General features: G+C 69.1%; 51 protein-coding genes, 2 pseudogenes and 1 riboswitch (1 of these 54 only partly in view). Of the genes and pseudogenes, 16 read left to right on the top strand and 37 right to left on the bottom strand.

Going from position 1 to position 55,028, the window contains the following annotated elements; translation table 11 throughout:
* Window positions 1-793, bottom strand: the 5' portion of a protein-coding gene (locus tag GFK26_RS25675; protein ID WP_228121784.1) for an alpha/beta fold hydrolase. 161 nt of this gene lie to the left of the window's left edge; 793 of the gene's 954 nt are visible here — the first part of the coding sequence; its start codon is at window positions 791-793; its stop codon lies off the left edge, out of view.
* A 68-nt stretch (window positions 794-861) separates the two neighbouring features.
* Here GFK26_RS25675 and GFK26_RS25680 point away from each other — a divergent pair.
* Window positions 862-1,631 (top strand): annotated as a pseudogene (locus GFK26_RS25680) (3-hydroxybutyrate dehydrogenase).
* 62 nt (window positions 1,632-1,693) lie between these two features.
* Here GFK26_RS25680 and GFK26_RS25685 read toward each other — a convergent pair.
* On the bottom strand, window positions 1,694-2,401 hold the full coding sequence (locus GFK26_RS25685; protein WP_101493002.1) for an SIMPL domain-containing protein: 708 nt from the start codon (window positions 2,399-2,401) through the stop codon (window positions 1,694-1,696).
* A gap of 50 nt (window positions 2,402-2,451) precedes the next feature.
* Complete coding sequence (locus GFK26_RS25690; protein WP_153286108.1) at window positions 2,452-2,811, bottom strand: hypothetical protein; 360 nt, start codon at window positions 2,809-2,811, stop codon at window positions 2,452-2,454.
* 173 nt (window positions 2,812-2,984) lie between these two features.
* Here GFK26_RS25690 and ompR point away from each other — a divergent pair, with 173 nt between their 5' ends.
* Together ompR and GFK26_RS25700 are read left to right on the top strand one after the other, a co-directional pair.
* Complete coding sequence (gene ompR / locus GFK26_RS25695) at window positions 2,985-3,716, top strand: two-component system response regulator OmpR (RefSeq protein ID WP_007837017.1); 732 nt, start codon at window positions 2,985-2,987, stop codon at window positions 3,714-3,716.
* A gap of 77 nt (window positions 3,717-3,793) precedes the next feature.
* A complete protein-coding gene (locus tag GFK26_RS25700) occupies window positions 3,794-5,215 on the top strand; it encodes a sensor histidine kinase (RefSeq protein ID WP_153286109.1) in 1,422 nt (473 codons plus the stop codon).
* A 12-nt stretch (window positions 5,216-5,227) separates the two neighbouring features.
* Here GFK26_RS25700 and ispF read toward each other — a convergent pair whose 3' ends face one another.
* Both ispF and ispD read right to left on the bottom strand, forming a co-directional pair.
* Window positions 5,228-5,719: a 2-C-methyl-D-erythritol 2,4-cyclodiphosphate synthase gene (gene ispF, locus GFK26_RS25705; RefSeq protein ID WP_070060518.1), complete on the bottom strand. Its 492-nt coding sequence runs from the start codon at window positions 5,717-5,719 to the stop codon at window positions 5,228-5,230.
* A complete protein-coding gene (gene ispD, locus GFK26_RS25710; RefSeq protein WP_153284452.1) occupies window positions 5,716-6,429 on the bottom strand; it encodes a 2-C-methyl-D-erythritol 4-phosphate cytidylyltransferase in 714 nt (237 codons plus the stop codon). The genes ispF and ispD overlap by 4 nt, the downstream gene beginning before the upstream one ends.
* Before the next feature lie 118 nt (window positions 6,430-6,547).
* Between ispD and mfd the strand changes: the two genes are divergently transcribed.
* From mfd to GFK26_RS25725, 3 genes are read left to right on the top strand one after another with little or no spacing between them, the layout of a single operon-like run.
* Complete coding sequence (gene mfd / locus GFK26_RS25715) at window positions 6,548-10,030, top strand: transcription-repair coupling factor (RefSeq protein WP_153284453.1); 3,483 nt, start codon at window positions 6,548-6,550, stop codon at window positions 10,028-10,030.
* Window positions 10,027-10,737, top strand: a complete 711-nt coding sequence (serB, locus tag GFK26_RS25720) for a phosphoserine phosphatase SerB (protein WP_153284454.1) — start codon at window positions 10,027-10,029, stop codon at window positions 10,735-10,737. Before mfd ends, serB begins: the two co-directional genes overlap by 4 nt.
* Complete coding sequence (locus GFK26_RS25725; RefSeq protein WP_153284455.1) at window positions 10,734-11,810, top strand: Ldh family oxidoreductase; 1,077 nt, start codon at window positions 10,734-10,736, stop codon at window positions 11,808-11,810. Before serB ends, GFK26_RS25725 begins: the two co-directional genes overlap by 4 nt.
* A 13-nt stretch (window positions 11,811-11,823) precedes the next feature.
* Here GFK26_RS25725 and GFK26_RS25730 read toward each other — a convergent pair whose 3' ends face one another.
* The gene (locus GFK26_RS25730; RefSeq protein WP_153284456.1) at window positions 11,824-12,150 is read right to left on the bottom strand and encodes a DUF6172 family protein; all 327 of its coding nucleotides are present in this window, start codon (window positions 12,148-12,150) and stop codon (window positions 11,824-11,826) included.
* 111 nt (window positions 12,151-12,261) lie between these two features.
* Between GFK26_RS25730 and GFK26_RS25735 the strand changes: the two genes are divergently transcribed.
* Window positions 12,262-12,489, top strand: coding sequence for a hypothetical protein (locus GFK26_RS25735; RefSeq protein WP_056581383.1), 228 nt, complete (start codon window positions 12,262-12,264; stop codon window positions 12,487-12,489).
* Window positions 12,490-12,496: 7 nt separating this feature from the next.
* Here GFK26_RS25735 and GFK26_RS25740 read toward each other — a convergent pair whose 3' ends face one another.
* Window positions 12,497-13,684 carry a PLP-dependent aminotransferase family protein gene (locus GFK26_RS25740; protein ID WP_153284457.1) on the bottom strand — a complete coding sequence of 396 codons (1,188 nt, stop codon included), beginning with the start codon at window positions 13,682-13,684 and terminating at the stop codon, window positions 12,497-12,499.
* A 178-nt stretch (window positions 13,685-13,862) separates the two neighbouring features.
* Between GFK26_RS25740 and nth the strand changes: the two genes are divergently transcribed.
* A complete protein-coding gene (nth, locus tag GFK26_RS25745) occupies window positions 13,863-14,510 on the top strand; it encodes an endonuclease III (RefSeq protein WP_153284458.1) in 648 nt (215 codons plus the stop codon).
* A 20-nt stretch (window positions 14,511-14,530) separates the two neighbouring features.
* Complete coding sequence (locus tag GFK26_RS25750) at window positions 14,531-15,388, top strand: Ivy family c-type lysozyme inhibitor (protein ID WP_153284459.1); 858 nt, start codon at window positions 14,531-14,533, stop codon at window positions 15,386-15,388.
* 10 nt (window positions 15,389-15,398) lie between these two features.
* On the opposite strand, the gene GFK26_RS25755 is transcribed toward GFK26_RS25750, so the two are convergent.
* Genes GFK26_RS25755 through GFK26_RS25770 form a run of 4 tightly spaced genes read right to left on the bottom strand, consistent with a single transcriptional unit; the run spans window position 15,399 to window position 19,262 of the window.
* Window positions 15,399-15,968 (bottom strand): histidine phosphatase family protein, encoded by a 570-nt coding sequence (locus GFK26_RS25755; RefSeq protein ID WP_153284460.1) that lies wholly within the window; start codon window positions 15,966-15,968, stop codon window positions 15,399-15,401.
* Complete coding sequence (locus GFK26_RS25760; RefSeq protein ID WP_153284461.1) at window positions 15,965-16,759, bottom strand: adenosylcobinamide-GDP ribazoletransferase; 795 nt, start codon at window positions 16,757-16,759, stop codon at window positions 15,965-15,967. Before GFK26_RS25760 ends, GFK26_RS25755 begins: the two co-directional genes overlap by 4 nt.
* Window positions 16,756-17,799: a nicotinate-nucleotide--dimethylbenzimidazole phosphoribosyltransferase gene (cobT, locus tag GFK26_RS25765; protein WP_153284462.1), complete on the bottom strand. Its 1,044-nt coding sequence runs from the start codon at window positions 17,797-17,799 to the stop codon at window positions 16,756-16,758. Before cobT ends, GFK26_RS25760 begins: the two co-directional genes overlap by 4 nt.
* Window positions 17,796-19,262: a cobyric acid synthase gene (locus GFK26_RS25770; RefSeq protein WP_153284463.1), complete on the bottom strand. Its 1,467-nt coding sequence runs from the start codon at window positions 19,260-19,262 to the stop codon at window positions 17,796-17,798. The genes cobT and GFK26_RS25770 overlap by 4 nt, the downstream gene beginning before the upstream one ends.
* 91 nt (window positions 19,263-19,353) lie before the next feature.
* Here GFK26_RS25770 and GFK26_RS25775 point away from each other — a divergent pair, with 91 nt between their 5' ends.
* Complete coding sequence (locus tag GFK26_RS25775; protein WP_153284464.1) at window positions 19,354-19,593, top strand: hypothetical protein; 240 nt, start codon at window positions 19,354-19,356, stop codon at window positions 19,591-19,593.
* A gap of 19 nt (window positions 19,594-19,612) precedes the next feature.
* Here the strand turns inward: GFK26_RS25775 and GFK26_RS25780 are convergent, their stop codons facing one another.
* The 4 genes and pseudogenes from GFK26_RS25780 to GFK26_RS25795 all read right to left on the bottom strand — a co-directional run bounded on the left by GFK26_RS25780 (window position 19,613) and on the right by GFK26_RS25795 (window position 26,715).
* A complete protein-coding gene (locus GFK26_RS25780; RefSeq protein WP_153284465.1) occupies window positions 19,613-21,088 on the bottom strand; it encodes an efflux transporter outer membrane subunit in 1,476 nt (491 codons plus the stop codon).
* A 25-nt stretch (window positions 21,089-21,113) separates the two neighbouring features.
* Window positions 21,114-24,384 (bottom strand): annotated as a pseudogene (locus GFK26_RS25785) (efflux RND transporter permease subunit).
* A 40-nt stretch (window positions 24,385-24,424) separates the two neighbouring features.
* Window positions 24,425-25,678, bottom strand: coding sequence for an efflux RND transporter periplasmic adaptor subunit (locus GFK26_RS25790; protein WP_153284466.1), 1,254 nt, complete (start codon window positions 25,676-25,678; stop codon window positions 24,425-24,427).
* A 155-nt stretch (window positions 25,679-25,833) separates the two neighbouring features.
* Complete coding sequence (locus tag GFK26_RS25795) at window positions 25,834-26,715, bottom strand: alpha/beta hydrolase fold domain-containing protein (RefSeq protein ID WP_153284467.1); 882 nt, start codon at window positions 26,713-26,715, stop codon at window positions 25,834-25,836.
* A 181-nt stretch (window positions 26,716-26,896) separates the two neighbouring features.
* Here GFK26_RS25795 and GFK26_RS25800 point away from each other — a divergent pair, with 181 nt between their 5' ends.
* A complete protein-coding gene (locus GFK26_RS25800; RefSeq protein WP_153284468.1) occupies window positions 26,897-27,811 on the top strand; it encodes a LysR family transcriptional regulator in 915 nt (304 codons plus the stop codon).
* Between the two features lie 15 nt (window positions 27,812-27,826).
* Here the strand turns inward: GFK26_RS25800 and GFK26_RS25805 are convergent, their stop codons facing one another.
* The 16 genes from GFK26_RS25805 to GFK26_RS25880 all read right to left on the bottom strand — a co-directional run bounded on the left by GFK26_RS25805 (window position 27,827) and on the right by GFK26_RS25880 (window position 44,462).
* Complete coding sequence (locus GFK26_RS25805; protein WP_153284469.1) at window positions 27,827-28,291, bottom strand: OsmC family protein; 465 nt, start codon at window positions 28,289-28,291, stop codon at window positions 27,827-27,829.
* A 43-nt stretch (window positions 28,292-28,334) separates the two neighbouring features.
* On the bottom strand, window positions 28,335-29,063 hold the full coding sequence (locus tag GFK26_RS25810) for an LrgB family protein (RefSeq protein ID WP_099796765.1): 729 nt from the start codon (window positions 29,061-29,063) through the stop codon (window positions 28,335-28,337).
* The gene (locus GFK26_RS25815; RefSeq protein ID WP_153284470.1) at window positions 29,060-29,413 is read right to left on the bottom strand and encodes a CidA/LrgA family protein; all 354 of its coding nucleotides are present in this window, start codon (window positions 29,411-29,413) and stop codon (window positions 29,060-29,062) included. The genes GFK26_RS25810 and GFK26_RS25815 overlap by 4 nt, the downstream gene beginning before the upstream one ends.
* A gap of 53 nt (window positions 29,414-29,466) precedes the next feature.
* A complete protein-coding gene (locus tag GFK26_RS25820) occupies window positions 29,467-30,477 on the bottom strand; it encodes an aminotransferase class I/II-fold pyridoxal phosphate-dependent enzyme (protein WP_153284471.1) in 1,011 nt (336 codons plus the stop codon).
* Complete coding sequence (cbiB, locus tag GFK26_RS25825) at window positions 30,474-31,454, bottom strand: adenosylcobinamide-phosphate synthase CbiB (RefSeq protein WP_153286110.1); 981 nt, start codon at window positions 31,452-31,454, stop codon at window positions 30,474-30,476. The genes GFK26_RS25820 and cbiB overlap by 4 nt, the downstream gene beginning before the upstream one ends.
* 18 nt (window positions 31,455-31,472) lie before the next feature.
* The gene (gene cobN, locus GFK26_RS25830; RefSeq protein ID WP_416222514.1) at window positions 31,473-35,405 is read right to left on the bottom strand and encodes a cobaltochelatase subunit CobN; all 3,933 of its coding nucleotides are present in this window, start codon (window positions 35,403-35,405) and stop codon (window positions 31,473-31,475) included.
* A gap of 53 nt (window positions 35,406-35,458) precedes the next feature.
* The gene (locus GFK26_RS25835) at window positions 35,459-35,812 is read right to left on the bottom strand and encodes a DUF2149 domain-containing protein (protein ID WP_099796761.1); all 354 of its coding nucleotides are present in this window, start codon (window positions 35,810-35,812) and stop codon (window positions 35,459-35,461) included.
* Window positions 35,809-36,282 carry a MotA/TolQ/ExbB proton channel family protein gene (locus tag GFK26_RS25840; RefSeq protein ID WP_056581454.1) on the bottom strand — a complete coding sequence of 158 codons (474 nt, stop codon included), beginning with the start codon at window positions 36,280-36,282 and terminating at the stop codon, window positions 35,809-35,811. The genes GFK26_RS25835 and GFK26_RS25840 overlap by 4 nt, the downstream gene beginning before the upstream one ends.
* Window positions 36,282-36,980, bottom strand: a complete 699-nt coding sequence (bluB, locus tag GFK26_RS25845) for a 5,6-dimethylbenzimidazole synthase (RefSeq protein ID WP_153284473.1) — start codon at window positions 36,978-36,980, stop codon at window positions 36,282-36,284. Before bluB ends, GFK26_RS25840 begins: the two co-directional genes overlap by 1 nt.
* A 5-nt stretch (window positions 36,981-36,985) precedes the next feature.
* Entirely contained in the window at window positions 36,986-37,555 is a 570-nt protein-coding gene (cobO, locus tag GFK26_RS25850) for a cob(I)yrinic acid a,c-diamide adenosyltransferase (RefSeq protein WP_153284474.1), read from the bottom strand.
* A 313-nt stretch (window positions 37,556-37,868) separates the two neighbouring features.
* Window positions 37,869-38,651 (bottom strand): ABC transporter ATP-binding protein, encoded by a 783-nt coding sequence (locus GFK26_RS25855; protein ID WP_228121785.1) that lies wholly within the window; start codon window positions 38,649-38,651, stop codon window positions 37,869-37,871.
* Entirely contained in the window at window positions 38,648-39,658 is a 1,011-nt protein-coding gene (locus tag GFK26_RS25860) for a FecCD family ABC transporter permease (protein WP_153284476.1), read from the bottom strand. The genes GFK26_RS25855 and GFK26_RS25860 overlap by 4 nt, the downstream gene beginning before the upstream one ends.
* 5 nt (window positions 39,659-39,663) lie before the next feature.
* On the bottom strand, window positions 39,664-40,530 hold the full coding sequence (locus tag GFK26_RS25865; protein ID WP_153286111.1) for an ABC transporter substrate-binding protein: 867 nt from the start codon (window positions 40,528-40,530) through the stop codon (window positions 39,664-39,666).
* A gap of 11 nt (window positions 40,531-40,541) precedes the next feature.
* Window positions 40,542-41,132 carry a bifunctional adenosylcobinamide kinase/adenosylcobinamide-phosphate guanylyltransferase gene (locus GFK26_RS25870; RefSeq protein WP_153284477.1) on the bottom strand — a complete coding sequence of 197 codons (591 nt, stop codon included), beginning with the start codon at window positions 41,130-41,132 and terminating at the stop codon, window positions 40,542-40,544.
* Window positions 41,119-42,519, bottom strand: a complete 1,401-nt coding sequence (locus GFK26_RS25875) for a cobyrinate a,c-diamide synthase (RefSeq protein WP_153284478.1) — start codon at window positions 42,517-42,519, stop codon at window positions 41,119-41,121. Before GFK26_RS25875 ends, GFK26_RS25870 begins: the two co-directional genes overlap by 14 nt.
* On the bottom strand, window positions 42,504-44,462 hold the full coding sequence (locus GFK26_RS25880) for a TonB-dependent receptor domain-containing protein (protein WP_153284479.1): 1,959 nt from the start codon (window positions 44,460-44,462) through the stop codon (window positions 42,504-42,506). The genes GFK26_RS25875 and GFK26_RS25880 overlap by 16 nt, the downstream gene beginning before the upstream one ends.
* A 71-nt stretch (window positions 44,463-44,533) precedes the next feature.
* Window positions 44,534-44,775, bottom strand: a riboswitch (cobalamin riboswitch).
* A gap of 131 nt (window positions 44,776-44,906) precedes the next feature.
* On the opposite strand from GFK26_RS25880, the gene GFK26_RS25885 reads away from it, so the two are divergent.
* The 4 genes from GFK26_RS25885 to GFK26_RS25900 all read left to right on the top strand — a co-directional run bounded on the left by GFK26_RS25885 (window position 44,907) and on the right by GFK26_RS25900 (window position 47,085).
* Window positions 44,907-45,134 (top strand): hypothetical protein, encoded by a 228-nt coding sequence (locus GFK26_RS25885; protein ID WP_056581479.1) that lies wholly within the window; start codon window positions 44,907-44,909, stop codon window positions 45,132-45,134.
* A complete protein-coding gene (locus GFK26_RS25890) occupies window positions 45,131-45,466 on the top strand; it encodes a cell division protein ZapA (protein ID WP_153284480.1) in 336 nt (111 codons plus the stop codon). The genes GFK26_RS25885 and GFK26_RS25890 overlap by 4 nt, the downstream gene beginning before the upstream one ends.
* Before the next feature lie 292 nt (window positions 45,467-45,758).
* Window positions 45,759-46,586 (top strand): sulfite exporter TauE/SafE family protein, encoded by an 828-nt coding sequence (locus tag GFK26_RS25895; protein WP_099796752.1) that lies wholly within the window; start codon window positions 45,759-45,761, stop codon window positions 46,584-46,586.
* A 73-nt stretch (window positions 46,587-46,659) separates the two neighbouring features.
* Window positions 46,660-47,085 carry a universal stress protein gene (locus GFK26_RS25900; RefSeq protein WP_153284481.1) on the top strand — a complete coding sequence of 142 codons (426 nt, stop codon included), beginning with the start codon at window positions 46,660-46,662 and terminating at the stop codon, window positions 47,083-47,085.
* Window positions 47,086-47,129: 44 nt separating this feature from the next.
* Here the strand turns inward: GFK26_RS25900 and GFK26_RS25905 are convergent, their stop codons facing one another.
* Window positions 47,130-48,095, bottom strand: a complete 966-nt coding sequence (locus GFK26_RS25905; RefSeq protein WP_153284482.1) for a helix-turn-helix domain-containing protein — start codon at window positions 48,093-48,095, stop codon at window positions 47,130-47,132.
* 179 nt (window positions 48,096-48,274) lie between these two features.
* Between GFK26_RS25905 and GFK26_RS25910 the strand changes: the two genes are divergently transcribed.
* The gene (locus tag GFK26_RS25910) at window positions 48,275-49,291 is read left to right on the top strand and encodes a carbon-nitrogen hydrolase family protein (RefSeq protein WP_153284483.1); all 1,017 of its coding nucleotides are present in this window, start codon (window positions 48,275-48,277) and stop codon (window positions 49,289-49,291) included.
* On the opposite strand, the gene GFK26_RS25915 is transcribed toward GFK26_RS25910, so the two are convergent.
* The 5 genes from GFK26_RS25915 to GFK26_RS25935 all read right to left on the bottom strand — a co-directional run bounded on the left by GFK26_RS25915 (window position 49,288) and on the right by GFK26_RS25935 (window position 54,900).
* On the bottom strand, window positions 49,288-50,832 hold the full coding sequence (locus tag GFK26_RS25915; protein WP_153286112.1) for a malonate--CoA ligase: 1,545 nt from the start codon (window positions 50,830-50,832) through the stop codon (window positions 49,288-49,290). The two genes, GFK26_RS25910 and GFK26_RS25915, sit on opposite strands and share 4 nt — an antisense overlap.
* A gap of 27 nt (window positions 50,833-50,859) precedes the next feature.
* Window positions 50,860-51,645 (bottom strand): enoyl-CoA hydratase/isomerase family protein, encoded by a 786-nt coding sequence (locus GFK26_RS25920; protein ID WP_153284484.1) that lies wholly within the window; start codon window positions 51,643-51,645, stop codon window positions 50,860-50,862.
* Window positions 51,642-52,631, bottom strand: a complete 990-nt coding sequence (locus tag GFK26_RS25925) for a Bug family tripartite tricarboxylate transporter substrate binding protein (RefSeq protein ID WP_153284485.1) — start codon at window positions 52,629-52,631, stop codon at window positions 51,642-51,644. Before GFK26_RS25925 ends, GFK26_RS25920 begins: the two co-directional genes overlap by 4 nt.
* Window positions 52,632-52,724: 93 nt before the next feature.
* Window positions 52,725-54,191: a malonyl-CoA decarboxylase gene (locus GFK26_RS25930; RefSeq protein WP_153284486.1), complete on the bottom strand. Its 1,467-nt coding sequence runs from the start codon at window positions 54,189-54,191 to the stop codon at window positions 52,725-52,727.
* A gap of 40 nt (window positions 54,192-54,231) precedes the next feature.
* The gene (locus GFK26_RS25935; protein ID WP_101492953.1) at window positions 54,232-54,900 is read right to left on the bottom strand and encodes a GntR family transcriptional regulator; all 669 of its coding nucleotides are present in this window, start codon (window positions 54,898-54,900) and stop codon (window positions 54,232-54,234) included.
* Between the last annotated feature and the right edge of the window lie 128 nt (window positions 54,901-55,028).

A 55,028-nucleotide genomic window follows, 5' to 3' on the forward strand; every position in this document is an offset into this window, starting at 1 on the left:
TGAGCAGCGTGCGCGCCTCGATGGCGTCGTACAGGCTCCACATCACCGCCCCGCCCTGCGCCGCGATTTCGGGCGTGATGGCGCGCAGCGGCACGCCGATGGCCGGGTCGTAGTGCAGCACCCAGGCGCCCTCGCCCACCGGGCCGGCACTGGCGGTCTTGGCGGCACCGTCGGCGCTGCGTTCGGACGCAGGCACCACCATGTGCTGCGACAACGCCCGCCACTGCTCGGGCGTGTGCGGCCCGAAAGTGGTCGACAGGGCCCACATCGCGTCGGCCGCGGCCTGCACGCTCGCAAACTGGCCGCTCTTCCCCACATACGCCCCGATGCGCTGGATGGCGGCGGGCTCGACCGTGGGGCCGACATCGTTCGCAACGAAGCGGCGAATGGGCCGTGGCAGCGGCAGCTCCTTGTGGCCGGCCAGCACGAAGCCGATCAGCCCGCCCATGCTGGTGCCGACGTAGTCGAGCGTGTCGATGGGATGTTCGCCGTGCAGCTGCGCGATCAGCGTCACCATGTCGGCCGCGTACACCGGCACTTGATAGAAAGCGGGGTCGCGCAGCCAGTCGCTGCGCCCGCGCCCGACGACGTCTGGGCAGACCACGCGCACATCGCCGCCTGCGCGCGCCACGATGGCTCGCGCCAGCACATCGAAATCACGCCCCTGCCGGGTCAGTCCGTGCACGCAGACCACGACATGCGCGCTGTGCGCGTCGCCCCATTGCCAATAGGCCATGCGATGACCGCCCTGGGGGTCGTTGCAGGCCACGTCGTGAAGGGTCGGTTCTGTCATGGAAACGGAGGGGTTCGGGTGCGGATAATGGTCTCGTTGCATCCTAATTCATCCGGAGATTGATCTTCATGCTCAAAGGCAAAACCGCGCTTGTCACGGGGTCCACCAGTGGCATTGGCTTCGCCATCGCCAAGGCGCTGGCCCAACAGGGCGCACACATCGTGCTCAACGGTTTCGGCGACGCCGAAACCCCCAAGGCCCAGATCGAGGTGCTCGGCGTGCGTGCCGAATACCACGGCGCCGACATGAGCAAGCCCGACCAGATCGAGGACATGATGAAGTTCGCCGCGTCGAAGTTCGGCCGCGTCGACATCCTCGTGAACAACGCTGGCATCCAGCACGTGGCGAAGGTCGAAGACTTCCCGACCGAACGTTGGGACGCGATCATCGCCATCAACCTCACGAGCGCCTTCCACACGACGCGCCTGGCGATTCCCGCGATGCGCGAGGCCAACTGGGGCCGCATCATCAACGTCGCGTCGGCGCACGGGCTCGTGGCCTCAGCGCAGAAGTCGGCCTATGTCGCGGCCAAGCACGGCATCGTGGGGCTGACCAAGTCGGTGGCGCTCGAAACCGCCACCACCGGCGTCACCTGCAATGCGATCTGCCCGGGCTGGGTGCTCACGGCGCTGGTGCAAAAGCAGATCGACGACCGCGCGGCACGCGAAGGCATTTCGGCCCTCCAGGCGCAAAACGAATTGCTGGGGAAAAGCAGCCCTCGCTGCAGTTCACGACGGTCGAGCAACTGGGCGGGCTGGCCGTCTTCCTGAGTTCTCCCGCGGCCGATCAGGTGCGGGGCGTCGCCTGGGCCATGGACGGCGGCTGGACGGCTCAGTAAATAAATAGAGAGATCCGGAAAACGCCGGAGGCATCGGCCCGCCGGCGCCGTGCGCTGCTTGCTTACTTGAGCTGCACCGAGCCGGAGACGTTCACGACCACGCTGGTCTTGCCCGCTTCCACCGGCACGGCCGAATCGGCGGCCGAGAACGACTTGGCCTGCATGGCCATCACGCGCGGGCGGATCGGACCGCTGTCGTTCGCGTTCACCGACACCTCGCGCAGCGTGTAGCCGCCGAAGCCGAAGCCCTTGGCCAGCTCGCCGGCCTTCTGCTTGAAGTTGTCGATGGCAATGTTCTGGGCCTCCGTCTCGGTCTTGGCGCGCTGTTCGCGGCTCAGGCCGAAGCCGACGTTGCCCACGCTGAGCGTGCTGATGCGTCCGGCCGTCTGGGTGATGCGCGCGAAGTCGCGGCCTTCGAGCACGAGTTCGGTCGAACCTTGCCAGCCGTTGATCTTGCCGTCCTTGGTGTAGCGCGGCGACAGGCTGAAGTTGCCGGTGCGCACATCGAGCTGACCCGGCTGCGCATTCTTCTTGGCTTCGGCCAGCGCGGCGTCGAGGGCGGTCTTGAGCTGGGTCTGCACGGTGCCCGCCTCGGCGGCATCGCGCGTGGTGACGAGGGTCATGCTCAGCAGGTCTTGCTGAACTTCGACGGTGCCGGAGGCCGACAGCTGGAGCACGTTTTGTGGAGCAGGCATGACGGCATTCTGGGCCAAGGCGGCCCCGGCAAAGGTCAGCGCGGCGCAGGCCGCGATCAATCGAACAGTCTTCAAGACGGTTTTCTCCCTGGTGGATGCGAGGAAAGCCCTCGCCCGCGCGGTCTTCAGTGGCGCAGGCTGCGCGGCACGGTTTGCGGACGGGCGACGGGCTGCGGTACCGGCACGATGCGCTCGGCAGGCTGTGATTCTGCCGAATTCAGAAGAACGCCCGTTCCTGCGGGCACCCACTGCCCGCGGACCTGCTGTCTCAGCTCGAACAGCTCGCCCGCCGTGAGGCGGCGTCCTGCCAGCGCTTCGCCGCGGCGCTGCTCTTCGCGCTGGGCTGCCCGATGCGCAGCCACGGCGTCACGCACTTCGCTGCGGCGCACTTCACCGACCCGTAAAAACCCTTCGGAAGCGACGGACGTCGCACCACAAGCGCAGGCGAGAAAAAGCAGAGGCAAGGCAGAAAAAGAAGGTCTCATCGAGCAATCGTCATAAGGCAGCACGGACTGTGCCACCGCTGGGCAAAGCCCGGATGACCAGAGCGCGAGCGCCCGCAAGTTGTGTAACTTAGTGTCAACCACTACGGAATTCGGCAGCAATGGGGTGCTAACGCCTTCAGAATCGGCGCTGTTACAAATTCAACGTTGTAGAAATGACTCAAGTTCCCGCTCGCACCGACAAGATCGTGATCGTCGACGACGACGCCCGCATCCGCGACCTCCTGCGCCGCTACCTGACGCAGGAAGGATTCGAAGTGATCGTGGCCGAGGACGGCAAGGCGCTCAACCGCATCCTGTTGCGCGACACGGTCGATTTGATCGTGCTCGACCTGATGATGCCCGGCGAAGACGGTCTCTCGGTGTGCCGCCGCCTGCGTGCCGCCAACGACCGCACGCCGATCATCATGCTCACCGCCAAGGGTGAAGACGTGGACCGCATCGTCGGTCTCGAAGTCGGCGCCGACGACTACCTCGGCAAGCCCTTCAACCCGCGCGAACTGCTGGCCCGCGTGCACGCCGTGCTGCGCCGCCGTCCGCCGCTCGAGGCGCCGGGCGCCCCCTCCACCGAGAACGAGACCGTCACCTTCGGCCCGTTCGCCTTCGACCTCGGCTCGCGCACCCTGAAGAAGGACGGCGAAGAACTCTCGCTGACCACCGGCGAGTTCGCGATGCTCAAGGCGCTGGTGCGCCACCCGCGCCAACCCCTGTCGCGTGAAAAGCTGGCCCAGCTGGCACGTGGCCGCGAGTTCGAACCGTTCGACCGCAGCCTGGACGTGCAGATCTCGCGCCTGCGCAAGCTGGTCGAGTCCGACGCCGCGGCGCCGCGCTACATCCAGACCGTCTGGGGCGTGGGCTACGTGTTCGTGCCGGACGGCACGGCCTGACGCCCCGCTGAGAGGTGGCCATCGGCCTCCATTCCGCCCGACCTGACCCGGCCCAGGAGGACGGTGCGCAGGTCACGATGCCGAGCCCGCTCGAAGCGAGCGCGCAACGTGACCGCCGCCCCGGCCTCAAGCTGGGCTTCAGCCTTTTCTGGCGCACCTTCTTTCTGCTCGCGCTGCTGCTGATCGGCTGCACGGTCGCCTGGCTGCAGACCTTCCGCTCGCTCGAGTACGAGCCACGCGCGATCCAGACCGGGCACCAGATCGCCTCGCTCGTGAACCTCACGCGCGCGGCGCTCGTGTATTCGGACGCGATCACGCGGGTCTCACTCATCAAGACGCTGGCCGACCAGGAAGGCGTGCGCATCCTGCCGCGCGAACCCAACGATCGCTTCCAGCCCTACACCAGCGGCGCGCTCGACGAGCGCGTCACCGAAGAGCTGATCGCGCAACTCGGCGAAGGCACCACCGTGGCCAGCCGCGTGAACGACGAGGCCGGCCTGTGGATCGGCTTCACCATCGAGAGCGACACCTACTGGCTGCTGCTCGATCCCACGCGCTTCAGCCGCGTGGGCGGGCGCACGTGGCTGGTCTGGCTCAGCACGGCGATGGCGCTGTCGCTCGCGGGCGCGGCGCTGATCACGCGGCTCATCAACCTGCCGCTCAAGCAGCTGTCGCGCGCCACCTTGCAGGTGCGCGAGGGCGAGTACGAGGCGCACCGGCTCGACGAGCGCGCCCGCACCAACGAAATCCGCGCGGTGAACATCGGCTTCAACCGCATGGCCGATCAGCTCGCCAAGATCGAGCAGGACCGCGCCATCATGCTGGCCGGCATCTCGCACGACCTGCGCACGCCGCTGGCGCGGCTGCGGCTCGAAACCGAGATGAGCGTGGCCGACGAAGACGCGCGCGACCACATGGCCGCCGACATCGCGCAGCTCGACGCGATCATCGACAAGTTCCTCGACTACGCCCGCCCCGACCACGTCGACCAGCGCCCCGTGCTGCTGCGCGACGTGATCGACGCATGCACCTACGCCGTGCAGGACTACGAAGAGATGAACATCCACGTCGACGTGCCCGCCGACCTGAAGGTGATGGGCGACGAGGTGGAACTCACGCGCGTGATCTCCAACCTGGTCGAGAACGCGCGGCGCTACGGCAAGACGCCGTCGACCGGCGTGGCCGACGTCACGATCCAGGCGCAGGCCAACAACGACGCGGTGCTGATCAAGGTGCGCGACCACGGCGCGGGCGTCGAGCCTGCCCTGCTCGTGCAGCTGACCAAGCCCTTCTTCCGCGGCGACGCGGCACGCACCTCGGCGGCCGGCGCCGGCCTGGGGCTGTCGATCGTGGCGAAGAACATCGAGCGCATGGGCGGCACCTTCGCGCTCACCAGCACGCCGGGCCGGGGCCTCGCGGCCCACATCCGTATGCCGCGCGCGATGCCGGCGAGCACCAGCAAGCCCAGCGACGTGCCGGGCAAGAAGCAGGTCGCCTGAAACGCTGACGCGTCAGCGGTGCAGCAGCACGGCGGCGCGGGCTTCCATCGCCCGCCCCTCGCCCACCGGGCCGAGCTTCTCGGCCGTCTTGGCTTTCACATTGACCTGATCGAGCGCGATGCCCAGCGTGTCGGCGATGCGCTGGCACATGGCCGGAATGTGCGGCGCCAGCTTGGGCGCCTGTGCGATCACGGTGCTGTCGACGTTGCCGATTTCCCAGCCCGCCGCACGCACGCGGCGCGCCGCCTCGGCCAGCAGCACGGCCGAATCGGCGCCACGAAACTGGGCGTCGGTGTCGGGAAAATGCCGGCCGATGTCGCCCAGCCCGGCACCGCCGAGCAGCGCATCGGTGATGGCATGCAGCAGCACGTCGGCGTCCGAATGCCCGAGCAGGCCGGTGGTGTGCGGCACCTCGATGCCGCCGAGGATGAGCTTGCGCCCCGCCACCAGCTGGTGAACGTCCCAGCCTTCGCCGATGCGGATGTTGAACGGGGTCGTTGTCATGCCATGGCCTTCTTGCGGCCGAGCAGCACCGCCTCGGCCAGTGCGAAATCTTCAGGGAACGTGACCTTGAAGTTCTGTGCGCTGCCGGGCACCAGCAGCGGCGCCAGGCCGAGGCTTTCGATGGCGCTGGCCTCGTCGGTCACCACGTCGCCTACGCGCTCCAGCGCGTCGAGCAGCATGCCGATGCGGAACATCTGCGGCGTCTGCGCGAGCCACTTGTCGGCGCGCGGCAGGGTCTGGGTCGCGCGGCTGTCGGTCGACGACACCTTCAGCGTGTCGGCCAGCCGCTGCGCCAGCAGGCCGCCGACGGCGTCGTGCTCGCAGGCGGCAATCAGCGCCTCGATCTGGCTGGACGTGACCAGGCAGCGCGCCGCGTCGTGCACCAGCACCCAGTCGTGCGCGCCCGCGCCCTTCTGGCGCAGCGCCGCCAGGCCGTTGCGCACCGAGGCGGCGCGCGTCAGGCCGCCCACGCGCAGCAGGTGCTCGCCGTTCGAGGGAAAGCGCGGCAGCGCCGTCTGCACCTCGCGGTCGTCGGGCGACACCACCACGGCCACCCCCGCGAAACGCCCGGCCATCGCGCGAAACGCGTCCACCGTGTGGGCCACCATCGACTGGCCCGCAAGGCGCCGGTACTGCTTGGGCTGCGTGCCGCCGGCACGGTGGCCGGAGCCGGCACAGGGGATCAGCACGTAGAAACGGGAAGATGACATGAGGGGTGCGGCACGGGCCAATGGCCGACAAGCGAATAAGGGGCCGCCATTCTAGAATTGACATTCGCACACCCCTCGCCGTCCGGCGCGGGGTGTCGTGCATTTTTCGAGCCGCTCCATGGACCTCCCCCTTCTCCCGGCGGGCAAGCGATTCACGCTGCCGCGCCCCCCGTTGTCCGCCGATGCGCTGATGCTGGCCCAGCTCGGCATGCGCGAGAAGGCCGCGGGCCGCGCCACCGCGATGTTCACCGCCGACGCGAACGACGCCCAGCGGCTCATCGACGAAATCGCCTTCTTCGCCCCCGAACTGCGCTGCGCCCTCTTCCCCGACTGGGAAACGCTGCCCTACGACAGCTTCTCGCCGCACCAGGACCTGATCAGCGAGCGCCTGGCCACGCTGTGGCGCATCAGCCAGAAAGAGGCCGACGTGGTGCTGGTGCCCGCCACCACCGCGCTGTACCGGCTCGCGCCGCCCGCGTTCCTGGCCGGCTACACCTTCCACTTCAAGGCCAAGCAGAAGCTCGAGGAATCGAAGCTCAAGGCCCAACTCACGCTGGCCGGCTACAGCCATGTGACGCAGGTCGTGAGCCCGGGCGAGTACGCGGTGCGCGGCGGCCTGATCGACCTGTTCCCGATGGGCTCGCTGGTGCCGTTCCGCGTCGACCTGTTCGACGACGAGATCGATTCCATCCGCACCTTCGACCCCGACACCCAGCGCAGCCTCTACCCCGTGCCCGAGGTGCGATTGCTGCCGGGCCGCGAGTTCCCGATGGACGACGACGCCCGCGCGCGCTTTCGCAGCCGCTGGCGCGAACTGCTCGAGGGCGACCCGACCAAGAGCCGCATCTACAAGGACATGGGCAACGGCGTGGCCACCGCCGGCATCGAGTACTACCTGCCGCTGTTCTTCGACGAGACGGCCACGGTGTTCGACTACCTCGGCCCCGACGCGACCGTGGTGCTGCACGGCGACCTCGAACCCGCGTTCCAGCATTTCTGGCAGGACACCAACGAGCGCTACCGCCTGGTGCAGGGCGACCCCGAGCGCCCCGCGCTCCCGCCCGAGGCGCTGTTCCTCAACGCCGAGCAGTTCTATCAGCGCGCCAAGCCGCACGCCCAACTGGCCATTCGCGGCGACATCGCTACCGACGCGCCCTACGCCGAGTTCGACAAGCTGCCGCCCTTTGCCGTGGTGCGCGGCGCCGAAGACCCGCTGGTCGGCCTCAAGGCCCACATCGCCGCCACGCCGCACCGCGTGCTGCTGATCGCCGAGAGCGACGGCCGCCGCGAGAGCCTGCTCGACTTCCTGCGCGCCAGCGGCGTGAACCCGCCGGCCTTCGACTCGCTGGCTGAGTTCGAAGCCTCGGGCGACGAGAAGATCGGCATCGCCACCGCCGCGCTGGCCTCCGGCTTCGCGTGGCGCGAACAGGCGATCGACTTCGTCACCGAGACCGAGCTGTTCGCCACCGCGCCCACCACGCGCCGTCGCAACAAGAAGCAGGAACAGGTCAGCGATGTCGAGGCGCTGATCAAGGACCTGTCCGAGCTCAACGTCGGCGATCCGGTGGTGCACTCCGCGCACGGCATCGGCCGCTACCGCGGCCTGATCCACATGGACCTGGGCCAGGGCACCGACGCCGACGGCAAACCGCTGCTGCAGGAAATGCTGCACCTGGAGTACGCCGACAAGGCCACGCTCTACGTGCCCGTGTCGCAGCTGCACCAGATCAGCCGCTACACCGGCGTGAGCGCCGACGAGGCGCCGCTGCACAAGCTGGGCTCCGGCCAGTGGGAAAAGGCCAAGCGCAAGGCCGCCGAACAGGTGCGCGACTCGGCCGCCGAGCTGCTCAACATCTACGCGCGCCGCGCGGCGCGCGAAGGCCATGCCTTCCGCTACTCGCCGGCCGACTACGAGGTGTTCGCCAATGACTTCGGCTTCCAGGAAACCGCCGACCAGAAAGCCGCGATCCACGCCGTGGTGCAGGACATGATCTCGCCCCAGCCGATGGACCGCCTCGTGTGCGGCGACGTGGGCTTCGGCAAGACCGAGGTCGCGCTGCGCGCCGCCTTCATCGCCGTCACCGGCGGCAAGCAGGTGGCGTTCCTCGCGCCGACCACGCTGCTGGCCGAGCAGCACTACCAGACGCTGGTCGACCGTTTTGCCAAGTGGCCGGTGAAGGTGGCGGAGATGAGCCGCTTTCGTTCCGCCAAGGAAATCTCGGCCGCCGCCAAGGGCCTGGCCGAGGGCCAGGTCGACATCGTGGTCGGCACGCACAAGCTGCTGTCGCCATCGATCAAGTTCAAGAACCTGGGCCTGCTCATCATCGACGAGGAGCACCGTTTCGGCGTGCGCCACAAGGAGGCGATGAAGGCGATGCGCGCCGAGGTCGACGTGCTCACGCTCACGGCCACGCCGATTCCGCGCACGCTGGGCATGGCGCTCGAAGGCCTGCGCGACCTGAGCGTGATCGCCACCGCGCCGCAGCGCCGGCTGGCCATCAAGACCTTCGTGCGCAACGAGGGTACGGGCGTGATCCGCGAGGCCGTGTTGCGCGAGCTGAAGCGCGGCGGACAGGTCTACTTTCTGCACAACGAGGTCGAGACCATCCAGAACCGGCGCCAGAAGCTCGAAGAAATCCTGCCCGAGGCCCGCATCGCCGTGGCCCACGGCCAGATGCCCGAGCGCGAGCTGGAGCGCGTGATGCGCGACTTCGTGGCCCAGCGCTACAACATGCTGCTGTGCTCGACCATCATCGAGACCGGCATCGACGTGCCCACCGCCAACACCATCGTGATGAGCCGCGCCGACAAGTTCGGCCTCGCGCAGCTGCACCAACTGCGTGGCCGCGTCGGCCGTTCGCACCACCAGGCCTACGCCTACCTCATGGTGCCGGACACCGAGGGCCTGACCAAGCAGGCCTCGCAGCGGCTCGAAGCGATCCAGCAGATGGAAGAACTGGGCTCGGGCTTCTACCTCGCGATGCACGACCTCGAGATTCGCGGCACAGGCGAAGTGCTCGGCGAGAACCAGAGTGGCAACATGATGGAGATCGGCTTCCAGCTCTACAACGAGATGCTCAGCGAGGCCGTGCGCTCGCTCAAGGCCGGGCAGGAGCCCGACCTGCTGTCGCCGCTGTCGGTGACGACCGAGATCAACCTGCACGCGCCCGCCCTGCTGCCCGACGACTACTGCGGCGACGTGCACCTGCGGCTGTCGTTCTACAAGAAGCTCGCCACCGCGAAGACGCCCGACCAGATCGATACGCTGCTCGAAGAAATCGTCGACCGCTTCGGCAAGCTGCCACCGCAGGCCCAGACGCTGATCGACACGCACCGCCTGCGCGTGCTTGCGCGGCCCTACGGCGTGATCAAGGTCGATGCCGCGCCGGGCATCATCAACATCACCTTCAAGAAGGACGCGCCGGTCGACGGCATGGCCATCATCCAGCTGATCCAGAAGAACAAGCACATCAAGCTCGCCGGCAACGAGAAGCTGCGCATCGAGCGCGAGCTGAAAGAGCCGAAGGACCGCGCGCAGATGGTGCGCGACGTGCTTCGCAGCCTCGGTCAACCCCTCGTCAAGGAAATCGCCCCCGCATGAGCGCTACAGAATTTTCCCCCGGCCTCGTCCTCCAGCGCGTGAAGCCGCCGCTGAAGCTCGCCGACTTCAAGCTGATCGCGTTCGACATGGATTCGACGCTGATCAACATCGAATGCATCGACGAGATCGCCGATGCCGTCGGCAAGAAGGCCGAGGTGGCCGCGATCACCGAAGCCACGATGCGCGGCGAGATCAAGGACTTCAAGGAAAGCCTGCGCCGTCGCGTGGCGCTGCTGCAGGGCGTACCCGTGGCCGCGCTGCAGCAGGTGTACGACGAGCGACTGAAGCTCAACCCGGGCGCCACCGAACTGGTCGCGGCCTGCAAGGCGGCCGGCCTCAAGGTGCTGCTGGTGTCGGGCGGCTTCACCTTCTTCGCGAACCGCGTGAAGGACCGGCTGGGCATCGACTTTGCACGCTCCAACCTGCTCGACGAAGCCGACGGACAGCTCACCGGCCAGGTCGTGACGCAAAGCTGGGGCGACATCTGCGACGGCGCCGAAAAGCGCCGCACGCTGCTCGAAGTGGCGTCGCTCATGGGCATCTCGCCGCAGGAGACCATCGCCGTGGGCGACGGCGCCAACGACCTGCCGATGATGGGCGAGGCCGGGCTGTCGGTGGCCTATCACGCCAAGCCGAAGGTGCGCGAGCAGGCCATGGTGGCGATCAACGAAGGCGGGCTCGACCGCGTGCTGGAGATCCTGAAATGACATCTTCTGCAGCAGCTGCCGCCCCGCTCTACCGCGCCGACGCGCTGCGCGACTACGCCAGCGCCCTGCTGCAGAAAGCGGGCCTTGCGGCCTCGATGGCCGACAGCGTGGCAGGCACGCTGGTCGAAGGCGACCTGCTGGGCCACGACACGCACGGCCTCGCGCTGCTGGCCGGCTACGTGAAAGAAATCGAATCGGGCGGCATGACGCGCGACGGCGCGCCCGAGGTGCTGTCCGACCGCCCCGCCGCCGTGCTGTGGGACGGCAAGCGCCTGCCCGGCCCCTGGCTCATGGACCAGGGCATGGACCTGCTGGTGCCGCGCGCCCGCGAACTGGGTACGGCCTCGCTCGTGATCCGCCGCAGCCACCACATCGCCTGCCTCGCGGTCTACATGCTGCGCGCACTGCAGGAAGACATGCTGATGCTGCTGGCCTGCTCCGACCCCAACACCGCCAGCGTCGCGCCCTACGGCGGCACGCAGGCCGTGTTCACGCCGAATCCACTGGCGATGGGCTTTCCGCTGTCGCAGGGCGGCGTGATGGTCGACATCTCGGCCTCGATCACCACCAACGGCATGAGCAACCGCAAGCGCGCGGCCGGCGAGACCTTCGCCGAAGAGTGGCTCATCGACGCATCAGGCCAGCCGTCGAACAACCCGCAGGTGCTGTTCGACCAGCCGCCCGGCACGCTGCTGCCCGTGGGCGGCCTGAGCCACGGCCACAAGGGCTACGGCATGGCGTTGCTGGTCGAGACGCTCACGGCCGGCCTCGCAGGCCACGGCCGCGCCGACCCGCCCGAAGGCTGGGGCGCGACGGTGCACCTCACGCTGCACGACCTGAACGCCTTCGGTGGCAAGGAAGCCTTCCTGCGCCAGATGGACCACGTGGCGGCGAAGTGCCGCGACAACGCGCCCGTCGACCCGGCCAAGCCTGTGCGGCTGCCGGGTGAAGGCGGGTTGAAGCGTCGGGAAGCGCAATCGGCGAACGGGGTGCGGCTGCACCCGTCGATTGCGCGCTCGCTGCAGGAGGCGGAGCAGCGGCATGGCCTGCGGATGGCGCAGGCGCTGATCTGACATCTGACGGGGTTTATTCCTCGTCGTCGTTCTCGGCGTGCTCGGGCGCGCCCGCAGGCCTCGGCTGGCGCTTGCCTGGCTTGGCCAGGATCTCGACGTAGAACTGCGTGCCGCCCTCTTTCACCACACCGTCGATGAGGCCGGTGATGGCCGTGAGGTGGATGGTTTCGGCGGATTCCTGGGCGGTGCCGAACTTGCAGTCGAAGTCCCAGAAGTCGGCGCCTTCGGGCAGGTCGCGGCGGCGCTCGCGCTTGATGTACTTGCGAATCTCGTGCTTGACGGCTTCGAGGTGACGGTCGGGGTGCTTGCCCTCGACCTGAAGCTGGAAGGTTTTTCTCATGGTCGATGGTAACCCGGCCCCGCCCTGGGGCGGCCCGGCGGCGATGGCAGGCCCTTCACGGGTCCGGCCGCTGTGTACAGTCGGCGCATTCAACGGATTACAGGTGAAAGCATGGCACGCGCAAACGACTGGGCAAGCAAGGTGATGGCATTGGTGAACGGCGGCAACGCCCCGGCGGCGATCGCGCAGATCAAGGTCGCGCCCTCGGTCAAGGACCTGAAGGCGCTGCAGACCATCATGACGCTCTCCAAAATGAAAGGCCGCTATCCGAACGTGGATGCGGCCATTTCAGAGAACCTGGACCTGCTGGCGGCACCCCGCCTGCACCGGTCCCCCTGACGATTTACTACAGGGCCTGGCCGAGGCGCTTCACGCCTTCTTCGATCTTCGCGATGTCGGCCGTCGCAAAGCTCAGGCGCAGCGTCGCCACATCGGGCTTCTCGGCGAAGAACGGCGCGCCGGGCACGAAGGCCACCAGCTTTTCGATCGCACGCTTGGCCAGCTCGTTGGCATCGGCCAGCTTGCCGTTGGCGCCCGTGAGGCGCGCCCAGAAGAACAAACCGCCGTTGGGCTGCGTGAAGCTCACCGCATCGCCCAGCTCGCGCGTCAGCGCCGCGCCCATCGCTTGCGCACGCTGGCCGTAGACCTCGCGCACATGCGCCAGCGTGCCGGGCATGCGGCCGCTCTTGAGGTACTGCGCGGCCGTGGCCTGCGCGAAGGTGCTGGTGTGGGCGTCGCTGAACTGCTTGCACATCGTCGCCTTGGCCAGCAGCTCGGGGGGCGCGATCATCCAGCCGATGCGCAGGCCCGGGCTCAGCACCTTGCTCAGGCTGCCGCAATGCGCCAGCAGCTCGCGGCTGCCGGGCACGTCCTTGCTCAGCGACATGATCGACGGCGGCGGCGCTTCACCGAAGTACAGGTCGCCGTAGGGGTCGTCCTCGACGATCAGCGTCTGGTACTTCACGGCCAGCTCGAGCACCTTCTTGCGACGCTCCAGCGTCAGCATCGCGCCACTGGGGTTGCCGAAGGTGGGGATCAGGTAGACGAACTTGGGCTTGTGCTCGGCGATGAGCTTCTCGAGCTCGTCGGTCTTCACGCCGTTGGCGTCGATGGGCGCGCTGATGAGCTGCGCGCCGTACAGGCGGAAGCACTGGATTGTCGCCAGGAAGGTCGGGCCTTCGACGATCACCTTGTCGCCGGGCGAGATCATGGTCTTGCCCAGCAGGTCGAGCGCCTGCTGGCTGCCGGTGGTGACGATCAGGCCGCTGGGGTCGACGTCGACGCCCTTGGTCTTCATGAAATCGGAGAGCTGGTTGCGCAGCGGCTCGTAGCCTTCGGTGGCACCGTACTGCAGGGCCCCGCCGGCCTCTTCGGTGAGCGCTTTCTGGCTCGCCTCCTTCAGGCCCTCGACGTCGAACATGGCGCTGTCGGGAAAGCCGCCCGCAAAACTGATGATGCCGGGCTTGCCCAGCAGCTTGAAGAGTTCGCGGATGGCAGAGGTTTCGACGTTGTCGAGGCGGGAGGCGAATTGCATGATGGTCGGTCTCACTTTCTGGGCGTCATTGTCGCGAAAGCCCGGGCAGGAAAGCTGCGTAGGGCCATGGCTTTTCGACGATATATTGCATCCATCGCCGCAAACGCCGGTGCTCGCCCTGCCTTCCGCGGCATGCGCCCCGCGAGCCCCTCGCAATGAACAGCGGCCCTCACGATCCATGAAAAAATCCGACATCCCCCTCTTCTTCGCGACCCTGCAGGCCGCCAACCCCGAGCCGCGCACGGAGCTCGAATACACCACGCCCTTCGAGCTGCTGGCCGCGGTGCTGCTGTCGGCGCAGGCCACCGACGTGGGGGTGAACAAGGCGACGCGCCGGCTCTATCCGGTGGCGAACACGCCGCAGGCGATCCTCGACCTGGGCGTGGAAGGGCTGGAGTCGTACATCAAGACGATCGGGCTGTACCGCAGCAAGGCCAGGCACCTGATCGAGGCCTGCCGCATGCTGGTCGAGCTGCATGGCGGCGAGGTGCCGCGCACGCGCGCCGAGCTCGAGGCGCTGCCGGGCGTCGGGCGCAAGACGGCGAACGTGGTGCTCAACGTGGCTTTCGGCGAAGAGACCATCGCGGTCGACACGCACATCTTCCGCATCGGCAACCGCACCGGGCTTGCGCCCGGCAAGACGCCGCTGGACGTGGAACTCAAGCTCGAAAAGCGCATCCCACCCGAGTACCGCCTGCACGCGCACCACTGGCTGATCCTGCACGGGCGCTATGTCTGCGTGGCGCGCAAGCCGCGCTGCTGGGAGTGCGCGGTCGCGACCTTCTGTAGCTTCAAGCCCAAGACGCCGGCCCCCAAGACCGCCTGAGCGGCACACACACATCGCACATGACGACCACAACGATTTTCAAGACGACACCGCCCGCGGCCCTCCTCCTGCTCGCGGCACTGTGTAGCGCGGGCTCCGCCTGGTCGCGCGACGGCGTGCTGCCGCCGGAGACGATGGCGCTCTACGGCGGGCGCTGGTCCGCCAACTGCGCCGACGCAGCGGCGCCGACGCTGCAGGTGCGCGAAGACATGCTGATCGCCGAGCGCGGCAAGCGCCGCGTCGTGGGCCGCGAACCGGACACGGCGCACAGTTTCTTCGGCAACCAGGCGCCGCCGCCGAACTTCGACGTCGCACTGATGAGCCGCGTGGACAAGGGCGATCACGCAATGCTGAATTTCCTGGTCTTTCGCGATGCGCGCGGCCAGTCGATCACGCTGAAGGCCGACAAGCCGGTGATGGGCCAGTTGGGGCCGGAGCTGATGAAGCAGCGGTACTGGCGCTGCGACGGCGCGGCGCGCGCCGCAACGCCGCCCGCCGAACCCGCGACTGCCACCCCCAAGCCGCCGGCACCCGCCACGGGCAGCCCGGCCGCCCTCGCCCGCGGCCCGGCGATGGACAAGGCCTGGCGCGCCGCGCTGGGCACGCGTGAGACCGAACCGTGGCTCGTGCGCCGCGAAGGTCCGGCGCCCGAGCCGCAATGGGTGACGGTGGACGGCACGCGCTATCTGCTGCATGCCTTCTGCAAGCCGCACGATTGCCACGACCACAACGCGATCGCGCTCTACGACCAGGGCTCGGGTCGGCTCTACGGCCTGGTGCAGCGCAACGGGCAGAACCAGCTCGTGGGCGGGCCCTCGCCGCAGTTCGCAGGGCAGCTCGACCGGCTCTGGCGCGAGCAGTGGCGCGCCAAGAACTGACGAGATCCCCTCAGGTCGGTGCGGCGACCACGCGCCAGTCGCCGAAAGCCGCCGCGTCGTTGGGCCATTGATCGGCCCGTTCGGGGCATGACACGCCCTGCGACAGCAACTGCACCGCCCGCAGCACGCCTGCATGCGTGACCCACAGTGCATCGGCGCCGGTCGCCAGCCAGTCGGCATGCGCGGCGGCCACGCGCTGCATGAAGCCGCGCACGCTCTCACCGTCGCCGCCGGCCGGGGCGTCGGCGAAACGGGTCGTCCAGGCCTCGAACTCTTCACGGGCCACGGCCGACCACAGGCGCCCTTCCCAGGCGCCGAAATTCATCTCGGCCAGGCGTACATCGCGTCGCACCGAGAGATCGGGCCGCAGCGCGACGATGGCATCCGCCAGCATGGCGCAACGCCGCAGCGGCGAACTCCACAGCACGATGCCGGCCGGCAGCACCGACGCGATGCGCTCTGCCGCGGCCTGTGTGCCGTCGACGTGCGCGTCAATGTCAGTCGCGCCGTAGCACAGACCCTGCGGCGCGATCACCGGCGCGTGGCGCTGCAGCCAGAGCTGGGCCGTCGCAGTGCTCATGCCTTCCACGCCAACGCGAGGTAGATCGCCAGCTCGCACACCTGCTGCGTGGCGCCGAGCCCATCGCCCGTGAAGCCCTGCAGGCGACGCACGAAGAGCCGCGCCATCCAGCCGGCCGCGAGCGCCAGCGCCACGAGCGCCGCGCCCACGTGCACCGCGTCGTGCGCGCACAGCAGCAACGCCACGACGGGCACGGCCCAGAGCACGGCGACGAGCAGCGCACCGCCGCTGATCGCGTCGGCCAGCGGCTTGGCCTTGCTGCCGCTGCTGTCACCCACATAGGGCAGCCAGCGGATCAGGAACAGCGGCGCCAGCCGCGACAGCACATGCGCGCCAACGATGGACACCGCCACCACGTCCAGCCCGCGTGCGGCCAGCGCGGCCAGCAGGCCGAACTTCAGGCCCAGCGCCAGCACCAGCGCGACCGCGCCGAAGGCGCCGATGCGCGAGTCCTTCATGATCTCCAGCGCCCGCTCGCGGCTGGCCGAACCGCCGAGGCCGTCGGCCACGTCGGCCAGGCCGTCTTCGTGGAAGGCGCCCGTGAGCATCACGGTGGCGACGGTGCTCAGCACGGCCGCCGCAAAAGCCCCGCCGACGCCCGGCAGGCCCGCACCCACCGCCACGAACACCGCTGCGGCCACCCCGCCCGCAATCCAGCCGATGGCCGGCAGGTGCGCCGCGGCGGCGCGCAGCATCTGCGGGCTGAAGCCGACCCAGGCAGCGAGTTGTCCCGTCACCGGCACGCGCGTGAAGAACTGGACGGCCAGCAGGAAATGGCGCACGCCGTTCATTGCTGGCGCGACACGCCCGCCGATTCGAAGCTCGCCATCTCGCGCAGGATGCGGCAGGCCGACTCGAGCAACGGCCACGCCAGCGCGCCGCCCGAGCCTTCGCCCAGGCGCAGGTCGAGGTTCAGCAAGGGCTCGAGCCCGAGCTGCTTCAGCAGCAGCGCATGTCCCGGCTCGGCCGAGCTGTGCGCCGCCACGCAGCGCTGCGTCACCTGCGGCCGGATCGCCTGCGCGACCAGCACGGCGGCGCTGGCGATGAAGCCGTCGACCACGATCACGCGCCGCTCTTGCGCCGCCTGCAGCACCGCGCCGACCAGTGTCGCCACCTCGAAACCGCCGAACGCGGCCAGCGCCTCGAGCGGCGCGGTCGCGCCCGCGTGCAGGGCGAGCACCTCGCGCAGCACCTCGCGCTTGCGTGCGAGGCCATCAGCGTCGAGCCCCGTGCCGGCGCCGGTGCACAGGCCGATCTCCAGCCCGGCCAGGCGCGACAACAGCAGCGCCGCGGACGAGCTGTTGCCGATGCCCATTTCGCCGAGCAGGAGCGCATTGCCCGGCAACGCGCGCACGACCTCGCGGCCGTTGGCGATGGCCTGGGCGCATTGCTCGGGCGCCATGGCGGGGCCGGCCGAGGCGTCGGCCGTGCCGGCGCCGATGCGCCGCGACACCAGGCCGGGGCGCGGCTGGAAGTCGCGCCGCACGCCGCAATCGACCACGGTGAGCGCCAGGCCATGCTGGCGCGCCAGCACGCTCACGGCCGCACCGCCCGCCAGGAAGTTCTCGACCATCTGCCAGGTCACGTCGCTCGGATAGGCCGACACGCCGCGCGCCGCCAGCCCATGGTCGCCGGCGCATACCAGCATCTGCGGCGCGTCGAGCACGGGCTGCTCGGTGCCGAGGATGGTGCCGATGCGCAGCGCCAGCGCTTCGAGGCGGCCGAGCGCGCCGACCGGCTTGGTCTTGTTGTCGAGCGCGGCCTGCAGACGCGCCGCGAGTGCGGCGTCGGCGATGTCTGGAACAGCGGGAATCAAATCGGTGTCGGTCATGCGATCAGGCCGGCGAGCACGCCGGCGTCGAAGTGGGTGTCGATGAAGTCGGCCAGGCCGTCGAAGGTGGCGTCCAGGGTGGGCGCCGTGGTGCCGAACAGCGCCTGCAGCGCGGCCGGGTCTTCAAACAGGCCGTGCAGATAGAGGCCCAGCACGTTGCCGCGCGCGTTCTGCCAGGCCAGGCCCTCGGGCATCACGGCGTGGCCGTCGTGGGCCAGTTGCGGGTGGGCGGCCGTCTGGCCGTGGTGGATTTCGTAGCCGGCGATGCGCACGCCCGACAGCCCGGCCCAGGGGCCTGCGACCAGATTGCCGGCGAAGGCCGCCTCGCGGTGCCGCACGGTCTTCTCGCGCTCGAACACAGTCACGAGCGGCAGCAACCCGAGGCCGGGTGCATTGCCGTCGATGCCATGCGGATCGACCAGCGCTTCGCCCAGCATCTGCAGCCCGCCGCAGACGCCCAGCACCGCACCGCCGCGTCCGGCGTGCTCGGCCACCGCGCGGTCCAGGCCCTGCGCGCGCAGCCAGGCCAGGTCGCCGCTCGTGTGTTTGGAGCCCGGCAGCACGATCCAGTCGGCGCCGGCCACGTCGGCCGGCGTGCGGGCCCAGACCAGGCGCACGCCGGGCACGTTCTTCAGCGCCTGGAACTCGTCGAGGTTGCTCAGGCGCGGGTACGCGACCACCGCCACGGTGCGCGTGACCACGCCGCTGGCGCGGCTGCGGTCGTCGAACACGCCGTCTTCCTCGGGCAGGCCGTGCTGCCACCACATCGGCAGCGTGGCCACGGTGGGCACGCCGGTCAATTCCTGCAGTTGTTGCGGCGCGGGCGCCAGCAGCGAGGCGTCGCCGCGGAACTTGTTGAGCACGAAGCCCTGGATGAGCGCCCGGTCGGCCTCGGGCAACAAAGCCCAGGTGCCGTACAGGTGGGCGAAGGCGCCGCCGCGGTCGATGTCGGTCGCGAGCAGGCAGCGCGCCTGCGCATGGCGGGCGACGCGCATGTTGACGATGTCGCTGGCCATGAGGTTGATCTCGGCCGGCGAACCGGCGCCCTCGATCACGACCACGTCGTTCTCGGCGCGCAATTCGTCGAAGGCCTGCACGATCTGCGGCCAGACGCGTTCGCTGCGCCCGCGCCACGGCAGGGTCGAGAGCGACTCGCTCACCTGCCCCATCAGCACCACCTGGCTGTGGGTGTCGCGCTCGGGCTTGAGCAGCAGCGGGTTCATGCGCACATCGGGCACGGCGTTGGCGGCCAGGGCCTGGAAGTACTGGGCGCTGCCAATCTCGCCGCCCTCGACCACGCGGGCGTTGTTGCTCATGTTCTGCGCCTTGAACGGCGCCACCCGCAGCCCCTGGCGGGCATACCACCGGCACAGCGCGGTGGCCAGCCAGCTCTTGCCGGCGCCGCTCGTGGTGCCCAGGACCATGACGCAGCGCGCCGGTCCGCTTGTTGCTCTGGAACTCATCGGGGGATTGTCGTTGAGCGCCGAACTGAAACCGGAAGGCCGACTCAGACGTAATAAGAGTGAGGCCCCTCAGGGGCGCACCCCAAAAACCATGCCCGCCCTCAACGATCTGGCGCTGACGGTCGAGGAGCGCGAGCCGGGCCGGTTCTACTGGCTCCTGCTCGAAGCCGTCCACGACACCGGCAGCACCGCCGACACGCTCGGCTACCGGCCGTTGCGGGTGGCTGCGCGACCACAGCCCAGCTATTCGAGCGCGCTCGCACTGGGTGCTGCGGCGCTGAATCAGGTGGCCGCCACGGCGACGCATCCGGGCCCCGGCGACAGCGCCTGAGCCCGGACGGCGCCGTTGATCAGCGGGTCGCCACCTTTTCCGCCGCCGGCACTTCCCAGCCGCCGCCGATCGCGCGAATCAGCCCCACCGTCGCCTGGTACTGGGCCGACTTCACCTGCAGCGCCTGGCGCCGGTTGCGCAGCTCGCTGCGGCGCGCGTCGAGCAGGTCGAGCTGGCTCACGTAGCCGTTGCGGTAGCGCGTGTCCGACAGGCTGGTGGCGCGCTGGGCCGAGGTCACGGCCTGCGCCTGCACCACCGACTGCTCCTGCAGGATGCGGATGGCGGCCAGCTGGTCTTCGACCTCCTGGAACGCCACCAGGACCTGCGAGCGGTAGCTGGCCAGCGCACCGTCGAGCTGGGCATTGGCGCCCTGCACGCCGGCTTCGCGGCGACCGCCGTCGAAGATCGGCAGCGACAGCAGCGCGCCCACGCCCCACGAGCGCGCCGACCACTTGAAGAGGTCGCCGATCTCGGGCGAGGCGTAGCCGGCCGCGCCGGTCAGCGAGATGTTCGGGAACCACGCGGTCTGCGCCACGCCCACGCGGGCCTGCGCCGCCATGACAGCGCTCTGCGCGGCCGACACGTCGGGCCGGCGCGTGAGGACCGTGGACGGCACGCCCGGCGGGATCACCGGCAGCGCGGTGCCCCAGTCGTCGGGCCGCATGCCGAAGCTGGAGGCCGAATCGCCCACCAGCACGGCCAGCGCATGTTCCACCTGGGCGCGCTGGCGGTCGAGCGCGAGCGCGTCCGATTCGGTGGACGACACCTCGGTCTGCACGCGCGCCACGTCGAGCTCGGCGATGTCGCCGGCCTGCTGGCGGCGCTGCGTGAGGCGCAGCGTGTCGCGGTAGGCGGCGACCGATTCGCGCACCAGCACGCGCTCGGCGTCGAGCGCGCGCAGCTGCAGGTAGGTCTGCGCCACCTCGGCCTGCACCGCGAGCCGGGTGCTCTGCAGCAGCGCCTCGCGGCCCGCCGCGTCGAGCTTGGCCGCATCGGCCGCGCCCGAGAGGCGGCCGAACAGGTCGACCTCGTACGAGAACGTGGCGCCGATGTTGGTCATGGTGCCGGGCCGGGTGCTGGCCGTGGCCTTGTCCAGGCCCGCACCGCGGTTGGCGCCGGCGCCCAGGCCGATCTGCGGCAGGCGGTCGGCCTGCGCGCTGCGTGCCAGCGCACGGGCCTCGGCCAGCCGCGCGGCGGCGGCCTGGATGTTGGCGTTGTCGACGGCGGCGCGCTCGACCAGCGTGTTGAGCACCGGGTCGTTGAACGCCAGCCACCACTCGCCGCGCGGTTGCGCCTCGGCGGGCGTGGCGCGGGTGAAGCCGGCCGGGGCCGTGGCGCCCGGTTGCTGCTGCGGCTGTTCCTTGAACTGGGCCGCGGTCGGCACCGAGGGCATGCCCGAGGGCACGCTGGCGCAACCGGCCAGCACGAGGGCCGCCACCAGCGGCAGCATGGCGGTGCGCAGCGGGCGCATCAGGGTGGGGATTCCGAATGTCATGGAAAACCTTCTTTCTTCTTGTCGATCAGTCATGCGCGCCGTGCGAGGGGCGCGGCGAGGCCGGTACCGGATGCAGACCGCCACCACCGCCGCCGTGCGAAGGGGTCGCAGGATGGTCGGCCGACACGAAGTCGTCGCCGTGCGGCACTTCGCCGTGCAGCTTGAGCGGCCGGTTGCCCGCCAGGCGGCGCATCAGCACATAGAACACCGGCGTCAGGAACAGGCCGAAGGCCGTCACGCCGATCATTCCGGCGAACACCGCCACGCCCATCGCCTTGCGCATCTCGGAGCCGGCGCCGGTCGAGAGCACCAGGGGCAGCACACCCATCACGAAGGCCAGCGAGGTCATCAGGATGGGGCGCAGGCGCAGGCGGCTCGCTTCGATCGCGGCCTGGATCGGCGTGCGTCCGGCGAACTCCAGCTCCCGTGCGAACTCCACGATCAGGATCGCGTTCTTCGCACTCAGCCCCACCAGCACGATCAACCCGATCTGCGTGAAGACGTTGTTGTCGCCCCGAGATCCACACGCCCGCCATCGCGGCCATGATGCCCATCGGCACGATCAGGATGATCGCGATCGGCAGCGTCAGGCTTTCGTACTGCGCGGCGAGCACCAGGAACACCAGCAGGATCGCCAGCGGGAACACCAGGAAGGCGGAGTTGCCGGCCAGGATTTCCTGGTAGGTCAGCTCGGTCCACTCGAAGCTCACGCCCTTGGGCAGCGTCTCGGCCGCGATCTTGGTGATCACGTCCTGCGCCTGGCCCGACGAATAGCCGGGGGCCGGGCCGCCGTTGATGTCAGCGGCCAGATAGCCGTTGTAGCGCATGGCGCGTTCCGGGCCGAAGGTCGAGTTGACCTTCATCAGCGCGGCCAGCGGCACCATCTCGCCCGAGGTCGAGCGCACCTTCAGCATGCCGACGTCTTCGGCACGGGCGCGGTACGGCGCATCGGCCTGGACGCGCACGGAGTACGTGCGGCCGAACTTGTTGAAGTCGTTGGCGTACAGGCTACCGAGGTAGATCTGCATGGTGTCGAAGATGTCCGTCACCGGCACGCCGAGCTGGCGCGCCTTGGTGCGGTCGATGTCGGCATACAGCTGCGGCACGTTGACCTGCCAGCTCGTGAACATGCCCGTCAGCTCGGGCGCGGCATACGCCTTGGCCATGAAGGCCTTCACCGCAACGTCCATCTGGTCGTAGCCGACCGAGGCGCGGTCTTCGATCTGCAGCTTGAAGCCGCCGGTCGTGCCCAGGCCTGCCACCGGCGGCGGCGGGAACATCACGATGAACGCGTCCTGGATGCTCGAGAACGCACCGTTGAGCTGGCCCGCCACCGCACCGCCGCTCTGGTCGGCGCGCTTGCGCTGGTCGAAGGGCTTGAGCGTGGCGAACACGATGCCCGAGTTCGAGCTGTTGGTGAAGCCGTTGATCGACAGGCCCGGGAAGGCAATGGCGTCTTCCACGTTCGGGTTCTTCTTCATGATCTCGCCCATGCGGGTGATCACCTCTTCCGTGCGGTCGAGCGTGGCGCCGTCGGGCAGCTGGGCAAAACCGATGAGGTACTGCTTGTCCTGCGCGGGCACGAAGCCGCTGGGCACCGCCTTGAAGAGGCCGAAGGTCACGCCGACCAGCGCCAGGTAGATCACCAGCATCAGCGTCTTGCGCGAAATCACGCGCTTGACGCCGCCGCTGTAGGCCTCGGAGCCGCGATGGAAGAACCTGTTGAAGCCGCGGAACAGCCAGCCGAAGGCCTTGTCCATGCCGCGCGTCAGGGCGTCCTTCGGCTGGTCGTGGCCGCGCAGCAGCAAGGCGGCGAGTGCGGGCGACAGCGTCAGCGAGTTGATGGCCGAGATCACCGTCGAGATCGCGATGGTCACCGCGAACTGCTTGTAGAACTGGCCCGTGAGGCCGCTGATGAACGCCAGCGGCACGAACACGGCCACGAGCACCAGCGCGATCGCGATGATGGGGCCCGACACTTCGCGCATGGCGCGGTACGTGGCCTCACGCGGTGTGAGCCCCGCCTCGATGTTGCGCTCGACGTTCTCCACCACCACGATGGCGTCGTCCACCACGATGCCGATCGCCAGCACCAGCCCGAACAGGCTCAGCGCGTTGATCGAGAAACCGAGGAGGTGCAGCACCGCGAAGGTACCGATCACCGACACCGGCACGGCCAGCAGCGGAATGATCGATGCGCGCCACGTCTGCAGGAACAGGATCACGACCAGCACCACCAGCGCGATGGCTTCGAGCAACGTGTGGATCACCGATTCGATCGACGCACGCACGAACTGCGTCGGGTCGTAGGCGATGCGGTATTCCAGGCCTTCCGGCATGTTCTTGTTGAGCTCTTCCATCGTCTTGCGAACGTTGGACGAGATGTCGAGCGCGTTGGAGCCCGGGGCCTGGAACACGCCCATGCCGACGGCCGGGTCGTTGTTCAGCAGCGAACGCAGCGAGTAGTCGGCGGCGCCCATTTCGAGGCGGCCGATGTCGCGAAGGCGCGTGACGGCGCCGTCGGTGCCGCTCTTGACGATGATGTCGCCGAACTCTTCTTCGCTCTGCAGGCGCCCTTGCGCATTGATCGACAGCTGCATGTCCACGCCCGACAGGCCCGGCGATGCGCCGACCACGCCGGCCGCGGCCTGCACGTTCTGGCCACGGATGGCAGCCACCACGTCGGAAGCCGAGAGACCACGCTGCGCGACCTTCTGCGGATCGAGCCAGACGCGCATGGAGTAGTCGCCGCCGCCGAAGATCTGCACCTGGCCCACGCCTTCGATGCGCGCCAGCGGGTCCTTGACGTTCAGCACCGCGTAGTTGCGCAGGTAGTTGATGTCGTAGCGGTTGTTCGGCGAGACGAGGTGGACCACCATCGTCAGGTCGGGCGCGCTCTTGACGGTCGTGATACCGAGGCGCCGCACTTCTTCGGGCAGGCGCGGCTCGGCTTGCGAGACGCGGTTCTGCACCAGCTGCTGGGCCTTGTCGGGATCGGTGCCGAGGCGGAAGGTGACCGTGAGCGTCATCACGCCGTCGGTCGTCGCCTGGCTGCCCATGTAGAGCATGCCTTCGACGCCGTTGATCTGCTCTTCGAGCGGCGTGGCCACCGTTTCAGCAATCACCTTCGGGTTGGCGCCGGGGTACGTGGCGCGCACCACCACCGAAGGCGGCGCGACTTCGGGGTACTCCGAGATCGGCAGGCCGCGCAGCGCAATCAGGCCGGCGATCAGCATCAGTAGCGACAGCACGCCGGCAAAGATCGGCCTGTCGATGAAGAATTTTGAGAGATTCATGTTGGTTCTCCGGCGGGCGCCAGGGCGCCCTCCTCCGAAATCAGGACTTCGCGGCCTCGGCCACGCGTTCCGGTTGTTGTTGCTTCGTATCGGCCTTGGCGTCCATGGTCACGGACTGCGGCACCACCAGCGCACCCGGGCGGATGTGCTGCAGGCCGTTCACCACGACGCGGTCGCCGGCCTTCAGGCCCTTGCTCACCACGCGCAGGCCGTTGATGGGCGCGCCCAGCGTCACCTCGCGGTACATGGCCTTGTTGTCGTCGCCCACGACCATCACGAACTTCTTGTTCTGGTCGGTGCCGATGGCACGCTCGCTCACCAGCAGCGCGGTGTCGTTGCGGGCCTGGCCCATGCGGATGCGGGCGAACTGGCCGGGAATGAGCGCGCCGTCCTTGTTGTCGAACGAGGCACGCACACGCACGGTGCCGCTGCGGGCGTCGACCTGGTTGTCGATCAGCTGCAGCTTGCCGGTGAAGGGCGTGCCCTCCAGGCCAGCGGTGCCCATCTGCACGGGAATCGTGTCGATCTGGCCGCGGGCGCCGGCGTTGGCCGGCAGGTCCTTCAGCGCGCGGGTGATGACCTGCTCGTCGGCGTCGAAGCTCGCGTAGATCGGGCTCACCGACACCAGCGTGGTCAGCACGGGCGCGCCGGGGCCGGCGGCCACCAGGTTGCCCACGGTCACTTCGAGCTTGCCGATGCGGCCCGACACCGGCGCGCGCACCTGGGTGTAGCCCAGGCTCAGGCGTGCGGTCTGCAGCGAGGCTTGCGCGGCGCGCAAGTTGGCTTCGGCTTCGCGGCCGGCGTTCACGCGCTCGTCGAGCTCGCGCTGCGCAATGGCCTGCTCGTCCCACAGACGCTTGGCACGCTCCTGCTCGCTGCGGCTGAAGGCCTGGCGGGCTTGGGCCGACGCGACCTGCGCTTCGGCACGCTCCACCTCGGCAACGTACGGTGCGCGGTCGATGGTGATGAGCAGGTCGCCCTGCTTCACCAGCGCGCCTTCGCGGAAGTGCACCGACTGCACGGCGCCTGCCACGCGGGAGCGCACATCGACGCGCTCCACGGCTTCGAGGCGGCCCGAGAACTCGTCCCAGGCGTTGATCTCGCTCGACGCCACGGTAGCGACCGACACCGGCGTGCCCTGTTGCGCGGCCACCGGGGCCGTGGCCTCGGCCTTGAAGCTGTACATGCCCACCACCGCGGCGGCCACGGCCAGCACCGCGGTGAGGCCGGTCACGGCGGGCCACAGCCCCTTGCGGGCGGCGGAAGACAGCGATTGTTCGTTCTTGTTCGACATGATGGTTCGTCCTTCTCGATGACTTTTTCGGGATGCAACAGGCCATCCCGGCGCCGGCGGCGTCAGGAGGCGGAATTCAGAGAACAGAAAGCCCTGCCACCCGCCTCGGTGGAGGCGGCGGCTTGGTTCAGGGGGCGGAGCGGACCCTCGCGGGTCTAGCTGGGCTCAGGGACCGCCGGGGGCGGTGTGGTGGCGCTGAAGAATTCGCGGAAGTGCTGCTGCACGCTGGCTTCGCAGGATGCGCATCCCACGGCCTCGGTGTCGTACAGCGCCTTGGGCCAGTTGTCGGCACCGGTCAGCACGCTGCTCGTGACCTCGATGCCGGCCGACCGCAGCCGGCCCGCGAAGGTCATGGCCTCGTCGCGCATCGCGTCGTCGGGCCCCACCAGCACCAGCGCCGGTGCCAGGGCGGCCAGCCGCAGCGATCCGCTCGGCACCGCGTAGGGGTGCGTGGCGTTCGACGGACAGCTCAGGTACTTGGCCCAGCCCGTGGCCCAGCGGCACTCAGCCTCGTCGTTCGTGGCATTGCGCAGCGAGGCGGTGCCGGCGCACGGGTCGAGCATGGGCGACAGCAGGATCTGGCCTGCCAGCGGCGGATGGGCGCGGTCGCGGGCCACCAGGGCCACGCTGGCCGCCAGATTGCCGCCGGCCTCTTCGCCGGCCAGGTACACCTGGGCGCCCTTGCCGCCGAGCTTCACGCGTTGCTTGTAGAGCCATTCGAGCGCCGCATAACCCACCTCGACCGGCTCCGGGAACGGGGCCGCCGGGGCCAGCGGGTAGTCGAGCGACACCACCACCGCACCCGCGCCGGCCAGCAGCCGGGCCACGTTGCGGCCGTTGTCGAGGTTGCCGCAGATGAAGGTGCCGCCATGGAAGTGCAGCACCAGCGGCACGGTTTCGCCCCGTGGACGCTGACCGTAGACACGGGCAGCCACGGGCTCGCGGCCGGGCAGCTCGATCGACAGATCGGACTCCACGCCGTGTGCCGCGGCAAGCGCAGCAGCTTCAGCGGACCGGGACGATGGACGGGGTGACATGGGCGACCTCAGGGATATGGGCGATGGTTGAAATATAAGGCGCTACATGCGCGTTGAAACAGGAAACACAGCCCTACTCTGTTTCCAAACGGAGAACAATCGGGCATACCGTAGGGGCGCATTCCTTGTGTGAGAATCCGCCTCCTTCCGGCATAAGCCGGTCTCCCTGAACAGGCATTCGATGGATCAAATCCAGGCAATGCGGATCTTTGTCCGCGTGGTGGAAGCCGGCACCTTCACCCGTGCCGCCGACTCTCTGGCCCTGCCCAAGGGCACCGTCACCAAGCAGATCCAGGCGCTGGAAGCGCGCCTGCACGTGAAGCTGCTCAACCGCACGACGCGGCGCGTCACCGTCACGCCCGACGGCGCCGCCTACTTCGAGCGCGCGGCGCGGCTGCTGAACGACTTCGACGACATGGAAGCCAGCATGACGAATGCGCAGGCCAACCCCACGGGGCGGCTGCGCATCGACGTGGGCACCTCGGTGGCGCAGCAGATCATCCTGCCCAACCTGGCCAGCTTCTGCGACCGCTATCCCGACATCCAGGTCGACCTGGGCGTGAGCGACCGCACCGTCGACCTCATCAGCGACAACGTCGACTGCGTGATCCGCGCCGGCGAACTCAGCGACCAGTCGCTGGTGGCGCGCCGCATCGGCACCCTGCACTTCGTCACCGTCGCCTCGCCGGCCTACATCAAGCGCTATGGTGCGCCGCAACATCCGAACGACATCGAGAAGCGCCACCACGTCGTGAGCTACTTCTCGGGCACCACCCGGCGCGTGTACCCGCACGAGTTCAAGAAGGGCGACGAGTACATCGAGCTCAACGGCCCCTACCGCGTGTCGGTCAACGAGAGCAACGCCCACATGACGGCCGTGCTCGCGGGCTTCGGCCTGTCGCAGTGCATCACCTTCTCGGCCGAGCCGCTGCTGGAGACCGGTGAACTCGTCGAGGTGCTGGCCGACTGGCAGCGCGACCCGCTGCCGATCCACGTGGTGTACCCGCCGAACCGGCACCTGAGCGCGAAGGTGCGGGCGTTTGTGGACTGGGCGGCGGATCTGTTCGCGAAGAATCCGCGGTTGCAGAAGCGCTGAGGGGCGCTTCCCGCGTCAGTAGACCGGCTCGCACCGCACCTCGCTCTTCACCGAATTCGCAATGAAGCACTCCTCATGCGCCCGATGATGCAAGTGCGCGATCTGCTCCCGCGTAGGCAGGTTCTCGCCCGAAAAGCTCACCTGCGGGCGCAGCGTGACCACCGTCATCGCCATCTTTCCCTCGGCGTTCTTCTCCATCACGCCCGTGGCCGCGTCGACATAGCGGTCGACCACGAACTTGCGCTTCACCGCCATGGTGAGGAACCACAGCATGTGGCAGCTGGACAGCGAGGCCACGAACATCTCTTCCGGATCGACGGCCGACGCATCGGAGAACGGCAGCGGCACCACATGCGGTGACGAAGAGCCCGGCACCTGCGCACCGCCGTCGAAACGCAGCACGTGGTGGCGGCTGTAAGTGTTGGCCAGGAAGTCCTGGTCGCCCCGCTCCCAGACGATCTCGGCGGTGTACTCGGACATGGGTCGTGCTCCTCGATGGATGGAATGAATGAATGATCGAATGTCAGACGCTCATCAGCTTCACGATCAGCGGCACCAGCAGCGCGGTCGCGATGCCGTTGAGCCCCATCGCCAGCGCCGAGAACGCGCCTGCGGTTTCGTTCACCTGAATGGCCCGCGCGGTGCCGATGCCGTGCGCCGCCATGCCGACAGCGAAGCCGCGCACCGCGGGCTCCTTGATGCGCAGCAGGTTCAGCAAGCCGGTCGCCATGATCGCGCCCGAGATGCCGGCGATGGCCGCGGCTACGGCCGCCAGCGACGGCAGGCCGCCGATCTTTTCGGCCACGCCCATCGCGATCGGCATGGTGGCCGACTTGGGCGCGAGCGACATCAAGAGCTCGTGCGAACCGCCGAGCACCCAGCCGATGCCAATGGCCGACACGATGGCAGCCACCGAGCCCACCAGCAGCGCCACGCCGATCGGCAGCCACAGGCGCCGCAGGCGACCGACCTGGCTGTACAGCGGCACGGCCAGCGCCACGGTGGCCGGGCCGATGAGGAAGTGGACGAACTTGGCGCCCTCGAAGTAGGTGTCGTAAGGCGTGCGCGTGAGCAGCAGCACGCCCACGATGACGATCACCGACACCAACACCGGGTTGACCATCGGGTTGCGTCCGCTGCGCGCGTGCAGCCACAGCGCGCCCAGGTAGGCCAGCAGCGTGAGCGACAGCCACAGCAGCGGCGACTGGGCCAGGAAGACCCAGATTTCAGAGAGTTTGGCGGGTGCGTTCATTCAGCGTCCTTGCCGGTGATGCGGATCATCCAGCGCAGCGTGAGCGCGGTCACCGCCATGGTGAAGGCGCCGCCCACGACACCGGCCGCAAGGAACGGCAGCCACTCACGCCCCACACGCTCGAAATGCAACATGACGCCGGTCACTGCCGGAATGAACAGCAGCATCAGGTTGCGCAGCAGATGGCCCGAGGTGTCGGTCAGCGCTTCCGGCACGCCGCGGCGCACGAGCAGGCCGACGAAGAGCAGCAGCATGCCGATCAGCGGACCGGGGATCGGCAGCGACAGCCACTGCACGAGCAGTTCGCCCGCGAGCTGGCACAGAAAGAGCGTGGTGATGGCGTAGAGCATGGGCCTCGTTGTTTTCCTTTTTTGCGACGGCCCTATTGTGGTGCGAGGTGCGTTCAGCCGCTGTGTCGTGCGGCGCGTGCCCACGCGGCCTTCAGTGCCTGCTGGCTGGCCGGCGGCAGCACGCCCAGGCGCAGGTGCCCTGGCAGGCCGAAGGAAGTGCAGTCGCGCAGCTTGATGCCCTCGGCGCGCAGCGCGGCAGCGCGAGGCGGATACGGCGCGTCGGGCCGTGCGCCGAAGAAGTTGGCGTCGCCGGGCTGCACCTCCCAACCGAGCGATTCGCACACGGAGCGCTGCCGCGCCTTCCAGTCACGCAGGATGTCGAGGCTGCGCGCTAACCAGCCTTGCGCTTCGTCGGTGGCCCAGGTCGTGAGCAGCGCCACGCCGTGCGTGCCCAGCGGCCACGACGGCGCAAGGCGTTCGAGCCGCTCCAGCAACGGGCCGGCCACGTCGAGGTTCGCGGGCGCGATCGCATAGGCGGCGCGGATACCGGTGAGGCCCATGGCCTTGTTCGGTGTCCACAGCTGCCAGACGCGGTCGCGCTGTGCGTCGTCGTGCGAAGGCCGGCCTTCGAGGCGCAGCGGTTCGTAGGCCATGTCGAGCACGCAGACCGCATCGCTCGCGGCATGCTGCGCGATGTCGGGCTGCGGCTGGCCTAACGGGCTCGACGGTTCGCAGCACCAACGCAGCGCGGCACCGTCGGCCTCTTCGGGTGCGCGCCACACGTCAAGGCCCCAGGCCTGGGCGGCGCGTTCGTAGTCGCCGTAGCTGTGCGCGGGCAGCCAGACATCTCCACCGCCACGTTGCGCAACGGCGGCGCTGATGCGGTGGATGAATTCGCTCGCGCTCGCGGCGATCGCGATGCGCTCCACGGCCACGCCGTGGAAATCGGCAAGCGCGGTGCGCAACGCGGTGTAGCGCGGATCGGGATAGTGCGCCGCGTCGGCCTCGCGCAATGCCGCCAGCACGGCGGGACACGAGCCCACCGCGTTGCCGTTGGTCGAGAAGTCGTGCGGCGCGGCGCCCGTCTCGTCGGGGCCGCCGTGCACCATGGCTTGATTCGTCATGCCCACCTCGCCAGCAGCGGCGACAGCATCGCCAGCGAAGCAATCACCGCCAGCCCCCACGCCACCCGTTCGCCGAGCTGCGCGGTGCGCGCGGTGTCGGCCGACGTGGCGGCACGCCCTTCCCCGTTCAACACATAGACGCCCGGCTTCGCCAGCCGCACGCCCAGCAGCAGCGCCATCGCACCCATCGGCCAGCCGCTGTTGGGCGACGGCGTACGGCGCGCCTCGCGGGCCACGCCGCGTGGCCAACGGCCGGCCGCGAGTGCCAGCAGCAGCACGGTGAGGCGCGCGGGCAGCCACGAGAGCACGTCGTCGGCGCGTGCGGCCCACTTGCCGAACCAGGTCCAGTCGCGACCGCCGCGTTCGCCGCGGTAGCCCCACATGGCGTCGGCGGTGTTGGCGAAGCGGTAGAGCGCCGCGCCCGGCAGGCCGAACAGCACGAACCAGAACACGGGCGCCACCAGCGAGTCGTTGAGGTTCTCGGCCAGCGATTCGATGGCGCTTTCGCGCACCTCGCGCTCGCTCAGCGTCGAGACATCGCGGCTCACGAGGCGTGCGAGCCGTGCACGGCCTGCGTCGAGCGATTCGCCCAGCGCGGTCTCGACCGCCAGCACCTCGTCGCGCAGCATGCGCCACGCGAAGAGCGGCTTGAACGCGAGCCCAAGCACCACGGCCATGGCCCAGACTGGTAGCCATTGCATCCCCAAGCTCTGCACGGCCGACGCGACGGCGAACGCAGCCATCGCGCCCACGCACCAGCCGAGCGCGCCCATCGCAAAGCCCGGCAGGTCACGCGGCTTCGCGTCGGCGGCACGCGGCGCGAGGCGGCTGCCGATCCAGTCCAGGTAGCGGCCCATCCACACCACGGGATGCAGCGGCGCGGGCGGTTCGCCGAGCCAGCGGTCGACGGCCAGTGCCAGCCACAGGGCGGCGACCAACGCGAGGGCGAAGACGGTGAAGGGATCGAGCGCGGGCATGGAAGGCATTTTCGTGAATCAGGCGGCGGGCACGGCCCGGCCACGCCGCCATTGCACCAGCGCGCCGACGGCCAGCAGCAAGGCGGCGCCGAATGCGGCGAGCAGGCGCGGCAGCGCGGCGGACGGCGGCGGGGGCGAGGGGGTGTCGGTGATGGGCTTCAGCTGGAGGCCGGTCACGGGCTGTGCTAGGTCTGGCGTGGTGGGCGATTCGGGCGCAGGTGTCGCTGCTTCGACGCGTGCGATGGGCGACGTGACAACAACCGGCGCAGGTGCAGTCACAGGCGAAGGCACCAACGCAGCCTGCGCGAACCGCTGCACCGCCTCGTTCCGCTCCCGCAGCCCCGTGGCGCGCACCGCCTCCGTGTAGGCCTGCGCCAGCTCGCGCCGCGTCGTGGCATCGGGCTTCCAGTAGTTCAGGCGCACGGCATCGAGCATGCGTTCCAGCGTCTGCGCGAAGGCGGCGCGGTTCTCGCGCTCCAGCCACTGGCGCGTGCCGAGCTTGTAGGTGTCGCGCACATAGACCTCGTGCAGCGACTGCCAATGGTCCGCGCGCACGGCCGCAGGCGCGGTCGCCTGCCAGCCCCAGAGGAACTGCGCGGTCTTGAGCACCTGCAGCGCGCCGCTGTAGCCCTCGGCCTTCTGCGCCTCGATCCACTGGGGATGCAGGTAGCGCGTCTGCATCTCGCGCGCGATGGCGCCGGCGGCGGTGTCGGTGCGCACGGCCGCGCCGTCGCGCAGGTTCTGCACGTACAGCGCCGGGTCCTTGCCCGTGAGGTGGCGCACGGCGAGCGCAATGCCGCCCAGGTACTGGAACGGGTCGTCGTTGGTCAGCACGCCGTAGAGGTTGGAGGTGCGCGCCATCAGCGCGGCATCGACCTGCGCGAGGTTGCCCGCGAAGGCGCCCGCGCGCGTCATGCCGTCGAGGCCGCGCCCGTAGGCGTGGCCCATGCGGTCCATGTAGAGCCCGGCCATCTGCGCGTCGCCGCCGCCGCGCTGCTGGCCCTTCCAGAGTTCGGTGGCGAGCACCGCTTCTTCGAGCCCGGCACCGTAGCTGCCCTGCTCGTTCGAGAACACGCGCGCGGTAGACCAGCGCCGCGCCTCGGCCGCCGTCGCACCCTCGGCACGCAGCGTGCGCGCCATCGCTTCGCTGTGCTGCGCGACGGCGTTGCCGGGCTCGTCGAGCGCGGCCACCTGCTGCACGGCTTCGTCGAGCCAGCGCATCACGTGCGGGAACTGGTCGCGGTACGAACCGGTGACGCTGATCAGCACATCCATGCGCGGCCGTTTCAGCACCGCGGCCGGCACGATCTCGATGCCGACCATGCGTCCGGCTTCGTCCCAGCGCGGCTTCACGCCGAGTGCATGGAAGGCCTGGCTCTCGGTCACGCCCTGGTGGCGCGAGGCCTCGCCGGCCCAGAGCGTGAAGGCGATCTTTTGCGGCGGCCGGCCGCCGTGGGTGCGGGCGTGCGCAGCGATCCAGTCGTCCATCGCGGCGACGCCGGTGTCCCAGGCGGCGCGCGTGGGCACACGGCTGGGATCGAAGCCGTAGAGGTTGCGGCCGGTCGGCAAGCTGTCGGGGTCGCGCACCGGGTCGCCGCCGTAGCGGGATTTCAGGTAGCGGCCGTCGAGCGCGGTGAGCAGGCCTTCGATTTCCTCGTTGTGAGCCAGCACCGTGTCGAGCGCGCGAGCCCGTGCGGCCAAGGTGCGCAAGGGCTCGGCGTCGGCGGTGTCATGGCCCGCCAACACCGCTTCCAGCCACCGCGCAGGCTTCGACGCTGCAATGCCCTGCGCATCGGTGAGGAACATCTCGTCGAGGTCTTCGCCCATCGCCTGCGCCACGGGCTTGCCGAGGATCTGCAGGATGGTCTGGCGCCGCCGCTGCGCATCAGGCGCCTCGCCGAAGGTCGCCAGGCCCAGCGGCTGTGCGGTCTGCGCCAGCTCGTCGAGGTACGGATGCAGCACGGCGATGAAGCCGGCGAAATCGGCGCGGATGCGCGCGGGCGTCCATTGCAGGTCACGGTCGTAGTGCTGGGCGACGAAGTCGGCGGTGAGACGCCGTTCCATCGCCGTCTTCACCGCGCCGGGCGACAGCGTTTCCCAGTCGTGCAGGCGGTCGTGCATTTCGCGCACGCCGGGGCGGAAGCCCGCGGGCGTGAACATGGGTGTCGAATGGCTCACCATCGTCGCGCGACCGCGGCGCTTCGCGGTGGTCGCCTCGCCGAGGTTGTCCATGATGTACGGATAGACGTTGGGCACGTCGCCCAGCGCGAGCAGCGGATCGTCCTGCACCGAGAGCCCGCGCTCCTTGCCCGCCGACCACTCGACCGTGCCGTGCGTGCCCACGTGCACGAGCGCATCGGCACCGAAGCGGCTGCGCAGCCAGAGGTAGGTCGCGAGGTAGCCGTGGCTCAGCGGCACGGCCGCGCGGTGGTACACCTGCTGCGCCTTGTCGGCCACCTGCGTGCCGGGCTCGAAGCGCGGCGGCTGGCGCAGCACGACCACCTGGCCGAACTGCACGCGCGGCACCACGAAGGCCGGTGCGCCGGCCACGGGCCGCAGCATGGCCGAGGATTCGGGCGGGCCCCAGTAGGCTTCGATGCGGCGTTGCGTCTCAGAAGGCAGCGCGCGGAACCACGCGAGGTATTGCGACAGCGGCAGCGTGTCGGCCAGCCCCTGGTCGAGCAGCGGCTGAAGCGCGTCGCCGCCCTGCGCCGTCGGGTAGTAGGCCTTCATCGTGGCCTGCACCTGCGCGATGACCGCGTCCGCGCCCGGCGCCTCGGTGCGGTAGCTGGCCGCCTGCATCGCGGACAGCATCCGGTCGACGCTGCGCGGCACGTTGAGGAACGACGCACCGAAGTTGGCCTCGCCCGGCGGGTAGTTGTAGACCAGCATCGCCACGCGGCGCTCGGCGGCGGGCGTGCGCCGCAGGCGCAGCAGCGCGGCGGCCTTGTCGACCACGGCATCGAGCTGCGCGGGCAACGGCTGCAGGCTGCCGGTGACGGCGTCGCGTGCCGTCACGAGCATCGGGTCGGTCATGCCCGCGAGTTCACTCGGGCTGTAGTAGGCCGCGATGTCGGTCTGCGCGAGGCCGTCCTTGCTGCGCGCCCATTGCGAAGCGTCCATGGCCAGCGACGGCAGCGTCTGCAGCACGGGCACGCCGATGCGTTCGAGCTCGGCCTTGCGCTCGTTCGGGCTGAACACCAGCGCGGCGTTGACGAGGAGATCGGCCACGCGACGCTCGCCCTCGCCGGCGTGCGTCATGCGGAAGAACAGGTCCTTCTGCTGGCGCGGGCCGTAGAAGGCATAGGCGCGCAGGCCGCGTTGCGCGAGCGTGCCGATCAGCCGGTCGAGCCAGTCGGTGTCGTCGCCAGTCAGCGTGGCGCTGTTGACCGCGATGGCGACGGTGCCCTGCCCGCCCGGCAACGCCTCGACGGCCGCGATGCTGCTTTCGACGCGTGGCCAGTCGGGGTGATAGAAGCCGGCGAGTGGCAACGGCACGGGGTCGGGCAGCCCAGCCGCATCGCCGACGCGCGCCATCGCCTGCACCGAGGCTTTCAGATTGGCCTCACCCGAAAAACGCCAGTAGGCACGCAAGCGCTGCGCCCAAGCCGCATCCACGCCGCGCTCGGCCGCGAGCGGCGGCACCTCAGGCGGCTTCTGGCCTTTCGCCATGAGCGCGAACTCACCGATCTGCACATAAGGAACGGCGCTGCGCGCGATGACGTCGCCGAAGCGCGCCGCCGCCGACTGGGCGACGCTGAGGTGCGGCGCATCGATGACGAGAAGGCGCGCACCGTCAAGCGCGGCGGCGAGCGCATCGGGTGTGTCCTGCGCGGCCGACACTACCTGCAGCGGCACGCCGGCCGTGTGCGCTGCCGTCTGCAGCCGCACGACGCGCGCAGGCGACACCAGCGCCGTGCTCAATACCACCACGTGAGACTCGGCCGCCATCGCAGGCTGCGCCATCAGGCACAAAAGCCAGAGCCAGAAAACGAAAAGCCGCGTCACTTCCCGCCCGACGCCGGCACCGCGTCCGCCGGCACGTAGATCATCGTGCCGTCCTTCAGGCGCCAGGCGGTGCCCGCCTTTTCGCCGTCGCCCTGCCCCGTCGCGCCGCTGGCCTTGAAGCGCGTGACCTTCTGGCCTTCGCGCGTGATGATCTCCATGTCGGGCTGGCCCTCGTGGCGGATGACCGTCACCTTGTCCTGCGAGAACGGGTTCACCGGGTTGTTGATGACCGCGATCATCAGCATGCCGATGACGACCATGAAGACGTCGATCAGGTTGATGGTCGAGAGCACCGGGTCGTCGTCGTCGCTGTCCAGGCTGCTCAAGATCGAGAACTGCCTGCGGCTCATGACAACCGGTCCCGCGCATCGAGCAGCATCACCAGCTCGCGCATGAGCCAGCGGCGGCGCACCGTGTAGACCACGAAGGTGATCGACGCCGAAGCCAGCGCCACGATCACGGCCGCGAACGCGGGCGCCAGGCTCTGCGCCACGCCTTGCGATTCACCCGAGGCCACAGCCACGAGCGCCGGGCCCATGGGGATCATGGTGGCGATCAGCCCGAGCATCGGCGCCACGCGGCTGCACAGGCGCACGCCTTCGAGCTGCTTGAGCACGACCAGCTCCATCTGCTCCTGGCTGGCCTGCGCGTGGCGTTGCAGCACCAGCGCGCGCGACGGGTCGCGGCGACGCTGCCACCCCTCGATGCCGAAGGCGCCGAGGCAGTACACCGCATAGACGAAAGACAGCAGCACGCCGAGCGTCACGGGCCAGAGGAACAGGCGCGCAAGCTCGAAGAGAACGGTGTCGAAGGCCAGCATCAGGTGGGCTCCACGGAAGAAGATGAAGTGGAAGAAGGATCGAACAGGTCCGACGGCCGGCCCCAGCTTTCGTCGAACACCAGCGACGCAAGCGGAGCGCGCTTGGCCCAGCGTTCGCGCTGCAGCATCGGCTCTTCGTAGAACGCATGCACCGGGCCCAAGCACAGCACGGCGATCGGCTCGGCGCCTTCGGGCAGACCGAGCAGCACGCTCAGCTCGGCAGGCTCGAACAGCGACACCCATCCCATGCCCAGCCCTTCGGCGCGCGCCGCGAGCCAGAGGTTCTGGATGGCGCAGGAGGCCGAAGCCAGGTCCATCTGCGGCAAGGTGCGGCGGCCGAACACATGCTGCTCGCGGCCGTCAGCGAGCGTCACCACCAGCAGCTCGGCCGCGTCGAGCACGCCCTGCACCTTGAGGCGCATGAATTCGTCTTCGCGCTGGCCGAGCGCGCGGGCGGTGCGCACGCGTTCGCGCTCGACCACCTCGTGCAGCTGCCGGCGCAGCCCTTCGCCGCGCACGCGGATGAAGCGCCACGGCTGCATGAAGCCGACGCTGGGCGCGTGGTGCGCGGCGTCGAGCAGGCGGCGCAGCACGTCGGGCGCCACCTCACCCCCTGCAAAGTGGCGCATGTCGCGCCGCTCGTGGATGGCGCGGTACACCGCCTTGGCCTCGTCGGCCGCGAACGCATGCGCCACCATCGGGGTCAGTCCTCGATGCCGCGCTGCGCCGGGATGCCGGCCTTGAACGCGTGCTTGACCATCTGCATCTCGGTGACCGTGTCGGCCAGCTCGATGATCTCGGGCGGGCAGCGCCGGCCGGTGAGCACAACGTGCACATGCTTCGGGCGCGCGCGCAGGGTTTCGAGCACGCCTTCGAGCGGCAGCCAGCCGTAGATCAGCGGGTAGGTGATCTCGTCGAGCACCACGAGAAAGAAGTCGCCCGACAGGATCGCGGCCTTGGCCTTTTCCCAGCCGTCGCGCGCGAGCTGGCCCGAGCGGTCGAGGTCCTGGCTTTTCCAGCTGAAGCCGTCACCGAGGCCTTCGATGGGCACGCCGATCTGCTCGAACATGCGGTGCTCGCCGAAGCGCGCCGAAGGCACCTTCATGAACTGGTAGATCTTCACGGCCTTGCCGCGGCCGTGTGCGCGCAGCGCGAGACCGAATGCTGCGGTGCTCTTGCCCTTGCCGTCGCCGGTGTTGACGATGACGATGCCGCGGCGTTCGCCTTCGGGCTTCTCGTAGGGCTTTTCGCTGGGAGGGGTTTCTATTTGCATGAGGTTTTCCGTTTGCTTGTGTTCTTGGCGCTGCGGTTCAGGGCGTGTGCACAGGCCACCGGGTACTTCCCTCCGCGAATGTCCCCCGGGCTTCGCCCTCCTCCTTGATTTCGCTGCGGGAAGCACCCAGTGCCCTGCGCACACTGGGCGCGGTCGTTGTGCTGGTCGATCAACAACCGCACTGGATCACGCTCACGTCGATGGGGTGCCTTGCGCAGCGAAATTAAGGGGGAGCCCGAAGGGCAGAGGACATTCGCGGAGCAAGGTGCCCCGTCGGCGGGAGCGCGCCCTGAATGACTGGAAGCGCGAGGCGTCATAGCGGCAATGCGATCCATTGGTCTGCCACGCGGTGCACGCGAATCCGATGGTCGAACACCTGCTCGAGCGCCGCGTGCGTCACGGGGTCGGAGCAAGCACCGTGATGCGTCACCCGCCCCCGATTCATCACCACCAGTTCGTCCGCGGCCAGCGCCATCGGCAATTCATGCAACACGCTGACCACGGTGCGGCCTTGCGCGACCAACTCGCGCGCCGTCTTCATCCAGTCCGCCTGATGCGGCGGATCGAGATTGGCCAGCGGCTCATCCATCAGCAACAACTCGGCCTCGACCGCCAGCGCACGCGCCAGCAGCACGCGCTGCCGTTCGCCCCCCGACAACTGCCCCAACGGACGATCGCGCCAATCCCAGGCCTGGGTGCTGCGCAGTGCGCGTTCCACGGCATCGCGATCCGCTTCGCTAGGTGCCGCGAGCCAGCGTTGGTGCGGCAGGCGTCCGAGCATGGCCACGTCGTAGACCATCAGGTCGTCGGCGCTGCCCTCGCCCGTGCCGCTCTGGCCCAGCCAGGACAAGCGCCGTGCGCGCACGCGGGCCGGCACGGCAGCCTGTGTCTCGCCGAAAAGCCGGACCTCGCCGCGGTGTGCGAGCAAACCGGCCAGCGCCTTCAACAACGTCGACTTGCCGGCCCCGTTCGGTCCGACGATGCTGGTCCAGCGGCCGGCCGCAAGTGACAAGTCGATGTTGTGCAGCACCTCGACCGAGCCGAGCGTGGCGCTGAGGCCGCGCGCTTCGAGCGCGGCGGATGGGGTGCGGCTCACGGTCCACCGCCCTTCGCGCCGCGTCGGTGCATCAGCCATAACAGGTAGCTGCCGCCGAGCACCGCCGTGAGCACGCCCACCGGCAGTTCCTGCGGCGCGATCAGCCAGCGCGCGAGCAGGTCGGCCGCCATCAGCAGCAGCCCGCCCATCAACGCCGACAGCACGATCAGCCGCGCATGCGTGGTCTTGACCACCGAGCGCACCAGGTGCGGTGCGGCCAGGCCGACGAAAGCGATCAGGCCGGTCTGCGCGACGGCGGCGCCGGTCGCCAGCGCCAGCACCGCCACCAGCGCGGCGCGCATGCCGCCGAGTGGCAACCCGAGGCTGCGCGCGGTGGCCTCGCCGAGCGCGAGCCCGTCGAGCACCGGCGCGAGCGCCCAGGCCAGCAGCAGGCAGGCCGCACCGACGGCCGCCATCACGGCGCAGGCGGTCCAGCCGACCAGGCCCGTGCTGCCAAGCACGAAGCCCTGCAACGCCTGAAGAATGTCGGCCGAGGCGATGGTGACGAGGTCTTTGGCGGCGCCCAGCACCACGCCGACGATCACGCCTGCGAGCAGCAGCCGCAGGGTCTGTTGCACGCCGCGCGCCAGCGTCAGCGTGAGCAGCACCGCGGCCACGGCGCCAACGAAAGCCGCGCCTGTCAGGCCGATGCGCATCACCCATTGCGTGCTGGTGACGGAGCCGCCGAACAGCATCAGTGCCAACGCCACGCCGAGCGACGCACCCGAAGCACTGCCCAGCAGGTACGGATCGGCCAGCGGATTGCGGAACAGCCCCTGCGCCACCGCGCCGGCAAGCCCGAGCAGCGCGCCCGCGAGCCAGGCGCCGAGGGTGCGCGGCAGGCGGATGTCCCAGACGATCTGCAGCGCCACCGGGTCGTGCCGCGCGGACAGCAGGCTCTGGAAACCGGTGCTGCCGATGCCCAGGCCGAAGAGCAGCAACGCCGCGCCCAGCAGCAGCAAGCCGGCACCGAGCAGCAGCACGCGACGCAGATGGGCGGAATGCATGCCGCTCACCGCCCCTTGTCCGACAGGCACTGCGCCATCAGGCGCGCGGCCTCGTCCATGCGCGGGCCGGGGCGCACGACCACGTCGGTCTGTTCGGCGTCGAAGCGGCACACGCGCCCTTCGCGCACCGCGCGGATGCCGCCCCAGCCGGGACGCTGCTCCAGCCCCATCGCGCTGCGCACGCTGACCATGATGAGGTCGGGGTTCGCACGCACGACGAACTCGGGGTTGAGCTTGGGAAAGGGGCCGAGCGACGCGGGCACGATGTTCTTCACGCCGAGCCGCGCCAGCGTTTCGCCGATGAAGGACGAATCGCCCGCCGCGTAAGGGCCGGTGTTGACTTCGAAGTACACGCGCAGGCCCTTGGCGCTGGCAGGCAGCGACTGCGCTGCGGCCGACACGGCTGCATCGATGGCGCGCCAGACGGCGGGTGCCTCGTGCGTGTCGAGCACCTGGTCGAGCGCGTTCAATACGCGGCGCACGTCGGCGTGGCTCTTGGGTTCGAGCACGATCACCTTCAGGCCCAGCGCCTCGAGCCGCTGCGTCACGCGTGACGACTTGGCGAGCAGCACCACGTCGGGCTTGAGCGCGACGATGGCTTCGACGTTCGGATCGATCCCGCCGCCGAGCTGCGGCAGCGCGCGCACCTGCGCAGGTGAGTTGGAATAGCGGTCGACGCCGATCAGCCGGTCGCAGGCGCCGAGCGCGCAGACGCCTTCGGTGAGCGATGGCAGCAGCGAGACGATGCGCTGCGGCGGCTGCGCCAGATGCACGGTGACGCCGCGCTCGTCGAGCACATCGATGGCCTGCGCAGCCTGCGCGCACACCGCCAACGCAAGGCCGAGCGAGAGCGCGCGCAGCCAAGTCTTCATGGATTCGAAGCTCATGCGGCGGGCGCCTTCAGCGTCAGCGGCAGGCCGGCGACCATCAGCGTCGCGCGGTGGCAGGCGGCGGCGACGTCCTGGTTCAAGCGGCCGAGCACGTCGACGAAGGCACGGGTCTCGCGGCCCAGCGGGATCACGCCCAGGCCGATCTCGTTGCCGACCAGCACCACGGGGCCGCGCGCTTCGCGCAGCGCGATCAGCAGCAGCGTGGCGTGCGCCGAGGGCGTGCGCGTGACCATGGCGGCACCTTCGGTGCGCAGCGGCATCAGCAGGTTGGTGAGCCACAGCGTGAGGCAATCGACCACCACGAGCGTGTCGGGCGCGCTCTGCGTGACGATGGCACGCGCCAGCTCGATCGGCTCCTCGAGCGTCTGCAGGCCGGGTACGCGCTCGGCACGGTCGCTCTGGTGGCGCGCGATGCGATCGCGCATCTCGTCGTCGTGGGCCTGCGCGGTGGCGATCAGCACCGCGCGGCGCGACTTGGGCGATGTCGGCGATTGGGCCAGCCAATCGGCGGCGCGCTGTTCGGCACGGCGCGACTTGCCGCTTTTCTGGCCGCCGAGGATGAATTCGTGCTCAATGAGGGGCATCGGAAGACGCCTGTGCGGCGTGGCTGTCGAGTTCGAGGGGCATGGCGCCGAAGAGCCGCGCGGTCGCCTCCGGGCTGGACGCGAACCACGCATGGAAGTAGCTCGCGCGCACGGGGCCGTGCACGTACAGCGCCTCGCCGCCGCGCGTGCCGACGGTGCGCGCGGCAGGCGCGAGCGGCGTCTCGCAGCGCGAGTAGTGGAAGGTGTGGCCGCGCAAGGCATGCACGCCGAGGTCGAGCTGCTGCGGGCCGAGGCCGGCCAGCCGCTTCTGCATGACCGCCCTTCCCGGCAGCACGCCCCAGAGGCGGTGCACGTCGTGCGGTTCGGCGTCGTCGCGCGTGGCGAGTTCGTCGAACAGCGCCATCATGCCGCCGCACTCGGCCCAGATGGGCTTGCCGGCGGTCACATGGTTCGCGAGCGAGAGCCGCAACCGGTCGCTGGCCGACAGCACTGCCGCGTGCAGCTCGGGATAGCCGCCGGGGAACCAGGCCGCGTCGCAAGGCGGCAGCGGCTCATCCGCCAACGGCGAGAAGAACGCGAGCCGCGCGCCGAGGGCTTCGAGCACGTCGAGGTTGGCCGGGTAGATGAAGGAGAACGCCGCGTCGCGCGCGATGGCGATGGTGTGACCGGCCAGCAGCGGCGCGATGGGCGCTGCGACTTCGTGTTCGAAGCGCACCTGCGGCAGCTGATCGGGCGTGCGTTGGCCGAGCGGCGTGGTCGCGAGCACGTCGGCCGCAGCATCGAGGCGCACCATGGCGTCAGCCCCCAGTTCGGCCGCGCCGACCAGCCCCAGGTGGCGTTCAGGCAGCGCGAAGTCGGCGCTGCGCGGCAAGGCGCCGAGCCAGTCGCCGGGCTCGCGCAACGCGTCTTTCAGCATGTCGGCATGGCGCTCGCTGGCCACGCGATTGGCGAGCACGCCGGCCCAGGGCAGGCCCGGCTGGAAGTTCTGCAGGCCGTACGCCAGTGCACCGAAAGTGCCGGTCATGGCCTGCGCGTCGATCACGGCCAGCACCGGCAGGCCCAGGCGCGCGGCCAGTTCGGCCGCGCTGGGCGTGCCGTCGAACAGGCCCATCACGCCTTCGACGATGACCAGGTCGGCCTCGCACGCGGCGGCATGCAGGCGCGCGCGGCAGTCGGCTTCGCCGGTCATCCACAGGTCGAGCGAATGCACCGGCGCGCCGGTGGCCAGCGCGAGCCAGTGCGGATCGAGGAAGTCGGGCCCGCACTTGAAGGCCCGCACGCGGCGGCCCTGGCGCACGTGCAGCCGCGCGAGCGCGGCCGCGACGGTGGTCTTGCCCTGCCCGGAGGCCGGCGCGGCCACGAGCACCGCGGCGCAGGTGGCAGCGGCGCCAGGCGGGAAACGGCGGGTGTTTACTGCGGAGTCCACTTGAGTCCGACGTACGCGGTGCGGCCCCCGTTGGCGTAGAGCCGTGCGAACTGATAGTCCTTGTCGCCCACATTGTCCACGCGCGCCACGAGGTTCAGGTCGCGCGTGATCTGCGTGCTGGCCGACAGGTTGAGCAGCGTGTAGCCGCCGAGCTTGACGGTGTTGGCGGCGTCGTCGAAGCGCTTGCCCGAGCTCTGGATCTCGGCGCCCAGCGTCCAGCCGGCGATGCGCCAGTCGGCACCCAGCGTGCCGTGGGCCCGTGCGCGGCGTGCCAGCAGGTTGTCGGTGGCGAGGTCGCGCGGGTCCTGGTAGTCGAGCGAGGCACGCAGCGTGACGTCGCCGATGCGGTGACCGCCCGTGAGCGTCACGCCCTGGTAGCGTGCGCGCGCCGTGCTGGCGTAGCAGCCGAACGACGACTGGCAGCCCTTGGCGCTGCCGTCGAACACGATGAGGTTCTGCACCCGGTTGCGGTACAGCACGATGCCGGCCTGCGTGGCGCCGGCCGTGTACTGCAGGCCCAGCTCGACGTTGCGGCTCGACTCGGGTTGCAGGCTCGCCAGGCCGTATTCGCTGAAGCGCTGGTACAGCGTGGGCGCGCGGAACGCGGTGCCGGCCGACACGGTGGCGCGCAGGCTCGGCGTGATGGCGTAGCCGTAGGCGGCGCTGCCGGTGGTCTTGCCGCCGAACTCGCTGTCGTCGTCATGGCGCACGTGCAGCTGCAGCGAATGCGGGCCCTTCACGTAGCCGTAGCCCAGTGCGGCGGCGTTCTGCGAGCGGTCGCGCGAGAACAGCTTGGCCGAGGTGGTCGGCGCGTTCTCGAGGGCGTCTTCGCGGCGCTCGAGCGTGGCGGTCACGAGGTGCGCGCCGAAGCGGAATTCGTTCTGGAACAGGTAGCCGCGCAGGCGGGTTTCGGTGCGGTAGAACGACGGCTGGGTCTTGTAGACCGTCTGCGAATCGGTCACCTGCAGGCGGGTGCTGTAGATGTCGTTCCACTTGGCCGACCAGGTCAGGCCGGCGGTGCGCAGTTCGTTGGTCGACACATCGCCCCGGAAGGTGATCGGCAGCCTGGTGCGATAGCTCACCGACGGGTCGTACGCCGCTTCAGTGTTGCTGGTGAGCAAGGTGGCGTCGAGGCGCTGGTCGGGCGTGATCTGGAAACCCAGCTTCAGGTTGCCCGAGGTGCTGCGGTAGCCGTCGCGGTCGGGGTTGGTGAAGCCGTCTTTCGACGGCGTGCGCTTGGCGATGGGCTGGATGTTGAAGCCCTTGCTTTCTTCATGCGCGACACCGAACGAGTAGTCGAGCAGGCCCGACTTGCCGCTCACGCCGCCCTCGATCTTGCGCAGGCCGTGGCTGCCGAAACCGATGCCGGCGTAGGGCGACACGCCCTCTTCGCCGCGCTTGGTGAAGAGCTGGATCACGCCGCCCACGGCGTCCGAGCCGTAGACCGCGGCGGCCGGGCCACGCAGCACTTCGATGCGGTCGATCTGCGACAGCGGAATGCCTTCCCACCCGGCGCCGCCGGTCGATTGCGAATCGATGCGCACGCCGTCCAGGTAGACCGCGGTGAAGCGCGATTCGGCGCCGCGGATGAACACGCTGGTGGCGTTGCCCACGCCGCCGCTGCGCGAGATCTCCATGCCGGGCAGGCGCGCCAGCACGTCGGCCACGCCGGTCGCGCCGCTGCGCTCGATGGTCTTGCGGTCGACGATGGAGACATCGCCCACCAGGTCCGACAGCGCCTGCGGCGTGCGGTTGGCGGTGACGACGGTCTCGTCGAGCGTGGCAGATGTAGATGCAGCAGCCACGGCTTGCGCTTGCGCAGCCAGCGGCACCAGGGCCAGGCCGCCGAAGGCCGAGGCCAGGGCGAGCGTCAGCGGCAGGCACGCGGGACGGCTGCGGCGCGCGCTGGCGCGGCCGCTGGAGAGGGAAACACAGGAAATCATGGGGTGAACCGAACGAACTTCTATGCCCTGGCCGGCTTCCCCGCCGGCGCCATGGGCGTCATGGCTGCCGATGCGGCAGCCGCCTTGTTGGCCGGTATCCGGGCTGGCAGATCGACCCTTTGCCGCCTTCCCAGGCGCCTGTTTCAGAGCGCCCAGTGGCTGGATGGAAAGGGGTGACGCCTTGCGGCGTCGTCTGCTTGACCGTTGCGGGGGCAGCGCAGGCGGCTTCGGCCCCGGGGGGCGTCCACTCCTGCTTCCCGTTGAACTGCGCCGTGCGAACCACGCCGCGAGCACCAACGGGCAGGATTTTAGGCCCACGGGGCGGCCACACCACACCGGGTTTGATCACCGGCGGCGCAGGCCCCAGAATCTCGGCCACGTCCGGCGCGCGCCCGCGCGGTGCGCCAGACCTTCCGAATTCCCGGGAAACTACAATCGCCAACCATGCCCGCCTCCAGCCCCATCGACCAGATCGCCGAGCGTGTGGAACGCCTGCTTGTGCGTCACGAAGAGGTGCAGCGCACCAATGCGCTGCTGCAGGAACAGGTCGATGCGCTCACGCGTGAACGCGACGGCCTGAAGTCGCGGCTCGCCGCGGCCCGCACCCGCCTCGATGCCCTGCTGGAACGGCTGCCGGCCGAACCCCCTTCCGAAGATTCCCATCACGCATGAAGCAGATTGAAGTACAGATCATGGGCCAGAGCTATTTGCTCGGCTGTCCCGACGGCGGCGAGGCGCAGCTGCGCGAGGCCGTCGACCGCGTGGACGCGGCCATGTGCAAGATCCGCGACGCAGGCAAGGTGAAGGCCCGCGACCGCATCGCCGTGCTCGCCTCGCTGAACCTGGCCTTCGATCTCGCGGCCCAGCAGGCCGCTGCTGCTGCCGCACCGGCGCCTGTTGCCGCCGCCCGCGCCGAAGAAAGCGCCGGCGACGCCGACCCGAAGGCCGCCCAACTCATTCAGAGACTCGATCAAGCCTTGGCGGGCGATGGACATTTGCTCTGAAGGCACGCGGCACGGCGCAGACGGGGCGTAAAATCCACTTCGTCTGCAGACGTGTCGGGCTTAATATTTCCTTGTTCCAATGCTCTCCGGAGCCGGGCTTGGTACATCGCTAGACGGGCGTGATCATCTCGCGTCAGATGAACCCGAAGTCTTGCTGCCCTCGCCCACCTGAACCCTGGTTCAGGATGCGGGTCCGGCACACCATCTGCAGACACCTTTTCCCGCCACGGCCCCCTGCTTCACCGCACGGGGCCGTTGCTTTTTCAGCCACTCCTTTCTTCCTCATCCGCCCGTGAACTTCACCGCCCTGCTCGACCCGCTCCTGATCGCCGAACTCGCCGCGCTCGGCCTGGGCACCGGTTTCCTCGCGGGCCTCCTGGGCATCGGCGGCGGCATGTTGATGGTGCCGTTCATCACGATCATCATGGGCCAGCGCGGCGTGCCGGCCGACCTCGCGGTGAAGATGGCGATCGCGACCTCGATGGCGACGATCATCTTCACGTCGGTGTCCAGCGTGCGCGCGCACCACAAGCGTGGCGCGGTGCGCTGGGACATCGTGCAGCGCCTGGCGCCCGGCATCGTCATCGGCAGCCTCGCGGGCAGCCTGGGCGTGTTCGCGCTGCTCAAGGGCACGGCGCTCGCCATCTTCTTCGCGCTGTTCGTGGGCTTCTCGGCCACGCAGATGTTCCTCGACAAGAAGCCCAAGCCGACACGCCAGATGCCGGGCACCGGCGGCCAGCTCGCGGCAGGCGGCACCATCGGCTTCATCTCGGGCCTGGTGGGCGCGGGCGGCGGCTTCATCAGCGTGCCGTTCATGACCTGGTGCAACGTGGCCATCCACAACGCGGTGGCAACCAGCGCGGCGCTGGGCTTTCCGATTGCGGTGGCCAACGTGCTGGGCTATGTGCTCAGCGGCCAGTCGGTGCAGGGCCTGCCGGCCGGCGCCTTCGGCTACATCTGGCTGCCCGCGCTCGTGGTGATCGCGGCCTGCAGCGTGTTCACCGCGCCGTTGGGCGCCAAGGCTGCGCACAGCCTGCCGGTGAAAAAGCTCAAGCGCGTGTTCGCGAGCATCCTGTACCTGCTGGCCGCCTACATGCTCTGGAAGGGCCTGCGGGGCTGAGGCATATCAAAGCCTCACCGGCTTTCCTGTGCCATCCTATGCAGCTGTTGTTCATAGTCGTAAAAGGAAAGCCATGAAAATCCTCATCGCCGTCGATGGCAGCGCCTACACGCAAAAAGCCCTCAACTACCTGCTCGCCAACCGCGCCATGTTCGTGGACGGCCATGAGCTGGTGGTGGTGAATGTCTGCACCGGCATCTCCGGCCACGTGGCGCGGCACCTCAGCAAGGAAATCGTCACCGATTACTACGCCGAGGAAAACGCCAAGGTGCTCGACCCGGTCAAGGCCTGGTTCGCCGACAAGGGCGTGACCAACTACAAAGCCGACGCGCGCCACGGTCACGCGGCCGAAGAAATCCTCAAGTCGGCCAGCGAATCGAAGGCCGAGCTGATCGTGCTGGGCACGCACGGCCACGGCATCCTGGGCCGCGCGCTGATGGGTTCGGTGGCGACCAAGGTCGTGGCCGAGACCGACATCTCGGTGCTGCTGGTCCAGTAAGAAGACCCGTCAACCCGGCGACGGCCGATGCGCCGTTGCCGCGGTCATGGCTGCGTGCGCTGCCGCCGCCATTCGCGCGGCGAACATCCGAAGCGCTCGCGAAACGCGCGGCTGAAATGCGCCGCGTCGTTGAAACCCCTCCCGTACGCAATTTCTCCCACCGGCCGCCCTGCCAGGCGCGGCTCCAGCAGGTCGCGGCTGCACGCGTCGAGCCGGCGCTCCCAGATGTACTGCGAGGGCGTCAGCGGCTCGCTCTTGAACACACGGTGGATGTGGCTCACCGACATGCCCAGTTGCGCCGCCAGCGTGCCCACCGACAGCGTCGGGTCGGCCAGCTGCTCGTCGATGCGCTGCTTCACGCGCCCCAGGTGGTACGCCGTGAGGTTGCTGAGCGCCGGTGCGTGCGCCGCGGGCAGCGTCTGCAGGCCGGCCACGAGGATGTTCTGCACGCCATGCGCCACCGCCAGCGCCGAGGCCGGCTGCAGCGCGTCGAAGTCCTCGCGCAGCGTGCGGATCATGCCCAGCAGCAGGTGCCCCGCACCCTCGCGCCCTGACACCGTGGTGGCCGTGAGCGCCTCGGTGTCGCGCAATTCGCTGCGCAGCCGCTCACCGGGCAGCTTGAGCACGATCTGCTCGAAGGGCTGGTCGAACAGCAGCTCGTAAGGCCGCGTGCTGTCATACAGCGCGAAGTCGCCGGCGCCGAGCACGGCGTCGCGCCCGTCCTGGCGAACCACGCCCTGCCCGCGCGCCTGGATGCTGACAAGAAAGCAGTCGTCGCTCGACGCCGCGATGTGGCGGGGCGTGCGCACCACCTTCTGAGCCCGCGAGGTCACGACCGACATGCCGAGGCCGGGCAGCGCGTGCTGGCGGATGCTGCCCTCGAAGTCGCCGCCGTCACCGGGGCGCACCGCATCGCATTCGAGCTGCACGTAGACGTTGCAGATCATGTCGGTCCAGTACGCGAGCCGCTGGTCGCGCGAAACGGCATCGGTGCTGAGCAGATGGGTCATCGGGGTCCTCGGAAGGCCTTCGCAAAGGCACATGCAACGCTGGAACAAGAACGCCGCCAATCCGGGTCAAGGCGTTCCGGCGGCGCGAATCTACGCTTCATGCAACCCGCATGCCACCGCGCAAACCCGGTGCGCACGGCGGGGATTTCGTTACGTTCATTGCCCCTGGAGAACACCCCATGCCGACCACCGTCCACCCCAAGCTGCGCGTCGCCGCCGTGCAGGCCGCGCCTGTGTTCCTCGACCTCGACGCCACCATCGACAAGACCATCGACCTGATGGCGCAGGCCGCGCAACAGGGCGTGCAGCTCATCGCCTTTCCCGAGACCTGGGTGCCCGGCTACCCGTGGTGGACGTGGCTCGATTCACCGGCCTGGGGCATGCAGTTCGTGCAGCGCTACCACGACAACTCGCTGGTCATCGGCTCGCCCGAGTTCGAGCGCCTGCAGGCCGCGGCACGCCGGCACAAGATCTGGCTCTCGCTCGGCTACAGCGAGAAAGCGGCGGGCAGCCTGTACATCGCGCAGGCGCTGATCGACGACCAGGGCCGCACCGTGCAGACGCGCCGCAAGCTCAAGCCCACGCACGTGGAACGCACCGTGTTCGGTGAAGGCGACGGCGCCGACCTGCACGTGGTTGAAACGCCATTGGGCAACATCGGCTCCCTGTGCTGCTGGGAACACCTGCAGCCGCTGAGCAAGTACGCGATGTATGCGCAGAACGAGCAGATCCACTGCGGTGCGTGGCCAAGCTTTTCGCTCTACCGCGGCGCGGCCTATGCGCTGGGCCATGAGGTCAACAACGCCGCGAGCCAGGTGTATGCGGTCGAGGGCGGCTGCTTCGTCATCGCGCCCTGCGCCACGGTGTCGAAGGCCATGAGCGAGCTGATGTGCACCGACGACGGCAAGCGACAGATGCTGGGCGTCGGCGGCGGGCATGCGCGCATCTACGGCCCGGACGGTTCGCCGCTGGGCACACCGCTGGCCGAGGACGCCGAAGGCCTGGTGATCGCCGACATCGACCTCGGCATGATCGCGCTCGCCAAGGCGGCGGCCGACCCGAGCGGCCATTACTCGCGGCCCGACGTCACGCAGCTGCTGCTGAACAAGACGCGCCGCACACCCGTGGTGGTGCAGCTCACGCCGGAGCCCGAGGGCAGCGCGGCCGAGCCGGTGGCTGCGGCCGTGCAGGCCTAGCCGGCGAACAGTTCCTTGTGCTCGGCGCGCAGCAGCGCCTTCTGCACCTTCCCCATCGTGTTGCGCGGCAATTCGGGAACGACGAAGCAGCGCTTCGGGATCTTGAAGTTCGCGAGCTTGGCCTTGAGTTCGGCCACGATGGCATCGGCATCGATCGCGGCGCCGACCTTGGGGATCACGATGGCCACGCCCACTTCGCCGAAGTCGGGGTGCGGCACGCCGATGACGGCGCTTTCGGCCACGCCGGCCATCTCGTTGATGTAGCCCTCGATCTCGGCCGGGTAGACGTTGTAGCCGCCGCTGATGATCAAATCTTTGCTGCGCCCGACGATGGTGATGTAGCCGCGCGCATCGATCTTGCCCACGTCGCCGGTCTTGAAGAAGCCGTCGGCGGTGAACTCTTCCTTCGTCTTCTCGGGCATGCGCCAGTAGCCGGCGAACACGTTGGGGCCCTTCACCTGGATGCCGCCGATCTCGTCGACCGGCAGGTCCTTGCCCTCGTCGTCGCGCACGCGCAGCTGCACGCCGGGCAGCGCGAAGCCCACGGTGCCGCCGCGGCGCTCGCCCTTCTTCGGGTCGTACGGGTTCGACGTGAGCATGGCGGTCTCGCTCATGCCGTAGCGCTCGAGGATCGTGTGACCGGTGCGCTCGCGCCACTCGTCGAAGGTCTCGATGAGCAGCGGCGCCGAGCCCGCGACGAAGAGGCGCATGGTGCGCACCGCCTCGCGCGTGAGGCCCGGCTCGGCCAGCAGGCGCACGTAGAGCGTGGGCACGCCCATGAACACGGTGGCCTCGGGCAGCTTGGCGACGATGCGCTTCGGGTCGAACTTCGAGAACCAGATGATCTTGCTGCCGTTGAGGAGCGCGCCGTGCAGCGCCACGAACAGGCCGTGCACGTGGAAGATCGGCAGCGCGTGGATGAGCACGTCGCCCTTCTTCCAGCCCCAGTAGGTCTTGAGCACTTCGGCGTTCGACAGCAGGTTGCGGTGCGTGAGCATCGCGCCCTTGCTGCGGCCCGTGGTGCCGCTGGTGTACAGGATCGCGGCGAGGTCGTCGGGCTTCTTGAAGGCAACGGTATGGCGGTCGCTGCAGCGCGCCGCGGCGTCGAGCAGCGTGCCGGTGCGGTCGTCGTCCAGCGTGAACACATGGCGCGTGCCGGCCGCTTCGGCAATCGGTCGCACCCAGGCCGCGTTGCGGCCGGTGCACACGACCACGGCGGGTTCAGCGTTGCCGATGAAGTACTCGATCTCGGCGCTCTGGTAGGCCGTGTTGAGCGGCAGAAACACGTAGCCCGCGCGCAGGGTCGCGAGGTACAGGAGCATGGCTTCGACCGATTTCTCGACCTGCACGGCAACGCGCGCGCCCTTCTCGAGCTTCAGGCCGTCGAGCAGGTTGGCGATCATCGCGCTGGCGCGGTCGAGGTCGCGCCACGAATAGTGCAATCCGTTGTCGGTTTCGACCGCGATGGCGTCGGGGTCGGCGGGAAAGGCCGCGCGCAAGGCGGCGAACAGGTTGGCGTTGGGGGAGGACTTCGTCTTCATCATCTTCGTCATCATCGAACGGCAGGCTCAGGAAGAGCGGAAATTCGGAGGGCGCTTGGCCAGGAAGGCATCGATGCCTTCGCGGTGCTCGGCGGTGTCGGCGTAGTCGTACGCGGTGGCCAGCAGCTGCTGTGCCGCCGCGCCACCGCGCTTCAGTGCGGTGAAGGTGGCCTTGTGCAGGCGCGCGGCCTGGGGCGAGAGCGCGGCAATGCGCGCCGCATGCGCCTGCGCGGCGGCCGGCACTTCGGCGTCGGGCAGCACGTGCAACAGAAAGCCGGCGTCGTACAGCCGCTGCGCGCCGTGCACGCCGGCGGCCAGCAGCATGTCGCGTGCCAGCACGTCGCCGATGGCGCCATGCACCAATGCGGCTTCGCGCGGCGCCATCGGAAAGCCCAGCTTCGCGATCGGTGCGCCGAACTTCGACGACGCACCGGCCAGGCGGATGTCGCAGCAGCTGGCAATTTCGACGCCGGCGCCCATGCAGGCGCCTTCGATCTGGGCCACCAGCGGCAGCGGGCAGTCGAGCATCGCCTGCAGCGCGGCCCAGACTTCGTTCTCGTGGAATTCGCGCAGGCTCGCCTCGTCGAAGCGGAACGACGGGTACTCGGAGATGTCGCCGCCCGCGCAGAAGGCACCGCCCTCCCCGCGCACGACGACGCAGCGCAGCGCGGTGTCGTCGGCACGCAGACCATCGAACACCGCGCGCAACTCGCGCCACATGGCGCGCGTCATCGCATTGAGGCGCCCCGGGTTCGACAGCGTGACGACCGCCACGGCGCCTTCGCGGCGCAGCGAGACCTGCCGATCGGTCATTCGAGCTTGGCGCCCGAGGCTTTCACGACGGTCGCCCATCGCTTGATCTCGGCGTTGACGAAGCGGCCGTACGCGGCGTTCGTGACGTTCGGAATCTCGGAGCCGTTCTGGGCCCAGATGGCTTTGAGCTCGTCGGTGCCGAGCGCCTTCTTCATCGTCTCGATGATCTGCGTCTGCGCTTCGGCCGGCGTGCCCTTGGGCGCCCACAGGCCGTACCAGGTGGTGACGGTGTAGTCGGGCAGGCCCACTTCGGCGGCGCAGGGCACGTCGGGGAATGCGGGGTTGCGCTTGGCACCGGCGACCATGAGCGCCTTGATGCGCCCGCCCTTGATGTGCTGTGCCGAAGAACCCAGGCCATCGAACATCAGGTCGACGTTGCCGGCGATCAGGTCGGACAGCGCCGGGCCTGCGCCGCGGTACGGAATGTGGGTGATGAAAGTGCCGGTCTGCAGCTTGAACAGCTCGCCCGCGAGGTGGTGCGAAGTGCCCGAGCCGGCCGAACCGTAGTTGAGCTTGCCGGGGTTGCGCTTGACCGTGGCGATCAGCTCCTGGATGGTCGCGGCCTGCACCCGCTTCGGGTTGACCACCACGACCTGCGGCACGTTGGCCAGCAGCATCAGGGGCACGAAGTCTTTCTCGAGGTCGTAGTCGAGCTTGGGGTAGATCGACGGTGCGATCGCGTGGTGCACCGCGCCCATGAAGAGCGAGTAGCCGTCGGCCGGCAGCTTGGCCGCGATGCTCGCGCCCACGGTGCCGCCAGCGCCGCCGCGGTTGTCGATGACCAGCGTCTGGCCTGCCGCGCGTGAGAACTGGGCCGACAGCGGGCGGGCGAAGGCGTCGGTGCCTCCGCCGGCCGGGAACGGCACCACCATGGTCACCGGCTTGGTCGGCCAGCCTTGGGCGCGCGCACCACCGCAAAGGGCCACGGCCCCGGCAGCGGCGGCGACGCGCAGCACATCGCGTCGTTGAAAACTCTGTTGCGTCATCTGTCTTGTCTCCTGTCGTCGTCGTTGTGGAAGTTGCCGCCCTCCGGCGGTCAGGGTGCGGGCCGCAGCGCTGCCGCGGCGAAGCGAACGGACTCAGCCTTTTTTGAGGAACAGGCTTTCGATGTCTCCCGAAACTGCGATCTTGCCTTCGGCCAGCCAGGTGCGATGGCGGTCCAGGCGCTTGAGGTCGTACAGGTAATTGACCATGAGACCGTACGACTGCTTGAGCCCCTTGGCCGACGGGTCGCCGGCCCAGTTGAGCCGTTCGACGCGTGCGCCGTTGCCCAGGTGGAAGCGCGCCACCGGATCGGCCGGCGTGCCGTCGACCAGCGTGCGGCCCAGGTACTCGGCGGCGGCCTGCAGCAGCCACTGGCGCAGCGGCGACTTGGCGTCGAGTTCCGTCGCCGCATCGACTGCAGCGAGCAGGCGCTCGGCCGTCGGTGGCACCGAGCCGACGAGGCGGCCGAGTTCGGCTTCGCGCTTTTCGTCCAGGCGCGGCAGCAGCTCGGCGGCGTTCTTGGCGAGCCACGTGCGCAGGCCCGGAATGGGCGACAGCGTGGCGAAGGTCTTCAGGCGCGGAAGTTCGTCCTGCAGGGTTTCGACCACGCGCTTGATGAGCGAGTCGCCGAAGCTCACGCCACGCAAGCCGGTCTGGGTGTTGCTGATCGAATAGAAGATCGCGGTGGTCGCTTTGGCCGGCTGCACCGGCACGGCGGCCTCGTCGAGCAGCGGCATGATGCCTTCGCTGATGCGGTCGACCAGCGCCACCTCGACAAAGATGAGCGGCTCGTTCGGCAGGCGCGGATGGAAAAAGCCGTAGCAACGGCGATCGCTGTCGTCGAGCCGGTTCTTCACATCGGACCAGCTCTTGATGTCGTGCACCGCTTCGTAGCGGATGAGCTTCTCGATCAGCGAGGCCGGCGAGTTCCAGTCGATGCGGCGCAACTCGAGGAACGCCACGTCGAACCAGGTCGAAAACAGATGCTCCAGCTCGGCCTCGAGCGCGAGCAGGCGCTTGTCGGACTTCAGGCACGGCAGCAGGTCGGCGCGCAGGTCGACCAGAAAGCGCATGCCGCCGGGTTCGACCGCAAAGCGCTGCAACAGCCGCATGCGCGGCGACACCAGCGCGCGGCGCAGACGCAGCTCGGCCTGCCCTTCGTCGGGCGTGCCGACGGCGCCCTGGTGCTGGTCGCGCGCGCTCTTGAGCTTGCCCGCGTCGGCGGCGAAATGCTCGCTCATGAGCGCCCAGTAGTCGCGGCGCTCTTCGGGCGAGGCGCCGGCGTAGGCCTGCGCGATGGCATGGGCGCGGCGGCCGCCCTCGACCTCGCTCACACGCGGATCGATCACGGCCTGCAGTTCGGCCAGCACGCGGCGCAGGGTGCGCGGCGACAGCGCCTCGTCGGCCTTGCGCAGCGTGGCCAGCAGCCGCTCGGCGGTGGTGCGGGCGCTGGGCTTGGGCGTGTGGCGGGCCGGGCTCTTCGTGGCGCCATTGCTCGCCACGGGAACCTTGGACGATTCGCCCATGCGCAGGCGCGCCTGGAACCACTCGGTCGCACTCATCGATCTGCTCCTGTGCCGTTGGTTGCAAGGGTGGTGCGTGTCACGGCATCACCCGGGATTTCTGCTGTTGCATGACTTCGCGCAATGCTTCGCGCTGGCGCGTCATGTGGGTGCGCATGGCGGCATCGGCGCCTTCGCTGTCGCGCGCCTTGAGCGCGGCGAACACGGCCAGGTGCTCCGACAGGCTCTGGTCGAGCCGCCCCGGCGCGTGCAGCTGCTGCAGCCGCGCGAGCTTCAATATTTTGCGCAGGTCGCCGATCACCTGGGCCAGCCACTTGTTGTCGGCGAGCTTGATGATCGCCTCGTGAATGATGTGGTTGGTGGCGTAGTAGTCGTTGATGCGCCGGGCCTTGGCATGGCGCACCAAGCGCTCATGCAATGCGTCGAGCTCGTTCAGTTCGGCGTCGCTGGCGTTGCGCGCGGCCTCGTAGGCGCAGCGGCCTTCGAGTAGCGCAATGACCGGAAAAATCTCGTCCAGGTCGCGCTCGGTCACCTCGTTCACGAAGCAGCCGCGGCGCGGCTCGTGGCGCAGCAGGCCTTCGGCCGTGAGCACCTTCAGCGCCTCGCGCAGCGGCGTGCGCGAGATCGACAGCCGCTCGCACAGGGCCGCCTCGTCCACGAAGCTGCCGGGCGCCAGCGTGCCGTCGAAGATCTGCTCGCGCAGCGTGGCGGCGACTTCGTCGTGGAGGGAATTGGGGACCAGGCGCATGCGTTGAAGACTCGAAAAGTCGGTGGGCGTTTCGCGTAATTTCCTGTAATTACGCATAATTGTGAGTGGACAGTTAATGCAATGCAAGGGCCACGCCCTGCCCCGGCGGCCCGGAATTACCCTGAGAC

It is taken from the genome of Variovorax paradoxus, assembly GCF_009498455.1.
Taxonomy (GTDB): domain Bacteria; phylum Pseudomonadota; class Gammaproteobacteria; order Burkholderiales; family Burkholderiaceae_C; genus Variovorax; species Variovorax paradoxus_H.

Bases quoted from the DNA above. Each gene is read 5' to 3' on its own strand.
- GFK26_RS25755 (WP_153284460.1), bottom strand. From the start codon at position 15,968: ATGAGCACTGCGACGGCCCAGCTCTGGCTGCAGCGCCACGCGCCGGTG.
- GFK26_RS25790 (WP_153284466.1), bottom strand. From the start codon at position 25,678: ATGTCGAACAAGAACGAACAATCGCTGTCTTCCGCCGCCCGCAAGGGG.
- GFK26_RS25690 (WP_153286108.1), bottom strand. From the start codon at position 2,811: ATGAGACCTTCTTTTTCTGCCTTGCCTCTGCTTTTTCTCGCCTGCGCT.
- cbiB (WP_153286110.1), bottom strand. From the start codon at position 31,454: ATGCCCGCGCTCGATCCCTTCACCGTCTTCGCCCTCGCGTTGGTCGCC.
- GFK26_RS25770 (WP_153284463.1), bottom strand. From the start codon at position 19,262: ATGAGTTCCAGAGCAACAAGCGGACCGGCGCGCTGCGTCATGGTCCTG.
- mfd (WP_153284453.1), top strand. From the start codon at position 6,548: ATGGACCTCCCCCTTCTCCCGGCGGGCAAGCGATTCACGCTGCCGCGC.
- GFK26_RS25760 (WP_153284461.1), bottom strand. From the start codon at position 16,759: ATGAACGGCGTGCGCCATTTCCTGCTGGCCGTCCAGTTCTTCACGCGC.
- GFK26_RS25860 (WP_153284476.1), bottom strand. From the start codon at position 39,658: ATGCATTCCGCCCATCTGCGTCGCGTGCTGCTGCTCGGTGCCGGCTTG.
- GFK26_RS25935 (WP_101492953.1), bottom strand. From the start codon at position 54,900: ATGCGCCTGGTCCCCAATTCCCTCCACGACGAAGTCGCCGCCACGCTG.
- cobT (WP_153284462.1), bottom strand. From the start codon at position 17,799: ATGACCGACACCGATTTGATTCCCGCTGTTCCAGACATCGCCGACGCC.
- GFK26_RS25835 (WP_099796761.1), bottom strand. From the start codon at position 35,812: ATGAGCCGCAGGCAGTTCTCGATCTTGAGCAGCCTGGACAGCGACGAC.
- GFK26_RS25735 (WP_056581383.1), top strand. From the start codon at position 12,262: ATGGCACGCGCAAACGACTGGGCAAGCAAGGTGATGGCATTGGTGAAC.
- cobN (WP_416222514.1), bottom strand. From the start codon at position 35,405: ATGGCGGCCGAGTCTCACGTGGTGGTATTGAGCACGGCGCTGGTGTCG.
- GFK26_RS25900 (WP_153284481.1), top strand. From the start codon at position 46,660: ATGAAAATCCTCATCGCCGTCGATGGCAGCGCCTACACGCAAAAAGCC.
- serB (WP_153284454.1), top strand. From the start codon at position 10,027: ATGAGCGCTACAGAATTTTCCCCCGGCCTCGTCCTCCAGCGCGTGAAG.
- GFK26_RS25730 (WP_153284456.1), bottom strand. From the start codon at position 12,150: ATGAGAAAAACCTTCCAGCTTCAGGTCGAGGGCAAGCACCCCGACCGT.
- GFK26_RS25905 (WP_153284482.1), bottom strand. From the start codon at position 48,095: ATGACCCATCTGCTCAGCACCGATGCCGTTTCGCGCGACCAGCGGCTC.
- GFK26_RS25815 (WP_153284470.1), bottom strand. From the start codon at position 29,413: ATGCTCTACGCCATCACCACGCTCTTTCTGTGCCAGCTCGCGGGCGAA.
- GFK26_RS25775 (WP_153284464.1), top strand. From the start codon at position 19,354: ATGCCCGCCCTCAACGATCTGGCGCTGACGGTCGAGGAGCGCGAGCCG.
- GFK26_RS25805 (WP_153284469.1), bottom strand. From the start codon at position 28,291: ATGTCCGAGTACACCGCCGAGATCGTCTGGGAGCGGGGCGACCAGGAC.
- GFK26_RS25740 (WP_153284457.1), bottom strand. From the start codon at position 13,684: ATGCAATTCGCCTCCCGCCTCGACAACGTCGAAACCTCTGCCATCCGC.
- ompR (WP_007837017.1), top strand. From the start codon at position 2,985: ATGACTCAAGTTCCCGCTCGCACCGACAAGATCGTGATCGTCGACGAC.
- GFK26_RS25800 (WP_153284468.1), top strand. From the start codon at position 26,897: ATGGATCAAATCCAGGCAATGCGGATCTTTGTCCGCGTGGTGGAAGCC.
- GFK26_RS25920 (WP_153284484.1), bottom strand. From the start codon at position 51,645: ATGACCGATCGGCAGGTCTCGCTGCGCCGCGAAGGCGCCGTGGCGGTC.
- GFK26_RS25795 (WP_153284467.1), bottom strand. From the start codon at position 26,715: ATGTCACCCCGTCCATCGTCCCGGTCCGCTGAAGCTGCTGCGCTTGCC.
- GFK26_RS25725 (WP_153284455.1), top strand. From the start codon at position 10,734: ATGACATCTTCTGCAGCAGCTGCCGCCCCGCTCTACCGCGCCGACGCG.
- GFK26_RS25840 (WP_056581454.1), bottom strand. From the start codon at position 36,282: ATGCTGGCCTTCGACACCGTTCTCTTCGAGCTTGCGCGCCTGTTCCTC.
- GFK26_RS25880 (WP_153284479.1), bottom strand. From the start codon at position 44,462: ATGATTTCCTGTGTTTCCCTCTCCAGCGGCCGCGCCAGCGCGCGCCGC.
- GFK26_RS25915 (WP_153286112.1), bottom strand. From the start codon at position 50,832: ATGAAGACGAAGTCCTCCCCCAACGCCAACCTGTTCGCCGCCTTGCGC.
- GFK26_RS25930 (WP_153284486.1), bottom strand. From the start codon at position 54,191: ATGAGTGCGACCGAGTGGTTCCAGGCGCGCCTGCGCATGGGCGAATCG.
- GFK26_RS25885 (WP_056581479.1), top strand. From the start codon at position 44,907: ATGCCCGCCTCCAGCCCCATCGACCAGATCGCCGAGCGTGTGGAACGC.
- GFK26_RS25890 (WP_153284480.1), top strand. From the start codon at position 45,131: ATGAAGCAGATTGAAGTACAGATCATGGGCCAGAGCTATTTGCTCGGC.
- GFK26_RS25780 (WP_153284465.1), bottom strand. From the start codon at position 21,088: ATGACATTCGGAATCCCCACCCTGATGCGCCCGCTGCGCACCGCCATG.
- GFK26_RS25925 (WP_153284485.1), bottom strand. From the start codon at position 52,631: ATGACGCAACAGAGTTTTCAACGACGCGATGTGCTGCGCGTCGCCGCC.
- bluB (WP_153284473.1), bottom strand. From the start codon at position 36,980: ATGGTGGCGCATGCGTTCGCGGCCGACGAGGCCAAGGCGGTGTACCGC.
- GFK26_RS25910 (WP_153284483.1), top strand. From the start codon at position 48,275: ATGCCGACCACCGTCCACCCCAAGCTGCGCGTCGCCGCCGTGCAGGCC.
- ispF (WP_070060518.1), bottom strand. From the start codon at position 5,719: ATGACAACGACCCCGTTCAACATCCGCATCGGCGAAGGCTGGGACGTT.
- ispD (WP_153284452.1), bottom strand. From the start codon at position 6,429: ATGTCATCTTCCCGTTTCTACGTGCTGATCCCCTGTGCCGGCTCCGGC.
- nth (WP_153284458.1), top strand. From the start codon at position 13,863: ATGAAAAAATCCGACATCCCCCTCTTCTTCGCGACCCTGCAGGCCGCC.
- GFK26_RS25750 (WP_153284459.1), top strand. From the start codon at position 14,531: ATGACGACCACAACGATTTTCAAGACGACACCGCCCGCGGCCCTCCTC.
- GFK26_RS25865 (WP_153286111.1), bottom strand. From the start codon at position 40,530: ATGAAGACTTGGCTGCGCGCGCTCTCGCTCGGCCTTGCGTTGGCGGTG.
- GFK26_RS25810 (WP_099796765.1), bottom strand. From the start codon at position 29,063: ATGAACGCACCCGCCAAACTCTCTGAAATCTGGGTCTTCCTGGCCCAG.
- GFK26_RS25820 (WP_153284471.1), bottom strand. From the start codon at position 30,477: ATGACGAATCAAGCCATGGTGCACGGCGGCCCCGACGAGACGGGCGCC.
- GFK26_RS25700 (WP_153286109.1), top strand. From the start codon at position 3,794: ATGCCGAGCCCGCTCGAAGCGAGCGCGCAACGTGACCGCCGCCCCGGC.
- cobO (WP_153284474.1), bottom strand. From the start codon at position 37,555: ATGCAAATAGAAACCCCTCCCAGCGAAAAGCCCTACGAGAAGCCCGAA.
- GFK26_RS25870 (WP_153284477.1), bottom strand. From the start codon at position 41,132: ATGCCCCTCATTGAGCACGAATTCATCCTCGGCGGCCAGAAAAGCGGC.